The 54,242-nt window shown below is 65.0% G+C and carries 57 protein-coding genes (2 of these 57 only partly in view); 27 read left to right on the plus strand and 30 right to left on the minus strand.

Going from position 1 to position 54,242, the window contains the following annotated elements; genetic code table 11:
* From CAG11_RS02425 to CAG11_RS02455, 7 genes are all read left to right on the plus strand, one after another.
* Window positions 1–127: the final stretch of a heavy metal translocating P-type ATPase gene (locus tag CAG11_RS02425; RefSeq protein ID WP_085594402.1), read on the plus strand. The gene continues 2,207 nt to the left of window position 1, outside the view; the window shows 127 of its 2,334 coding nt (coding positions 2,208–2,334); its start codon lies beyond the left edge, outside the window; its stop codon occupies window positions 125–127.
* 107 nt (window positions 128–234) lie between these two features.
* On the plus strand, window positions 235–1,098 hold the full coding sequence (locus CAG11_RS02430) for a LysR family transcriptional regulator (protein WP_022641670.1): 864 nt from the start codon (window positions 235–237) through the stop codon (window positions 1,096–1,098).
* Between the two features lie 181 nt (window positions 1,099–1,279).
* The gene (locus tag CAG11_RS02435; protein WP_085594404.1) at window positions 1,280–2,356 is read left to right on the plus strand and encodes a putative 2-aminoethylphosphonate ABC transporter ATP-binding protein; all 1,077 of its coding nucleotides are present in this window, start codon (window positions 1,280–1,282) and stop codon (window positions 2,354–2,356) included.
* Window position 2,357: 1 nt separating this feature from the next.
* A complete protein-coding gene (locus CAG11_RS02440) occupies window positions 2,358–4,082 on the plus strand; it encodes a putative 2-aminoethylphosphonate ABC transporter permease subunit (protein ID WP_085594407.1) in 1,725 nt (574 codons plus the stop codon).
* A 45-nt stretch (window positions 4,083–4,127) separates the two neighbouring features.
* The gene (locus CAG11_RS02445) at window positions 4,128–5,153 is read left to right on the plus strand and encodes a putative 2-aminoethylphosphonate ABC transporter substrate-binding protein (RefSeq protein ID WP_022641667.1); all 1,026 of its coding nucleotides are present in this window, start codon (window positions 4,128–4,130) and stop codon (window positions 5,151–5,153) included.
* A 60-nt stretch (window positions 5,154–5,213) separates the two neighbouring features.
* Entirely contained in the window at window positions 5,214–6,347 is a 1,134-nt protein-coding gene (locus CAG11_RS02450) for a TIGR03364 family FAD-dependent oxidoreductase (protein ID WP_085594409.1), read from the plus strand.
* On the plus strand, window positions 6,347–6,904 hold the full coding sequence (locus CAG11_RS02455; RefSeq protein WP_085594411.1) for a phosphonate degradation HD-domain oxygenase: 558 nt from the start codon (window positions 6,347–6,349) through the stop codon (window positions 6,902–6,904). The genes CAG11_RS02450 and CAG11_RS02455 overlap by 1 nt, the downstream gene beginning before the upstream one ends.
* Window positions 6,905–7,005: 101 nt before the next feature.
* Here CAG11_RS02455 and CAG11_RS02460 read toward each other — a convergent pair whose 3' ends face one another.
* Window positions 7,006–8,382 (minus strand): GTPase/DUF3482 domain-containing protein, encoded by a 1,377-nt coding sequence (locus CAG11_RS02460; RefSeq protein ID WP_085594413.1) that lies wholly within the window; start codon window positions 8,380–8,382, stop codon window positions 7,006–7,008.
* Window positions 8,375–9,754 carry a DUF2868 domain-containing protein gene (locus CAG11_RS02465; protein WP_085594415.1) on the minus strand — a complete coding sequence of 460 codons (1,380 nt, stop codon included), beginning with the start codon at window positions 9,752–9,754 and terminating at the stop codon, window positions 8,375–8,377. Before CAG11_RS02465 ends, CAG11_RS02460 begins: the two co-directional genes overlap by 8 nt.
* A 120-nt stretch (window positions 9,755–9,874) precedes the next feature.
* Between CAG11_RS02465 and CAG11_RS02470 the strand changes: the two genes are divergently transcribed.
* Window positions 9,875–10,387 (plus strand): dihydrofolate reductase, encoded by a 513-nt coding sequence (locus CAG11_RS02470; protein ID WP_085594619.1) that lies wholly within the window; start codon window positions 9,875–9,877, stop codon window positions 10,385–10,387.
* A gap of 121 nt (window positions 10,388–10,508) precedes the next feature.
* On the opposite strand, the gene CAG11_RS02475 is transcribed toward CAG11_RS02470, so the two are convergent.
* Window positions 10,509–11,900: an L-cystine transporter gene (locus CAG11_RS02475; protein ID WP_022641662.1), complete on the minus strand. Its 1,392-nt coding sequence runs from the start codon at window positions 11,898–11,900 to the stop codon at window positions 10,509–10,511.
* Between the two features lie 240 nt (window positions 11,901–12,140).
* On the opposite strand from CAG11_RS02475, the gene CAG11_RS02480 reads away from it, so the two are divergent.
* The 4 genes from CAG11_RS02480 to CAG11_RS02495 all read left to right on the plus strand — a co-directional run bounded on the left by CAG11_RS02480 (window position 12,141) and on the right by CAG11_RS02495 (window position 17,152).
* Window positions 12,141–13,196, plus strand: a complete 1,056-nt coding sequence (locus CAG11_RS02480) for a hypothetical protein (RefSeq protein WP_022641661.1) — start codon at window positions 12,141–12,143, stop codon at window positions 13,194–13,196.
* Window positions 13,197–13,376: 180 nt separating this feature from the next.
* Window positions 13,377–14,807: an MBOAT family protein gene (locus CAG11_RS02485; RefSeq protein ID WP_256578735.1), complete on the plus strand. Its 1,431-nt coding sequence runs from the start codon at window positions 13,377–13,379 to the stop codon at window positions 14,805–14,807.
* Window positions 14,794–15,927 (plus strand): SGNH family hydrolase, encoded by a 1,134-nt coding sequence (locus CAG11_RS02490; RefSeq protein WP_085594419.1) that lies wholly within the window; start codon window positions 14,794–14,796, stop codon window positions 15,925–15,927. The genes CAG11_RS02485 and CAG11_RS02490 overlap by 14 nt, the downstream gene beginning before the upstream one ends.
* Window position 15,928: 1 nt before the next feature.
* Window positions 15,929–17,152 carry an SGNH/GDSL hydrolase family protein gene (locus CAG11_RS02495; RefSeq protein WP_085594421.1) on the plus strand — a complete coding sequence of 408 codons (1,224 nt, stop codon included), beginning with the start codon at window positions 15,929–15,931 and terminating at the stop codon, window positions 17,150–17,152.
* Window positions 17,153–17,219: 67 nt separating this feature from the next.
* Here the strand turns inward: CAG11_RS02495 and ilvD are convergent, their stop codons facing one another.
* Window positions 17,220–19,061, minus strand: a complete 1,842-nt coding sequence (ilvD, locus tag CAG11_RS02500; RefSeq protein ID WP_085594423.1) for a dihydroxy-acid dehydratase — start codon at window positions 19,059–19,061, stop codon at window positions 17,220–17,222.
* Between the two features lie 300 nt (window positions 19,062–19,361).
* Between ilvD and CAG11_RS02510 the strand changes: the two genes are divergently transcribed.
* Window positions 19,362–19,940, plus strand: a complete 579-nt coding sequence (locus CAG11_RS02510) for a hypothetical protein (RefSeq protein WP_085594427.1) — start codon at window positions 19,362–19,364, stop codon at window positions 19,938–19,940.
* Here CAG11_RS02510 and CAG11_RS02515 read toward each other — a convergent pair.
* On the minus strand, window positions 19,909–21,102 hold the full coding sequence (locus CAG11_RS02515; RefSeq protein WP_085594429.1) for an MFS transporter: 1,194 nt from the start codon (window positions 21,100–21,102) through the stop codon (window positions 19,909–19,911). The genes CAG11_RS02510 and CAG11_RS02515 overlap by 32 nt on opposite strands.
* A 114-nt stretch (window positions 21,103–21,216) precedes the next feature.
* Complete coding sequence (locus CAG11_RS02520; RefSeq protein WP_022641654.1) at window positions 21,217–22,413, minus strand: class I SAM-dependent rRNA methyltransferase; 1,197 nt, start codon at window positions 22,411–22,413, stop codon at window positions 21,217–21,219.
* Between the two features lie 214 nt (window positions 22,414–22,627).
* On the opposite strand from CAG11_RS02520, the gene CAG11_RS02525 reads away from it, so the two are divergent.
* Window positions 22,628–23,440: an HDOD domain-containing protein gene (locus CAG11_RS02525; protein WP_177409180.1), complete on the plus strand. Its 813-nt coding sequence runs from the start codon at window positions 22,628–22,630 to the stop codon at window positions 23,438–23,440.
* Window positions 23,440–24,252 (plus strand): bifunctional DNA-formamidopyrimidine glycosylase/DNA-(apurinic or apyrimidinic site) lyase, encoded by an 813-nt coding sequence (mutM, locus tag CAG11_RS02530; RefSeq protein ID WP_085594431.1) that lies wholly within the window; start codon window positions 23,440–23,442, stop codon window positions 24,250–24,252. The genes CAG11_RS02525 and mutM overlap by 1 nt, the downstream gene beginning before the upstream one ends.
* Window positions 24,253–24,336: 84 nt before the next feature.
* Here mutM and CAG11_RS02535 read toward each other — a convergent pair whose 3' ends face one another.
* From CAG11_RS02535 to CAG11_RS02555, 5 genes are all read right to left on the minus strand, one after another.
* Window positions 24,337–24,588 carry a YfhL family 4Fe-4S dicluster ferredoxin gene (locus CAG11_RS02535; protein WP_016963552.1) on the minus strand — a complete coding sequence of 84 codons (252 nt, stop codon included), beginning with the start codon at window positions 24,586–24,588 and terminating at the stop codon, window positions 24,337–24,339.
* A 136-nt stretch (window positions 24,589–24,724) separates the two neighbouring features.
* Window positions 24,725–25,204 (minus strand): pantetheine-phosphate adenylyltransferase, encoded by a 480-nt coding sequence (coaD, locus tag CAG11_RS02540; protein WP_022641651.1) that lies wholly within the window; start codon window positions 25,202–25,204, stop codon window positions 24,725–24,727.
* 115 nt (window positions 25,205–25,319) lie between these two features.
* The gene (locus tag CAG11_RS02545; protein ID WP_022641650.1) at window positions 25,320–26,915 is read right to left on the minus strand and encodes a GMC family oxidoreductase; all 1,596 of its coding nucleotides are present in this window, start codon (window positions 26,913–26,915) and stop codon (window positions 25,320–25,322) included.
* Window positions 26,916–27,005: 90 nt separating this feature from the next.
* Window positions 27,006–27,551 (minus strand): hypothetical protein, encoded by a 546-nt coding sequence (locus tag CAG11_RS02550; RefSeq protein ID WP_053133918.1) that lies wholly within the window; start codon window positions 27,549–27,551, stop codon window positions 27,006–27,008.
* An 80-nt stretch (window positions 27,552–27,631) separates the two neighbouring features.
* Window positions 27,632–29,062, minus strand: coding sequence for a coniferyl aldehyde dehydrogenase (locus tag CAG11_RS02555; protein ID WP_085594433.1), 1,431 nt, complete (start codon window positions 29,060–29,062; stop codon window positions 27,632–27,634).
* A gap of 145 nt (window positions 29,063–29,207) precedes the next feature.
* Here CAG11_RS02555 and CAG11_RS02560 point away from each other — a divergent pair, with 145 nt between their 5' ends.
* Both CAG11_RS02560 and CAG11_RS02565 read left to right on the plus strand, forming a co-directional pair.
* Window positions 29,208–29,879 (plus strand): TetR/AcrR family transcriptional regulator, encoded by a 672-nt coding sequence (locus CAG11_RS02560; RefSeq protein WP_022641646.1) that lies wholly within the window; start codon window positions 29,208–29,210, stop codon window positions 29,877–29,879.
* A 36-nt stretch (window positions 29,880–29,915) separates the two neighbouring features.
* On the plus strand, window positions 29,916–30,770 hold the full coding sequence (locus tag CAG11_RS02565; RefSeq protein ID WP_053133920.1) for a sulfurtransferase: 855 nt from the start codon (window positions 29,916–29,918) through the stop codon (window positions 30,768–30,770).
* Between the two features lie 63 nt (window positions 30,771–30,833).
* Here CAG11_RS02565 and CAG11_RS02570 read toward each other — a convergent pair whose 3' ends face one another.
* The 5 genes from CAG11_RS02570 to CAG11_RS02590 form a co-directional block, all read right to left on the minus strand.
* Entirely contained in the window at window positions 30,834–31,667 is an 834-nt protein-coding gene (locus CAG11_RS02570) for an AraC family transcriptional regulator (protein ID WP_085594435.1), read from the minus strand.
* Window positions 31,660–32,661, minus strand: a complete 1,002-nt coding sequence (locus CAG11_RS02575) for a hydrolase (protein WP_053133925.1) — start codon at window positions 32,659–32,661, stop codon at window positions 31,660–31,662. The genes CAG11_RS02570 and CAG11_RS02575 overlap by 8 nt, the downstream gene beginning before the upstream one ends.
* Before the next feature lie 63 nt (window positions 32,662–32,724).
* A complete protein-coding gene (rsmD, locus tag CAG11_RS02580; protein ID WP_085594437.1) occupies window positions 32,725–33,345 on the minus strand; it encodes a 16S rRNA (guanine(966)-N(2))-methyltransferase RsmD in 621 nt (206 codons plus the stop codon).
* On the minus strand, window positions 33,345–34,835 hold the full coding sequence (locus CAG11_RS02585) for a pitrilysin family protein (protein ID WP_085594439.1): 1,491 nt from the start codon (window positions 34,833–34,835) through the stop codon (window positions 33,345–33,347). The genes rsmD and CAG11_RS02585 overlap by 1 nt, the downstream gene beginning before the upstream one ends.
* Complete coding sequence (locus tag CAG11_RS02590; protein WP_085594441.1) at window positions 34,828–36,183, minus strand: pitrilysin family protein; 1,356 nt, start codon at window positions 36,181–36,183, stop codon at window positions 34,828–34,830. The genes CAG11_RS02585 and CAG11_RS02590 overlap by 8 nt, the downstream gene beginning before the upstream one ends.
* A 427-nt stretch (window positions 36,184–36,610) precedes the next feature.
* Here CAG11_RS02590 and ftsY point away from each other — a divergent pair, with 427 nt between their 5' ends.
* The 4 genes from ftsY to rpoH all read left to right on the plus strand — a co-directional run bounded on the left by ftsY (window position 36,611) and on the right by rpoH (window position 40,777).
* Window positions 36,611–38,122, plus strand: coding sequence for a signal recognition particle-docking protein FtsY (gene ftsY / locus CAG11_RS02595; RefSeq protein ID WP_085594444.1), 1,512 nt, complete (start codon window positions 36,611–36,613; stop codon window positions 38,120–38,122).
* Complete coding sequence (gene ftsE / locus CAG11_RS02600) at window positions 38,119–38,790, plus strand: cell division ATP-binding protein FtsE (protein WP_022641638.1); 672 nt, start codon at window positions 38,119–38,121, stop codon at window positions 38,788–38,790. The genes ftsY and ftsE overlap by 4 nt, the downstream gene beginning before the upstream one ends.
* Complete coding sequence (ftsX, locus tag CAG11_RS02605) at window positions 38,787–39,809, plus strand: permease-like cell division protein FtsX (RefSeq protein WP_085594446.1); 1,023 nt, start codon at window positions 38,787–38,789, stop codon at window positions 39,807–39,809. Before ftsE ends, ftsX begins: the two co-directional genes overlap by 4 nt.
* Window positions 39,810–39,922: 113 nt before the next feature.
* Complete coding sequence (gene rpoH, locus CAG11_RS02610) at window positions 39,923–40,777, plus strand: RNA polymerase sigma factor RpoH (protein ID WP_031320666.1); 855 nt, start codon at window positions 39,923–39,925, stop codon at window positions 40,775–40,777.
* 67 nt (window positions 40,778–40,844) lie between these two features.
* On the opposite strand, the gene mtgA is transcribed toward rpoH, so the two are convergent.
* On the minus strand, window positions 40,845–41,567 hold the full coding sequence (gene mtgA, locus CAG11_RS02615; RefSeq protein ID WP_085594448.1) for a monofunctional biosynthetic peptidoglycan transglycosylase: 723 nt from the start codon (window positions 41,565–41,567) through the stop codon (window positions 40,845–40,847).
* A 74-nt stretch (window positions 41,568–41,641) separates the two neighbouring features.
* Between mtgA and CAG11_RS02620 the strand changes: the two genes are divergently transcribed.
* The 4 genes from CAG11_RS02620 (at window position 41,642) to trmB (ending at window position 43,992) form a co-directional block, all read left to right on the plus strand.
* Complete coding sequence (locus tag CAG11_RS02620; RefSeq protein WP_022641634.1) at window positions 41,642–42,022, plus strand: DUF423 domain-containing protein; 381 nt, start codon at window positions 41,642–41,644, stop codon at window positions 42,020–42,022.
* A 72-nt stretch (window positions 42,023–42,094) separates the two neighbouring features.
* Window positions 42,095–42,295, plus strand: a complete 201-nt coding sequence (thiS, locus tag CAG11_RS02625) for a sulfur carrier protein ThiS (protein WP_083456935.1) — start codon at window positions 42,095–42,097, stop codon at window positions 42,293–42,295.
* 167 nt (window positions 42,296–42,462) lie between these two features.
* Window positions 42,463–43,257 (plus strand): thiazole synthase, encoded by a 795-nt coding sequence (locus CAG11_RS02630; protein WP_022641632.1) that lies wholly within the window; start codon window positions 42,463–42,465, stop codon window positions 43,255–43,257.
* Between the two features lie 9 nt (window positions 43,258–43,266).
* A complete protein-coding gene (gene trmB, locus CAG11_RS02635) occupies window positions 43,267–43,992 on the plus strand; it encodes a tRNA (guanosine(46)-N7)-methyltransferase TrmB (protein ID WP_022641631.1) in 726 nt (241 codons plus the stop codon).
* Between the two features lie 54 nt (window positions 43,993–44,046).
* Here the strand turns inward: trmB and CAG11_RS02640 are convergent, their stop codons facing one another.
* From CAG11_RS02640 to CAG11_RS02690, 11 genes are all read right to left on the minus strand, one after another.
* Window positions 44,047–44,595, minus strand: a complete 549-nt coding sequence (locus tag CAG11_RS02640; RefSeq protein WP_085594450.1) for an RNA 2'-phosphotransferase — start codon at window positions 44,593–44,595, stop codon at window positions 44,047–44,049.
* A 29-nt stretch (window positions 44,596–44,624) separates the two neighbouring features.
* Window positions 44,625–44,948, minus strand: a complete 324-nt coding sequence (locus tag CAG11_RS02645) for a DUF3392 domain-containing protein (protein WP_022641629.1) — start codon at window positions 44,946–44,948, stop codon at window positions 44,625–44,627.
* A gap of 9 nt (window positions 44,949–44,957) precedes the next feature.
* Window positions 44,958–46,160 carry a radical SAM family heme chaperone HemW gene (gene hemW / locus CAG11_RS02650; RefSeq protein ID WP_085594452.1) on the minus strand — a complete coding sequence of 401 codons (1,203 nt, stop codon included), beginning with the start codon at window positions 46,158–46,160 and terminating at the stop codon, window positions 44,958–44,960.
* On the minus strand, window positions 46,157–46,753 hold the full coding sequence (gene rdgB, locus CAG11_RS02655) for an RdgB/HAM1 family non-canonical purine NTP pyrophosphatase (RefSeq protein WP_085594454.1): 597 nt from the start codon (window positions 46,751–46,753) through the stop codon (window positions 46,157–46,159). Before rdgB ends, hemW begins: the two co-directional genes overlap by 4 nt.
* Window positions 46,750–47,184: a DUF4426 domain-containing protein gene (locus CAG11_RS02660; RefSeq protein WP_031320665.1), complete on the minus strand. Its 435-nt coding sequence runs from the start codon at window positions 47,182–47,184 to the stop codon at window positions 46,750–46,752. Before CAG11_RS02660 ends, rdgB begins: the two co-directional genes overlap by 4 nt.
* A 26-nt stretch (window positions 47,185–47,210) precedes the next feature.
* Window positions 47,211–47,831 (minus strand): methionine biosynthesis protein MetW, encoded by a 621-nt coding sequence (gene metW / locus CAG11_RS02665; protein WP_022641625.1) that lies wholly within the window; start codon window positions 47,829–47,831, stop codon window positions 47,211–47,213.
* 7 nt (window positions 47,832–47,838) lie between these two features.
* On the minus strand, window positions 47,839–48,978 hold the full coding sequence (locus CAG11_RS02670) for a homoserine O-acetyltransferase (RefSeq protein ID WP_085594456.1): 1,140 nt from the start codon (window positions 48,976–48,978) through the stop codon (window positions 47,839–47,841).
* A 105-nt stretch (window positions 48,979–49,083) separates the two neighbouring features.
* Window positions 49,084–49,377, minus strand: a complete 294-nt coding sequence (locus CAG11_RS02675) for a DUF167 domain-containing protein (RefSeq protein WP_022641624.1) — start codon at window positions 49,375–49,377, stop codon at window positions 49,084–49,086.
* Window positions 49,377–49,964 carry a YggT family protein gene (locus CAG11_RS02680; RefSeq protein ID WP_022641623.1) on the minus strand — a complete coding sequence of 196 codons (588 nt, stop codon included), beginning with the start codon at window positions 49,962–49,964 and terminating at the stop codon, window positions 49,377–49,379. The genes CAG11_RS02675 and CAG11_RS02680 overlap by 1 nt, the downstream gene beginning before the upstream one ends.
* 23 nt (window positions 49,965–49,987) lie before the next feature.
* Entirely contained in the window at window positions 49,988–50,806 is an 819-nt protein-coding gene (gene proC / locus CAG11_RS02685) for a pyrroline-5-carboxylate reductase (RefSeq protein ID WP_085594459.1), read from the minus strand.
* A gap of 33 nt (window positions 50,807–50,839) precedes the next feature.
* A complete protein-coding gene (locus tag CAG11_RS02690) occupies window positions 50,840–51,538 on the minus strand; it encodes a YggS family pyridoxal phosphate-dependent enzyme (RefSeq protein WP_053133950.1) in 699 nt (232 codons plus the stop codon).
* A gap of 203 nt (window positions 51,539–51,741) precedes the next feature.
* On the opposite strand from CAG11_RS02690, the gene CAG11_RS02695 reads away from it, so the two are divergent.
* Window positions 51,742–52,776 carry a type IV pilus twitching motility protein PilT gene (locus CAG11_RS02695; RefSeq protein ID WP_085594461.1) on the plus strand — a complete coding sequence of 345 codons (1,035 nt, stop codon included), beginning with the start codon at window positions 51,742–51,744 and terminating at the stop codon, window positions 52,774–52,776.
* Window positions 52,777–52,820: 44 nt separating this feature from the next.
* On the opposite strand, the gene CAG11_RS02700 is transcribed toward CAG11_RS02695, so the two are convergent.
* Complete coding sequence (locus CAG11_RS02700; protein WP_031320664.1) at window positions 52,821–53,444, minus strand: C40 family peptidase; 624 nt, start codon at window positions 53,442–53,444, stop codon at window positions 52,821–52,823.
* A gap of 250 nt (window positions 53,445–53,694) precedes the next feature.
* On the opposite strand from CAG11_RS02700, the gene CAG11_RS02705 reads away from it, so the two are divergent.
* Complete coding sequence (locus CAG11_RS02705) at window positions 53,695–54,114, plus strand: TM2 domain-containing protein (RefSeq protein WP_022641619.1); 420 nt, start codon at window positions 53,695–53,697, stop codon at window positions 54,112–54,114.
* Between the two features lie 109 nt (window positions 54,115–54,223).
* On the opposite strand, the gene CAG11_RS02710 is transcribed toward CAG11_RS02705, so the two are convergent.
* On the minus strand, window positions 54,224–54,242 hold the final stretch of the coding sequence (locus CAG11_RS02710; RefSeq protein WP_085594463.1) for a dihydroorotase. The gene runs 1,253 nt beyond the window's last position; 19 of the gene's 1,272 nt are visible here — the last part of the coding sequence; its start codon lies beyond the right edge, outside the window; it ends in the stop codon at window positions 54,224–54,226.

Genomic DNA, 54,242 nt, shown 5'->3' on the forward strand with positions numbered 1-54,242 from the left:
GGTCATCAAGGCGATCTTTCTTGGGGTAACCTTTGCCGGATTGGCCACCATGTGGATGGCCGTGTTCGCCGACATGGGAGTCAGCCTGTTGGTGGTGTTCAACGGCCTGCGCCTGCTGCGCAAATAGGACGCCGTAGCTGCAAGCAACTGAGGGGGAATCAGAGTGATGAACTCACGCGCACCGGCTTCAGCTTGCGGCTTGCCGCTGAAAGCTTGCAGCTGCGGTAAGCCGTCATGCTGAGTGCCGAGCTGAAGGCCTTCTACATGGTCGCCCGCCTGGGCAGCATCACCCAGGCGGCGAAGAAGCTGGGCCTCAGCCAGCCTACGGTGACCACTCAGATCCGCAACCTGGAAAGCCAGTACTCGGTGGAGCTGTTCTACCGTGGTGGCCGGCGCCTGAGCCTGAGCGACGAGGGCGCGCGCCTGTTGCCGATGGTCAAGGAGCTGTTGCAGAAGGAGGCCGATATCGAGTTCTTCCTGCGTAACAGCGGGCAGGTCCAGGGCACGTTGCGCATTGCCGCCACGGCGCCGTACTACATCCTCGACCTGGTGAAGACCTTCCGCCAGCACCTGCCCCAAGTGGAGGTGGCGGTGGAAATCGGCAACTCCCAGCAGGTGCTGGAGGCCCTGGAGGAATACCGCGTCGACGTGGCTGCATCCTCGCAATTGCTGGAGGACTCGCGGCTGGTGCGCCGGGTGCTGGGCAGCGATCCGCTGGTGCTGGCGGTGCATCGCAACCATCCGTTGGCGGCCCTGGAGCATGTGCCGCTCAGCGCCCTGGCCGGCCATACCCTGCTGATGCGCGAGCCGGGTTCCACCACCCGCAGCCTCACTGAAGAGCTGCTCAAGAGCGCCAACGTCGGGTTTGGCCCGCTGCTGGAGATCGGCAGCCGTGAATCGATCCGCGAGGCGGTGCTGCGCAATATCGGCATCAGCATCATCGCCCGCCAGGAAGTGCCCCACGACCCGCAGCTCAAGGTGCTGACCATCGAGCATGCGCCGCAGATCGCCGAATACCTGTACTGCCTCAAGGAGCGCAAGAATGCCCGCCTGCCGGCAGCCTTCCTCGGCCTGGCCCAGGAAATGGCCGGCTGTTGAAATCACCATCCTGGCGTGGGAGCCAGGTTCTTGCCCGATGTGGGATTGGCCCACTCTTGCTCCCTGCCCATGGAGCAACCCAAATCTGCCAATACCTCTATCGGCAACTTTTACCTGATTGCCATAAGACCTACGCATTCGTTCCCTAGGATGGCCTGCATCTGCCAGATGAGGTCCGTCCATGAACAACTCCCCCGCAACCGCCCTGAGCAACCCTGGCGCGCCGATGAAGGTGCGTGGCATCCAGAAGCGCTTCGGTGCCTTCACTGCCCTGGATAACGTGTCCCTGGACGTGGCTGCCGGCGAGCTGGTGTGCCTGCTGGGGCCGTCGGGCTGCGGCAAGACCACCTTGTTGCGTTGCATCGCCGGCCTGGAGCGCCAGGATGCGGGCGAGTTGTACCTGGGCCAGCGTGACGTCTCGAACCTGGCGCCGCAGGCCCGGGACTACGGCATCCTGTTCCAGTCCTATGCGCTGTTCCCCAACCTCACGGTGGAGGCCAACATCGCCTATGGCCTGGCCGGCAGTGGCCGTGACGAAGCCCGCAAGCGCGTGGCGCAGATGCTCGAACTGGTGGGCCTTGCCGGCAGCGAGAAGAAATACCCCGGCCAGTTGTCCGGCGGCCAGCAGCAGCGCGTGGCCCTGGCTCGGGCCCTGGCCCCTTCGCCGTCGCTGTTGTTGCTGGACGAGCCGATGTCGGCCCTCGACGCTCGCGTGCGCGAGCACCTGTGCACCGAACTGCGCCAGCTGCAGCGGCGCTTGGGCATCACCACCCTGATGGTGACCCACAACCAGGACGAGGCCATGTTGATGGCCGACCGCATCGCCGTGATGAACAACGGCAAGGTCGAGCAGTACGCCACGCCCCAGGAAATCTACGACCGTCCGGCCACGCCGTTCGTCGCCGAGTTCGTCGGCCAGGGCAACTGGCTGCCCTTCAACCGCAGCAGCGACAGCCATGCCCAGGTGGGCGGGATGAACCTGCGCCTGGCCGACGACTCGGCCAAGGCCGCCTCGGGGCGCCTGTTCTGCCGTCCAGAGGCCATCAGCGTGAACCCGCCGGTGCATGAGGAAAACCTGTTCCCGGCCAAGGTCCGCGAGATCACCTTCCTGGGCAACCGCTGCCGCATGAGTTTCGAACTCAACCAGTTGCCGGGGCATCCGCTGCTGGCGGAGCTGGCACCGGAGGCCATGCCGCGCCTGGGAGCCCAGGACATCTGGGTGGCCCTGCCACCGCGCAGCCTGCAGGTGTTTGCCTGAGATGGCCGTCGAAATGTCCCTGCCGTTACCCGCCAAACGGGCGCGCCAGGTTTCCCATGCCGAGATCGGCGATCGAGTGTTCGTCATCGGCGGCAAGGTTTTGCTGCTGGTGTTGCTGGGGGTAGCGGTGCTGCTGCCGCTGCTGGCGATCTTCTGGCGCGGTTTCAGTGCCGAGGCCGGGCAGGGCGGTGGCTGGCTGGCCGCCCGCGAACTGGTGACCAGCACCAACTTCCACTGGCTGCTGGGCAACAGCCTGAAAGTCTCCCTGAGCGTGGCCGCCATCGTCGTGCCCCTGGCCTACCTGTTCGCCTACGCCCTGCAACGTACCTTGATCCCCGGCAAGGGCATCTGGCGCGGCCTGTCGCTGCTGCCCTTGATGGCGCCGTCGATGCTGCCGGGCATCGCCCTGGTCTACCTGTTCGGCAACCAGGGCCTGCTGCGCGGGCTGTTCGCCGACAACATCTATGGCTTCTGGGGCATCGTCCTGGGCGAGGTGATCTACACCTTTCCCCATGCCCTGATGATCCTGCTGTCGGCGCTGTCCCTGGCCGATGCGCGGCTGTTCGATGCCGCCTCGAGCATGGGCGCGAGCCCGGCCAAGGCGTTTCGCAGCATCACCTGGCCGGCCACCCGGCAAGCGGTATTCGCCGCGTTCTGCCTGGTGTTCACCCTGACCATCACTGATTTCGGGGTGCCGGTAGTAGTGGGCGGCGACTACCAGGTGCTGGCCCTGGAGGCCTACAAGGCCGTGGTGGGGCAGCAACAGTTCGGCCGTGGTGCGCTGATCGGCATGGTGCTGCTGGTACCGGCCCTGTTGAGCTTCGGCGTCGATGCCTGGTTGCGCCGGCGCCATGGCGATTCCATGAGCGGCCGGGCCCAGGTGTTCAAGCCGGCGCCCTCGCGGCTGCGTGATGGCTGCTACCTGGCCATCGTGCTGCTGATCTGCGCGGCGCTGCTGCTGGTGTTCGGCATGGCGGTGTACTCATCGCTGGTGAAGTTCTGGCCCTACAACCTGTCCCTGTCGCTGAACCACTACCAGTTCGACGAAACCGCCGGCGGTGGCTGGCTGGCCTATCGCAACAGCCTGACCATGGCCCTGTGCACGGCGCTGATCGGCAGCGTGGTGATCTTCACCGGCGCCTACCTGATGGAGAAGACCAGCGGCCAGCGCGGCTTGAACCTGGCCCTGCGCATGCTCAGCTTCGTGCCCATGGCAGTGCCCGGGCTGGTGCTGGGCCTGGGCTATGTCTTCTTCTTCAATCTCAACGGCAACCCGCTGCATGTGTTCTACGGCAGCATGGCGCTGCTGGTGGTGTGCACCATCGCCCACTACCTGACCACCGCGCAGATGACCGCCACCACCGCCCTGCGCCAGCTGGACGCGGAGTTCGAAGCGGCGGCACTGTCGCTCAAGGCACCGCTGTACCGCCATTACCTGCGGGTCACGGTGCCGATCTGCCTGCCGGCGCTGCTGGACATCGTGCGCTACCTGTTCGTTTCGGCCATGACCACGGTTTCGGCGGCGATCTTCCTCTACAGCCCCGACACCATCCTGGCCGCCGTGGCCGTGCTGAACATGGACGACGCCGGCAACGTCGGCGGCGCCGCGGCGATGTCGACCCTGATCCTGTTCACCTCGATCGGCGTGTCGCTGCTCCTGGCCGCTGCTTCGCGCGGCCTGCTGCGTCGCTCCCAGGCCTGGCGCCAGACCGCGCCCGGCCACTGAATTCACCCAACCACCCACGATCCGTACTCACCAAGGAACCGCACCATGTTCAAGCCTCTGGCTCTTGCCGCTTCTGTCCTCTGCGCTGTCAGCCTGAACGCCTTTGCTGCGAAGACCGAGCTGACGGTCTACACCGCCCTCGAAGCCGAGCAACTGAAGTCCTACAAGCAGGCCTTCGAGCAGGCCAACCCGGATATCGAGATCAAGTGGGTACGTGATTCCACCGGGATCATCACCGCCAAGCTGCTGGCCGAGAAGGATCGCCCGCAGGCCGATGCGGTCTGGGGCCTGGCGGCTTCCAGCCTGGCGATCCTCGACCAGCAAGGCATGCTGCAGAACTATGCGCCCAAGGACCTGGGCAAGATCGGCGGCAACTACCGCGACGCCGCCAACCCGCCGGCCTGGGTCGGCATGGACGTGTGGGCCGCCACCATCTGCTTCAACACCGTGGAAGCCCAGAAGCAGGGGCTGAGCAAGCCGGTGAGCTGGCAAGACCTGACCAAGCCCGAGTACAAGGGCAAGATCGTCATGCCTAACCCGGCCTCCTCGGGCACCGGTTTCCTCGATGTCAGCGCCTGGCTGCAGACCTTCGGCGAGAAGCAGGGCTGGAAGTACATGGACGACTTGCACCAGAACATCGGCCAGTACGTCCATTCCGGCTCCAAGCCGTGCAAGCTGGCCGCCGCCGGCGAGTTCCCCATCGGCATTTCCTTCGAATACCCGGCCGTGCAGCTCAAGCGCAAGGGCGCGCCGCTGGACATCGTACTGCCCAAGGAAGGCCTGGGCTGGGAAATCGAGGCGACGGCGGTGATCAAGGGCACCGCCCACGAGGACGCGGCCAAGAAGCTCGCCGACTTCTCCGCCAGCCCGGCAGCCATGGAGCTGTACAAGGAAAACTTCGCCGTGCTGGCCCAGCCGGGGATCGCCAAGCCACAGACCGAACTGCCGGCGGACTACGAGCAACGCCTGATCAAGAACGACTTCGCCTGGGCTTCGAAGAACCGCGACGAGATCCTCGCCGAGTGGCGCAAGCGCTACGACGGCAAGTCGGAGAAGGTCGCCGCGCAATAACGCCAGGTACTTGCCATGGCGGGGGGCCTGCTCCCTCGCCATAACCAACGAGACATGAACATGACCAACCACAGCGATCTGCTGATCGTCGGCGCCGGCATCCTGGGCCTGTCCCACGCCTATGCGGCGGCCAAGCGCGGTTTGCGGGTGCGAGTATTCGAGCGCAGCGCGACGCCCCAGGGGGCGTCGGTGCGCAACTTCGGCCAGGCCCTGGTGACCGGCCAGCCGCCGGGCACCATGCTCGAGCTGGCCAGGGCCAGCCGGGAGATCTGGGCCGACTGGCAGCAACTGGCCGGGCTGCAGCTCAAGCGCAATGGTTCTTACCTGTTCGCCCGCACGGAGGCCGAGGAGCAACTGCTGGAGGCCTTCTGCGCCGGGCGTGCGCGGGAGCATGGCTATCGGGTCGAGCTGTTGCAGGGGGCGGCGCTCAACGATCTGTACGGCGGCCAGTTCCGTCATCACCGCGCGGCCCTGCATGGCCTGGACGACCAGCAGCTGTATTCGCGCGAAGCGCTGCCCCTGTTGATCGACTACTTGCGCCGGGACCTGGGCGTGCAGTTCCACTTTTCGACCCTGGTGCGCGATATCGAGCCAGGCCTGCTGCGCAGCACCGCCGGGACCTTCCAGGCACCGCGCATCCTGCTGTGCTCGGGGCACGACTACCAGACCCTGCTGGCCGAGCAGATCGCCGCCCTGCAGCCGCAGATCTGCCGCCTGCAAATGTTGCGCGCCCGGCCCCAGCTCAACCTGAACCTGCAGCATGCCCTGCTCACCGGCCTGAGTTGCGTGCACTACGGCGCCTTCGCCGACCTGCCCGAGGCGGAGGCGGTACAGGCGCAGATCCTGCGCGAGGCTGCGCATCTGCATGAGCACGGTATCCACCTGCTGATCAGCCCGACGCCTTATGGCGAGCTGATCATCGGCGATTCCCATGACTACGGCAGCGATCCGTCGCCTTTCAACAGCGAACAGGTGGACAGCTGGCTGCTGGAGCTGGCCGAGCAGACCCTGGGCTGCAAGGTCCAGGTGGTGGAGCGTTGGCAGGGTGTCTATGGCGCCCGTGGACCGGGGCCGTTTTCGTTCCTGCAAGCGATGCCCGGGGTGCATGCGGCGTTGATGCACACTGGCGTCGGCATGAGCGTCGGCCCGGCGCTGGCCGAGCGCAACATCGCCCAGTTGCTGGAGGAAGCCTGATGGACCGCGAGCGGGCGATCGCCGAGGTTTTCGGCCTGTACGAGCGTTTTGGCGACCATGATTACATCGGCGAGCCGATCTCGCAGATCGAGCATATGTCCCAGGCCGCGCAGCTGGCCCTGGCCGAAGGGCATGACGATGGAGTGGTTCTGGCGGCGTTCTTCCACGATATCGGGCATATCTGCCAGCAGGATGCCGAGAACATGGGTGGTTTTGGCGTGGTCAGCCATGAGCGGCTGGGGGCCGACTACCTGCGCCGGGCCGGTTTCAGCGAGCGTATGGCGAAGCTGGTGGAGTACCACGTGCAGGCCAAGCGCTACCTGACCTTCAAGGAGCCGGGGTATTTCCAGCGCCTGAGCGAGGCCAGTCGCCGCACCCTGGAGTACCAGGGCGGGGTGATGACGGCCGAGGAAGCCGCGGCATTCGAGCAGGACCCGCTGTGTGCGCTGAGCCTGCGCCTGCGCCAGTGGGACGAGCAGGCCAAGCAGGAGTGGGTGCCGGTGATGGACCTGCAGATCCTCAAGGACAAGGCCGCGGCCCTGCTGCAACCCCTGTAGCCGCTGTCGAGCCTGCGACAAGGCCGCAGGCCTGCAGCGATCCTGCGGCTACCGGGGCCCAGCGGGCCATGCGCAACCTGCGGCAGCGGTTACACGCAGGATTACAGGTCCTGGGCCAGGATTTCGATCTGCTCCTGGCGTTCGGCCTGCTCCTGGCGTTTGCCGGGGTTGAGGGACGACCACTGCGGGTGGGCCCGGGCTTTGTCCAGGGCTTGCGGCAGCTTGCCCTCGCGCCAGCTTTTATCCTCGGGGGTGGCCAGCTGGATGCTCTCCAGCGCTGCGTGCCCGCGCAGGTCCAGGGCCTGCACCAGCTGCTTCTGACGCAGGGCCAGCAGGCGCAGCACGCTATCGTCCACGGTCAGCTCACGCTGGCCCTTGAGCTTGCCCAACAGGCGGTTGCCATAGCTGCGGGCGGTCTGCAGGGCGCCACCGGCGATGGCCCCGGCGATGGCCGCCGCGCCCAGGGTCAGGCCACCCACCAGCAGGTCCACCCCGGCCCCGGCCGCCGCGCCAGCGGCGATCCCGCCCCCGACCCGGACACCCAGCTGCTTGAGGGTTTCAGGGTTGAACAGATCATCGCCCCAGCGCCCGTCCAGCAATGGCAGGTCGCTGGCGCAGGCATCCTGGGGCCGGAAGGCGTACAGCTTGAGCAAGGCCTCGACGCAGCGTTGCTCGCGCTGGCGTACGTCCTGGCGCAGGCTGGCGATGGCCTGGCGCTCCTGCTCGGCGTCGCTGGCCACGCCGCGCCGGCAAGCCGCGCAATCCACCAGCAACTCGGCGATCAGTCGGGCCGCGCTGTGGCGGCGTGCCAGGCGCTGGGCTTGCTGGTCGTCGGTCAAGCGCTGCAGCGCCGGGCGGGCCTGTTCGAGCAGCAGCCCGAGGCTTTCGTACAAGCGCCGTTCGCCGTCTTCCGGCGGGGCCACGCTGTCGAACCGCACCAGGGCGTGCAGCCCCAGGCGGGCCAGGGCTTCGCGCCAGTCAGCTTCGCGCTGGGTGGCGCTGCTGACGAAGTTCAGCACCGGCAACAGCGGTTTGCCGCAGCCGGCCAGCACTTCCAGTTCGTCGCGATACTTGGCCAGGACCGGTTCCCGGGCATCGATCACATAGAGCCCGGCATCCGAGGCCAGCAGCTGGCGCAGGACCTTGGCTTCCTGCTCGAAGCGCTGGCGCGCCTCGCTGCCATCGAGAAAGCGGGCCAGGCGCGCCGGGCCATCCAGGCGCTCGCCGGGACGCTCCAGGCGTTCCAGGTAGTCCAGCAGGGCGATGGCGTCTTCCAGGCCCGGGGTGTCATAGAGTTCCAGCAGCGGCTGGCCATCCACCGACAGCCGCGCGCCTTCCACGTGGCGGGTGGTGCTGGGGCGATGGGATACCTCGCCAAACTCCACATCCCGGGTCAGGGTGCGCAGCAGCGAGGTCTTGCCGACGTTGGTGTGGCCGACCACCGCCAGCGTCAGCGGCCGGGTGCGGGTATCAGTCATGGCCGGTCTCCAGCCAGTTGAAGGGCGCGCAGTCGGCGAACGGCAGTTGCAGTCGCTCCAGGGCAGCATGCCAGTCGCCCAGGCGCTCGGCGTCCAGGGCCTGGCCGGCGGGGGCCTGCAGCAACCAGATGCGGGTGGCGCCGGCATTGCGGGCCAGTTCGGCGATCAACCCCAGGCTACCGCGGTCGGGCGAGCGCCGAGGGTCGCAGGCGATCAGCAGGCGGGCCGGGGGGAAGCGGCTCATCTGCTCCAGCAGGCGGTGGCGCGATTCGCGGTTGTCGAGGATCCCGGCGTCCTTGATCGATTCGGGCAACTGCGGCGGCCAGGTGCGTTGGTCGTCCAATTCGATGGCCACCAGCAAGGCGCCGCTGCTGTCCAGGCTGCTGCTGCCGCCGGCGATCCGATGCAGGTGTTCTGGCGCCAGGTCGTTGACCCCCAGGCGTTCGCTGCTGGGCATCAGGCGCTCGCGCAGCTGGGCGTAGCCGGGCAGCTTGAAGTCCAGTTGCAGGCGGGCCCGGCCGTGGACCCAGCGCCAGCGGCAAAGCAGCATCAGCACCAGGCGCGGCAGCACGCCGTAGATCACCAGCGACGCCACCAGCCACACCGCCCAGGACTGGCGCACCAGCTCGGTGTTGTAGACGTCCCGGGTACTGGCCTGGATCATTTCCACGGTCGGTACGCCGAAGCCCAGGGCCCGCGGGCCGGCACTCAGGAAGTTGGTGATCGAGACGAAGGCGTCGGACCCCAGCAGGGTGCTCTCCCAGACGAAGTCGTAGCGATGGGTGATCAGTTGCGCCAGCAGCATGCTCATGGCGCTGAGCAGGGCCAGCAGCCACAGGCCGTGGACCAGGGTGCCCAGGGCCCAGCGGTTGAGCTTGTGGCGTTGCAGCAAGAGCAGCAGCGCCGGCGGCAACTGGGCGGCCTTGGCATCGCGCGAGCACTTTTCACTGAGCCACAGCCACAGGCGGCCCAGCCCGGAGTCATGGCCGCCGAACAGCAGCAGCCCGGCCAGCCAGCCCAGCAGCAGGAGCAGGTTGATCCCCAGCAGGCTGCCCAGGGCCCAGAACACATTCACCGGCTCGCGGGTGTCGCCCAGGGCGCTGAAAGCCAGGCCGGCCCCGCTGAGGACCGCCAGCACCGCCAGGACCAGGAAGGCCAGGCGTGCCCCTTGCCACCAGTGCAGCAGCGCGCTGTCCAAGCCGTCGCGCCGGGCCAGCCACAGGGCCCGGGCCTGGATCCGGCTGGCCAGGTCGCCACCCTGTTGCCGGGCCACGCGGTTGGCTTCCTGGTCATCCAGGGGGCCGGCGTGTTCCTCGCGCAGGCGCACGGTTTCGGTCAGCCACAGTCGTTGCAGGGGAGTCATTGCAGTCACGCGTCATTCCATCGCTCAAGAGTGCGCTGAGCATAACTGCTGCAGCGTTGGTCGGGTTAGATAGCCGGGATTCGCCGTGGGGCGGCAACAGATCCCCGGCCCTCTGGTATGCTCGCCGGCATGAAAAAATCACTCCCCCTGAGCCTGATCGCGGCACTCGCTGAAAACCGCGTGATCGGCATCGACAACAGCATGCCCTGGCACCTGCCGGGGGATTTCAAGTACTTCAAGGCCACGACCCTGGGCAAGCCGATCATCATGGGGCGCAAGACCTGGGACTCCCTTGGCCGGCCGTTGCCCGGGCGGTTGAACATCGTGGTCAGTCGTCAGACCGATCTGGCGCTCGAAGGTGCCGAGGTGTACCCGTCGCTGGAAGCCGCGGTGGCGCGCGCCGAGCAATGGGCCCTGGAACAGGGTGCGAGCGAGTTGATGCTGATTGGTGGCGCGCAGCTCTATACCCAGGGCCTGGAACAGGCGGATCGCCTGTACCTGACGCGGGTGGCCTTGAACCCGGAAGGGGATGCGTGGTTCCCAGAGTTCGATGAGCAGCGCTGGAAGCTGGTGTCCGATCAGCCCAACCCGGCGCAAGGCGACAAGCCGGCCTACAGCTTCGAAGTCTGGGAACGAGCCTGAGTTGTAGCCGCTGCCGAGCCTGCGAGGCTGCGTAAAGGTCCGCAGGACCTTCAGCGTTCCGATGCCCCGTGGCCCTGCGGGCCATGCGCAGCCTGCGGCAGCGGCTACCCTGAACCCTGGCTCAGGCGTGGGCCAGGTCTTCGTGCTCGTCGGCGTCCAGCAGGGCCTTGTCGGTCTGTCCCATCGCCTGGCTGGTGATGGCGCCGGCGGTCATCGAACCGCTGACGTTCAGCGCGGTGCGTCCCATGTCGATCAGTGGCTCCACCGAGATCAGCAGGGCCACCAGGGACACCGGCAGGCCCATGGCCGGCAGCACGATCAGCGCGGCGAAGGTAGCGCCGCCGCCGACTCCGGCCACACCGGCCGAACTCAAGGTCACGATGGCCACCAGGGTGGCGATCCACAGCGGGTCCAGCGGGTTGATGCCTACGGTCGGGGCGACCATCACCGCCAGCATGGCCGGGTACAGGCCGGCGCAGCCGTTCTGGCCGATGGTGGCGCCGAACGAGGCGGCGAAGCTGGCGATGGACTGCGGGATGCCCAGGCGCCGGGTCTGCGCCTCGATGCTCAGGGGAATGCTCGCGGCGCTGGAGCGGCTGGTGAAGGCGAAGGTCAGCACCGGCCAGACCTTGCGGAAGAAGCGCAGCGGGTTGATCCCGGCCAGGGCGACCAGCAGGCCGTGGACCACGAACATCAGGCCCAGGCCGATATACGACACCACCACGAAGCTGCCCAGCTTGATGATGTCCTGCAGGTTGGAGCCCGCCACCACCTTGGTCATCAAGGCCAGCACGCCGTAGGGCGTGAGCTTCATCACCAGGCGCACCAGGCGCATCACCCAGGCTTGCAGGGTGTCGATGGCATTGAGCACCTTCTGGCCTTTATCGGCGTCGTCCTTGAACAGTTGCAGCGCCGCCACGCCCAGGAACGCGGCGAAGATCACCACGCTGATGATCGAGGTCGGCTTGGCCCGGGCCAGGTCGGCGAAGGGGTTCTGCGGGATGAACGACAGCAGCAATTGCGGCACGTTGAGGTCGGCGACCTTGCCGGCGTAGTCGCTCTGGATCACTTGCAGGCGAGCCAGTTCCTGGGTGCCGGCCACCAGCCCTTCGGCGCTCAGGCCGAACAGGTTGGTCAGGCCGATGCCGATCAGGGCCGCGATGGCCGTGGTGAACAGCAAGGTGCCGATGGTCAGGAAGCTGATCTTGCCCAGGGACGAGGCATTGTGCAGGCGGGCCACGGCGCTGAGGATCGAGGCGAACACCAGCGGGATCACGATCATTTGCAGCAGTTGCACATAACCGTTGCCCACCAGGTCGAACCAGCCGATGGAGGCCTTGAGGACCGGGTTGCCGGCACCGTAGATGCTGTGCAGGGCGATACCGAACACCACGCCCAGCACCAGTGCCAGCAGGACCTTCTTGGCCAGGCTCCAGGTGGTGTGGCGGGTTTGTGCCAGGCCCAGCAGCAGGGCCAGGAACACCAGCAGGTTGAGGATCAGCGGCAGATTCATTGGGGCTCCGGTAAACGTGTGCCAATCGCGGCTCGGGGCGATTGCGAACCGGCAAGCCTAACAGCTTGAAATCTATTGAATTAATAACGATATCGCATGGCAACCGTCGTTTTTGGAATAAGCCGGTGGCGCTATAGCACATGGGGTTGGCGCTCATGGGACGCGAAAAGTCGTGTACAGACGAGAACTGTCACAAGGATTTGTTAGCGTCGATGACTTTCACCCAGGGAGAAATCGCCGATGAAATTCGCACCCAAACTGCTCGCCGCCGCCCTTTGCCTGGGCCTCGCCGGCCAGGTGTTCGCCACCGAGTTGAAGCACTGGCCGCAAGAACAGGCCAAGCAGCTGGAGGCGATGATCGCGGCCAACGCCAACAAGGGTAACTACGCGGTGTTCGACATGGACAACACCAGCTACCGCTACGACCTGGAAGAAGCCCTGCTGCCCTACCTGGAGAACAAGGGCCTGATTACCCGCGACAAGCTCGACCCATCGCTGAAGCTGATCCCGTTCAAGGACACCGCCGAGCACAAGGAGAGCCTGTTCAGCTACTACTACCGGCTCTGCGAGATCGACGACATGGTCTGCTACCCCTGGGTCGCCCAGGTGTTCGCAGGCTTCACCCTCAAGGAGCTCAAGGGCCATGTGGACGAGCTGATGGCTTCCGGCAAGCCGGTATCGAGCACCTACTACGACGGCGATGCGGTGAAGACCATCGAGGTCAACCCGCCCAAGGTCTTCACCGGCCAGGCCGAGCTGTACAACAAGCTGATGGAGAACGGCATCGAGGTCTACGTGATGACCGCCGCCTCCGAGGAGCTGGTGCGCATGGTCGCCGCGGACCCCAAGTACGGCTACAACGTCAAGCCGCAGAACGTCATTGGCGTCACCACCCTGCTCAAGGACCGCAAGACCGGGGCCCTGACCACCGCCCGCAAGCAGATCGCCGAAGGCAAGTATGACCAGCAGGCCAACCTCGGCCTGGAGCTGACGCCCTACCTGTGGACTCCGGCCACCTGGATGGCTGGCAAGCACGCGGCGATCCTGACCTATATCGATGAGTGGAAGAAGCCGGTGCTAGTGGGTGGCGACACTCCCACCAGCGATGGCTACATGCTGTTCCACGATGTGGACGTGGCCAAGGGCGGCATCCACCTGTGGATCAACCGCAAGGACAAGTACATGAACCAGCTCAACGGCATGATCGCCAAGCACGCCGCGGCCCAGGCCAAGGAAGGGCTGGCGGTGACCGCCGACAAGAACTGGGTGATCGTCAAGCCCGAAGACATCCAGTAAGCCAGCCTGCGCCCAGTGGCACGGGCCCGCCCGGGGTGCTTGTGCCACTGGGGACAAGGACGCCGGCCAGGGCCCCGAGGGCCTTGGCCGGGGGAATGTTTCAACTTGTGACAGTCAAAGCCCCTCTGCCATAATCGCGCCCGTTTCCACTCCTCCCGCCTGCTCTCCCTGTGCCGGGCCATGCCCCGTCTGCACGTAATGGACTACGTTGTGAGCTATCTCTCGATCGAATTCGGCTTCTGCTTCATCCTGTTCTTCGTCCTGTATTGGGGCCTGGGCTTCAGCCTGCGCTTGCAGAACGTCCTGCTGCTGGCCGCCAGCTACGCCATCCTGGCCAGCTTCAGCCTGAACTTCCTCTATATCCTGCTGGGCTATACCACCCTGGTGTACTTGCTGGGCCTGCTCAGCCAGCGGTATCCCGGACGTGGCTGGGTCAACGGGCTGATGCTGTTGCTGGTGCTGGGGGCGTTCTACCTGTTCAAGTACCAGGACTTCTTCACCAGCAGCGTACAGAACGCCTTTGCCCAGTTCGGCGTGGAAGTGTCGCTGCCGCTGCTGGAAGTGCTGCTGCCGGTGGGGCTGTCGTTCTATGCGTTCCATTCGGTCAGCTACCTGGTGTCGATCCACCGGCGCGAGCTGACGGCCGGCTCGCCGTTCGACCTGGCGCTGTACCTGGCGTTCTTCCCCAGCCTGATCGCCGGACCGGTGAACCGGGCGGTGCCGATGCTCGGGCAGATCAACCCGCCGCAACTGCGCCAGGTGCTGGAGCCGCAACGGGCGCTGGGGCTGATCGCGGTGGCGGTGGTCAAGCTGTTCTTCCTCAGCTCGTGGCTGGCCAACGAGTGGGTCGACCCGGTCTTCGACAGCCCGGTGGCCTACTCCGCCGAGCAGATCCTGCGGGCGGTCTACGGTTATTCGTTCCTGATCTATTTCAACTTCAGCGGCTACACCGACCTGGTGACCGGCATTGCCCTGCTGCTGGGTTTCCGCCTGCCGGAGAACTTCAACTACCCCTATGCGGCGCGCAACCTCAAGGAGTTCTGGGGCCGTTGGCACATCAGCCTGTCGACCTTCATCCGCGACTACGTGTACATCCCCCTGGGAGGCAACCGGGGGCCGGTCTGGCGCGGCAACCTGAACATGCTGCTGGCGATGCTGATCTCCGGCCTGTGGCACGGCGCCAGTGCCAACTTCATCATCTGGGGCGCGCTGCACGGCGTCGGCCTGGCGCTGTACAAGCTGTGCAGCCCGCTGCTGGCCCGCGGACCGCGCTGGATCGGCTCCGACCTGGCGGCGCGCTTGCTGACCTTCCACTACGTGGCGCTGGCCTGGATCTTCTTCCGCTGCGCGACCCTGTCCGATGCCCTGGACATGCTCGGCGGCCTGGGCGGGCTGTCCCTGGCCGGGTTGGCCGGCAGTGCCCTGTCGCTGCTGGGCTGCCTGTTGTTCGTGGCGTTCTACCCACGGATCGTGGCGTTGCTGCGCCGCTTGTTCGAGGCTGCCACCGGCTTGCCGTGGCTGCTGTATCCAGTGCCGCTGGGCCTGTTCATCTGCGTGGTCATCTTTGCCTCTCCATCGGGCGTGCCGGGGTTCATCTATGCCAGTTTCTAAGCCTTCACCCTTGTCGATCAGCCTGGGCAGCGCGGCCAAGGTGTTCTATGCGTTGCTGGTGACCAGCCTGTTGCTGGTGTGGTTCAACCAGCAGTCGATCCGCCTGTATTGCCAGCAGAAGTACCACGAGAGCTGCGAGATCCCCGGCCTGGCGCAGAACCCGCAGTGGCGTTTCGGCGCACAGCTCAACCAGGCCTTGGAAAACGCCCGGGTGGCCTTCGTCGACAGCTTCGTCGGCCAGGCCGAGCTGAACCTGGTGGCCGAGGTCCAGGCGGCGCCCGAGCCGGAACCTGCCGCACCAGCGCCGCAGGCCAAGCAGCCGGCAGCGGCGCACCAGGCTCCGGCAGCCAACGCCCATCCGGTCGCGCATCAGGCGCCGGTCGCTGCGCCGCCAGCGGTGGCCGTGGCGCCTGTGGCCAGCCAGCCGCCCAAGGTCGCGCAGGCAAGCATCGCGCCGCTGATGGTCAGCCTGGGCACTGGCGACGAGGTGTTCTTCGTTGGTGACTCGTTGATGCAGGGCGTGGCGCCACACATGGCCAACACCTTGCGCAAGCGCTACAACGTCAAGAGCCTGAACCTGAGCAAGCAGAGTACCGGTCTTGCCTACCCGAGCTTCTTCAACTGGCCCAAGACCGTCGAAAGCACCCTGGCCAGCAACCCCAACATCCGCCTGATGGTGATCTTCCTCGGCCCCAACGACCCTTGGGACATGCCCGAGGTCAAGGGCAAGCCGTTCCTGCGCTTCAAGACCCCGGACTGGGAGGAGGCGTATCGCCGGCGTATCGATTCGATCCTCGACACCGCCCAGGCGCACAATGTGCAAGTGATCTGGGTCGGGCCGCCGAACATGGAGAAGGCCAAGCTGTCTACGGCCATGGCCTACCTGAGTGAGCTGTACAAGGGCCAGATCGAGCAGTATCACCAGCACTTCGTGTCGGCCAACGAGATTCTCGGCTACCGCCACGACGAGTTTTCCTACTACCGCATCAATGGCGACGGGCAGAAGATCAAGACCCGGGTCGATGACGGTATCCACTTCACCACTACTGGGCAGAAGCTCATCGCCGAGCGCGTGATCTCGATGATCAACTTCCCCAGCCAACAATTGACGGAGCATTGAGATGGGGCGTTTGCAAGGTATTGCGCTGTTGCTGGGCATCACCTTGCTGAGCAGTTGCAGCCCGACCACCGAGGTCCAGGCCACTCCTGCCTCGGCACTGGCCAGGCCTGGTGCGGGCCAGAAGAAGTTGGTCACCCCCGGCAGCGATCCGAACCTGGCGCTGCTGGCACGCAAGTTCAGTACTTCCAACCGTACGCCGATCAACATCGTGCAACTGGGCGACTCGCATACCGCGGCCGACCTGTTCAGCGGCGAACTGCGCCGCCTGCTGCAGGCGCAGTACGGTGATGGCGGCATCGGCTTCGTGGCGGCGACCCCGGTGCCCGGCACGCGCTACGAGCGAGTGATCCTCAGCGCCGCCAAGCGCCAGTGGTCGCTGGTGTCGGCGCGCAACCAGCAGAGCACGCAGTTTCCCCTGGGTGGCTACCTGTCGCTGCCGCAGACCCCGGGAGCCCGGGTGCACATCGCCGAGCGCCAGCCGAGCAACCAGCAATACCGCATCTCGGCCTTGTACCAGGCGTCCAGCAACAGCACCCTGACCGCGCGGGACAACCTCAACAAGGGCAGCCGCATGCTGGCCGCCACTGGCGGGCAATGGCGCCTGAGCCCGCCGTTCAACAACCTGACCCTGCCTTTGGACCTGAGCGTGGCCAACAGCCAGGGCCTGGCCCTGGGCGGTTGGAACATCCTCGGGCAGAAGAGCGCCGGGGTGATCTATTCCGCCCTGGGCATCAACGGTGCGCGCCTGGATGTGCTGGACAAGTGGCAGCCCGGCTGGCTGGAGGCCCTCAAGGCCTTGCGTCCGGACATGGTGGTGCTGGCCTACGGCACCAACGAGGCTTTCGACGACGATATCGATCTGCAGTTGTATCGCAGCCAGTTGCAGGAGAAGGTCGCGCTGCTGCGCAAGAACCTGCCCAAGACGGTGATCCTGCTGGTGGGCCCGCCGGATTCGATCAAGCGGCGCAATGCCGGCAGTTGCGCTGCCTCGCAGCCGCAGCCGCTGCGCCAGATCATCCAGATCCAGAAGGACGTGGCCAAGACCAGCCGCACGCTGTTCTGGGACTGGCAGGCGTTCATGGGCGGCGATTGCTCCATCAGCCAGTGGCAGGCCAGCGACCTGGCGCGCAACGACCTGATCCACCTGACCGCCGATGGCTATCGCAAGAGTGCCGACGGCTTGTACCGCTTCCTGCGTGGGCAGTTGGGCGAACGCATGCCCTGAGCCTGCACTGGCGCAAGGCAAAAAAATGCCCCGCACATGGCGGGGCATTTTCATTTGCCGGTGGCGATCACAGGCTGTCGAGCAGGGCCTTGTTGCGGACCGCGCCCTTGTCGGCGCTGGTGGCCAGCAGGGCATAGGCCTTCAGGGCGGTGGTCACCTTGCGTGGACGCACCTCCGCCGGCTTCCAGCCCTTCTTGTCCTGCTCGATTCGGCGGGCCGCCAGTTCCTCGTCGCTGACCAGCAGGTTGATCGAGCGGTTGGGGATGTCGATCAGCACCTTGTCGCCGTCCTTGACCAGGCCGATGGCACCGCCGGCGGCGGCTTCCGGCGAAGCATGACCGATGGACAGGCCCGAGGTGCCGCCGGAGAAGCGACCGTCGGTGAGCAGGGCGCAGGCCTTGCCCAGGCCCTTGGACTTCAGGTACGAGGTCGGGTACAGCATTTCCTGCATGCCCGGGCCGCCCTTGGGGCCTTCATAGCGGATGATCACGATGTCGCCTTCCTTCACCTCGTCGGCGAGGATGCCGCGTACCGCGCTGTCCTGGCTTTCGAAGATCTTGGCGTTGCCTTCGAACACATGGATCGACTCATCCACGCCGGCGGTCTTCACCACGCAGCCGTCCAGGGCGATGTTGCCGTACAGCACGGCCAGGCCGCCTTCTTGGGAGTAGGCGTGCTCGACGCTGCGGATGCAGCCGTTCTCGCGGTCGTCGTCCAGGGTTTCCCAGCGGGTCGACTGGCTGAAGGCGGTCTGGGTCGGGATCCCGGCCGGGCCAGCCTTGAAGAAGGTGTGCACGGCCTCGTCATCGGTCTGGGTGATGTCCCACTTGGCGATGGCTTGCTCCATGCTGGCGCTGTGCACGGTCGGCAGGTCGGTGTGCAGCAGGCCGCCACGGGCCAGCGAACCGAGGATGCTGAAGATGCCGCCGGCGCGGTGCACGTCTTCCATGTGGTACTTCTGGATGTTCGGCGCCACCTTGCACAGCTGCGGCACCTTGCGCGACAGGCGATCGATGTCGCGCAGGTCGAACTCGACTTCGCCCTCCTGGGCGGCGGCCAGCAGGTGCAGGATGGTGTTGGTCGAGCCGCCCATGGCGATGTCCAGCATCATCGCGTTCTCGAACGCCTTGAAGTTGGCGATGCTGCGCGGCAGCACGGACTCGTCGTTCTCGCCGTAGTAGCGCTGGCACAGCTCGACGATGGTGCGGCCGGCCTGCAGGAACAGCTGTTCGCGGTCGGCGTGGGTGGCCAGGGTCGAACCGTTGCCCGGCAGGGCGAGGCCCAGGGCTTCGGTCAGGCAGTTCATGGAGTTGGCGGTGAACATGCCGGAGCACGAACCGCAGGTCGGGCAGGCGCTGCGCTCGTACTCCGCGACCTTCTCGTCAGAAGCGCTGGAGTCGGCGGCGATGACCATGGCGTCCACCAGGTCCAGGCCGTGGGAGGCGAGCTTGGTCTTGCCGGCTTCCATCGGCCCGCCGGAGACGAAGATCACCGGGATGTTCAGGCGCAGGGCGGCCATCAGCATGCCGGGGGTGATCTTGTCGCAGTTGGAGATGCAGACGATGGCGTCGGCGCAGTGGGCGTTGACCATGTATTCCACGGAGTCGGCGATGATCTCGCGGCTGGGCAGCGAATACAGCATGCCGTCATGGCCCATGGCGATGCCGTCGTCCACGGCGATGGTGTTGAATTCCTTGGCCACGCCACCGGCGCGTTCGATTTCGCGGGCGACCAGCTGGCCCAGGTCCTTCAGGTGCACATGGCCCGGGACGAACTGGGTGAAGGAGTTGGCAACGGCGATGATCGGCTTCTTGAAGTCGGCATCTTTCATCCCCGTGGCGCGCCACAGGGCGCGGGCACCGGCCATGTTGCGACCGTGGGTGGACGTTTTCGAACGGTAATCAGGCATGAAGCACTCCAGGCGGCTAATCAGGTGACAAATGGGGAGTGAGCTTCTACTGACCTCGGGAACACTCAGAAATGGCCGTGTGTCCGAAGCTGCCGATGACCTCGCGGGATCGCCGCGAGACTCAGCCTGAGCTCATAAACCCGCCGGGGATGACTGGCGATGAATACGCCCGATTCTACACCGCTGGCGTCAGGAAGGAATGCCGTGGCCGCTCTGCGGTTTCGATCGTCCTGCACGCGACCGCAGCCCGGTCCTTGCTTTAGACTCGCGGCCTTTGGATCACATGCCAACGGAACTGGAATGCTCGCTTCTTTTCGCTCCTTGAGGTTGTACCTGGTGGTTGGCGCGGTGCAGGGCATCGTGCTGATGTGGTTGCTGCTCCATAGCGGCTGGGACTCCAGCGCCATGGCAGTGCTGGCTGCTGCCGTGCTGGCGGGCGGCACCACCTTGCAATTGCAGGGCGAGCAGTGGCGGCGGTTGCGCAGTTGGGTCGCCGTGCTGCTGGTTGGGCTGTTCTCGGCAGCGCTGGCGCTGGCATGCCAGGTGCTGCCCGGGACCCTGCTGGTGGTGTGTGGCATCGCTGCTGCGCTGTTGGTGATCGCGTTAGTGGGCGCCACCTTGGCCCAGGATGGCCCCCGGTTGGGGCGACGCCTGCTGGAAAACGGCCTGTGGCTGCTGCTGGCGTTGCCGTGGCCCTGGCTGGCGCAGAAGCTGTTCAAGCTCTGGCTTGCCTATCGGCACCTGGACCCCTTCAAGAGCGAGGTGCTGGCGCTGGCCTTCTTTGCCGGCCCGCCCCTGGCGTTCTCGGTTGCACTGTTTCTCGGCCAGTCATGGCGCGCCAGGGGGCTCAGGCGCAAGCCCGTTGATTGTGCCGGTTGACCAGGCTGTTCAGGCCCAGGGCGCTGGTGCTGAGCACCAGGAAGCACAGGCCCAGGGCCATGGCCAGGTTATCGCTGGCCAGGTTGATGAAGCCGCTTATCAGGCCGCCACAGGTGAAGATGATCATGTTGCCGGCCGAGGCCGAGGTCCCTGCGTTCTGCGCAAACAGGCCCATGGCCCGGGACGTGGCGACCGGCCGGGTGATAGTCGTGCCTGCGGTGCAGACGATCATCGGTAGCAGTACGCTGCTGGCGCTCGGTTCGAAGCGCTGGAGAAACAGCATCAGCAGCCCGGACAGGGCGATCAGCAACAAGCCGGCGATGATCTGGGTGTTGGCCCGCAGATGCCGGTTCATCGCTCCGGCGGCGAGCCCGCCCAGGATATAGGCCGCGCCGTATAGCAGGAGCACCAGGGAATACTGGTAGGGCGAGAGCTGCAACTGCTCCATGAAGATGATCGGCGAGGTGACGATGAACGAGAAATGGCAGGCAAAGGCCAGCGCCGAGATCAGCCAGTAGCCCACGAAGCGCGGCTCCGCGCAGACCAGCCGGTACGCGGCGAAGATATTGCGCTGGCGGCCCTTGGCCGTGCCCGGGGTGTTTTCCAGCAGCAGCCAGGCCATGAGGATCACCAGCAGGCCGATGGCCGCGAACACCTCGAAGCTGCCTTGCCAGCCGAGTCGTTCCTGCAGCCAGGTGCCGAACAGCGGGGACAGGGAAATGAAGATCCCGCTGGCGGTGACCATGGCGATGCGCAGGCGTTCCTGTTCCTTGCCTTCGAACAGGTCCTGGACCAGGGCCTGGGATAGAACGAAGCAACCGCAACCCATGGCCTGGACCACGCGGAAGAACAGGAACCACGAGTATTGGCTGGCGACGACGCAGCCGGCCGCGCCGACCAGGGCCACGCTCATGCCCCCCAGCAACAGCTTCTTGCGGCCCAGGGAGTCCGATAGCGGGCCAACCAGCATCAGGGAAAAGGACAGGCCGATGGCGAACAGGCTGACGGACAGCGCGATGTCGGCGCTCGAGGTCTGGAAGCGTTCGGCCAGGGCAGGGAAGGAGGGCAGGATGACATCCAGCGGAAAGACTCCCAGCAGGGTCATGGTCATCAACAGGATGATGGCCGGGGTCTTCTGCGTGGCGTTGGATGCGGGGTCCATGATGCGGGGTGCTCGGTCCTTGAGGTGGTCCCGAGGATCGAGTCGTGGCCCGGCAAAGTCAATGGATGGCGCTGGCCACTCCCGTCGTCGACGGCAATGGCCAGCCGGCCGGCCTCAGCTGTTGGGCAGCAGGCGGCAGGTGATGCTCTTGATGTAGCGGGTTTCCGGGATGGCCGGGTGCACCGGGTGATCCGGGCCCTGGCCGCCGCGCTCGAGCAGTTGGATGTTGCGATCCAGGTGGCGGGCGCTGGTCAGCAGGATGTTCTGCAGGTCGTCCTCGGGCAGGTGCATCGAGCACGAGGCGCTGACCAGGATGCCGTCCTTGGTCAGCAGGCGCATGGCCTGCTCGTTGAGGCGGCGGTAGGCGCCTTCGCCGTTCTTCAGGTCCTTCTTGCGCTTGATGAAGGCGGGCGGGTCGGCAACGATCACGTCGAAGCGCTCTTCGGCGGCCTTGAGTTCCTTGAGGGCCTCGAATACATCGCCTTCGATGCAGGTGAGCTTGTCGGCGATGCCGTTCAGCGCGGCGTTGCGCTCCACGCCATCGAGGGCGAAGCCCGAAGCGTCGACGCAGAACACTTCGCTGGCGCCGAACGCACCGGCCTGCACGCCCCAACCACCGATATAGCTGAACAGGTCCAGCACGCGCTTGCCCTTGACGTAGGGCGCCAGGCGCGCGCGGTTCATGCGGTGGTCGTAGAACCAGCCGGTCTTCTGGCCTTCCATCACCGGGGCTTCGAACTTCACGCCGTTCTCTTCCAGGGCGACCCACTCCGGCACCACGCCGAACACCGTGTCGACGTAGCGCTCCAGGCCTTCGGCGTCACGGGCGGCGGAGTCGTTCTTGAACAGGATGCCGCTGGGCTTGAGCACCTGGACCAGGGCGGCGATCACGTCGTCCTTGTGGCGTTCCATGGTGGCCGAGGCCAACTGCACCACCAGGATGTCGCCGAAACGATCCACCACCAGGCCTGGCAGCAGGTCGGAGTCGCCGTACACCAGGCGGTAGAAGGGCTTGTCGAACAGCCGCTCGCGCAGGGACAGGGCCACGTTCAGGCGGTGCACCAGCAGCGACTTGTCCAGGGCCAGCTTGGCATCGCGCGACAACAGGCGAGCGCAGATCAGGTTGTTGGGGCTCATGGCGACGATGCCCAGGGGCTTGCCACCGGCAGCTTCCAGCAGCGCCTGGTCGCCTGCCTTGAAGCCGTGCAGGGGAGTGGCGGCTACATCGATCTCGTTGCTGTAGACCCACAGGTGGCCGGCGCGCAGGCGGCGGTCGGCGTTGGCTTTGAGGCGCAGGCTTGGCAGGGACATGACGTCGCTCCGGAAAAAAGGGCGCGATTATACCCCTTCGTAGGCGTTCGGTGATGGCCATTGGACCTGCGGCTAAATGCGCAAGGTAAAGTTCCTGTCGGTTTGCCCAACATTGCCGAGATAGGGGGTAGAATCGCCGCCTGACCCAGAGTGTGTACTTATGTCCCAAGAGCTATCCGCCGAACAGATTCAACAGGCCCTGCAAGGCATCAGTGTGCCGCCCCAGCCGCAGATCATGGTGGATCTGCAGATGGAGCAGTACATGCCCGATCCCGACCTCGAGGTGATCGCCAAGCTGATCTCCCAGGACCCTGGCCTGTCTGGCGCGCTGCTGAAGATCGTCAACTCGCCCTATTACGGGCTGAGCAACAAGATCGCTTCGATCCAGCGTGCGGTGAACCTCCTGGGCAGCCGCTCGATCATCAACCTGATCAACGCACAGTCGATCAAGGGCGAGATGAGCGACGAGACCATCGTCACTCTCAACCGCTTCTGGGACACCGCCCAGGACGTGGCCATGACCTGCCTGACCCTGGCCAAGCGCACCGGCGCCCAGGCCGTGGACGAGGCCTATGCGCTGGGCCTGTTCCATGACTGCGGCGTGCCGCTGATGCTCAAGCGCTTCCCCGACTACATGACCGTGCTGGAAGAAGCCTATGGCAGTGCCGGGCCCGAACAGCGGGTAGTGGATACCGAGAACCGGGTCTTCAACACCAACCATGCGGTGGTCGGCTACTACACGGCCAAGTCCTGGCGCCTGCCGGAGCACGTGACCATCGCCATCGCCAACCATCACAACGCCCTGGCGATCTTCAGCGACGAGTCCTCGCGCAACAGCCAGCTGAAGAACCTGCTGGCGATCCTGAAGATGGCCGAGCACATCTGCTCCTCGTACCGGGTACTGGGCAACCAGGTCGTAGACCATGAATGGAACAGCATCGGCCACCTGGTCCTCGATTATGTCGGCCTGTCGGACTACGACTTCGAGAACCTCAAGGAAACCGTGCGCGAACTGGGCGCCCACTGATGCCTGAACTCCCCGAGGTCGAAACCACCCGGCGCGGGATAGCGCCGCACCTGGAAGGCCAGAAGGTCAGCCGGGTGATCGTCCGTGACCGGCGCCTGCGCTGGCCGATCCCCGAGGACCTGGACATACGCCTGTCCGGGCAGCGGATCGTCCAGGTCGACCGCCGGGCCAAGTACCTGCTGATCAATGCCGAAGTCGGCACCCTGATCAGCCACTTGGGCATGTCGGGCAACCTGCGGTTGGTGGAAGTCGGCCTGCCGGCGGCCAAGCATGAGCATGTGGATATCGAACTGGAGTCGGGGCTGGCCCTGCGCTACACCGATCCACGGCGCTTTGGCGCCATGCTCTGGAGCCTTGACCCGTTGAACCACGAGTTGCTTTCGCGGCTGGGTCCGGAGCCACTGACCGACCTGTTCGACGGCGAGCGCCTGTTCCAGATGTCCCGCGGGCGTTCCATGGCGGTCAAGCCGTTCATCATGGACAACGCGGTGGTGGTGGGGGTGGGCAACATCTACGCCACAGAAGCCTTGTTCGCCGCGGGCATCGACCCACGTCGCGAGGCCAAGGGCATTTCCCGGGCGCGCTATTTGAAGCTGGCGATCGAGATCAAGCGGATCCTGGCGGCGGCTATCTTGCAGGGTGGCACCACCTTGCGCGACTTCATCGGCGGCGATGGCCAGCCCGGCTACTTCCAGCAGGAACTGTTCGTCTACGGGCGAGGCGGGGAGCACTGCAAGGTCTGCGGCACGGGATTGCGCGAAATCAAGCTGGGCCAGCGTGCCAGCGTCTACTGCCCACGCTGCCAGAGCTGATCCCGGCATTACTGGCGGCGCGCCTGCCAGCATCCATCCGGCCGCGCCCTGGCAAGCGCCGGGGCCGCCAGGGCTTCTGGCGGATCAGGCCTTGCCGGTGATCTTGCGATACTTGGCCATCAGCTCTTCTTCGGTTTCCGGACGGTTCTCGTCCAGGGGAATGCAATCCACCGGGCACACCTGCTGGCACTGCGGCTCGTCGTAGTGGCCGACGCACTGGGTGCACAGGTTCGGGTCGATGACGTAGATCTCTTCGCCTTGGGAAATGGCCGCGTTGGGGCACTCGGGTTCGCAGACGTCGCAGTTGATGCAATCGTCGGTGATGATCAGGGACATGGGGTACTCCGGCCTGGGCGGCGGGCCCGGGCATGTAGAAACGAATGCGCGCAATTGTGCCGTATTGACGCCCGCAGTGCACGCGGGCGCGATGGCTGACACCGGGCGCAGGCCCCCTTGGCGGGGGCCAGATGGCTTATTTCTTGAAGCGCAGGGTCAAGGCTTCGGCGACCGCCGGATGGACGAACTTGGTGATATCGCCCCCCAGGGCCGCGATTTCCCGGACCAGCGTCGAGGAAATGAACGAATAGCGCTCGGACGGGGTGAGGAACAGGCTTTCCACGTCCGGAGCCAGTTGGCGGTTCATGTTGGCCAGTTGGAATTCGTATTCGAAATCCGAAACGGCCCGCAGGCCGCGCAGGAAGACATTGGCGTTCTGCTCCTTGGCGAAATGCGCCAATAGCGTCGAAAAGCCCACGACTTCAACGTTGGGCAGGTGCTTGGTCACCTCTCGCGCCAGCTCCACGCGCTGTTCCAGGGGGAAGAGCGGGTTTTTCTTGGGGCTGGCGGCGACGGCGATGATCACGTGGTCGAACAGCCGCGAGGCGCGTTCGACCAGATCGCCGTGGCCCTTGGTAATAGGGTCGAAGGTTCCTGGGTACAGCACTCGGTTCATCGCGTCGTCCTGGCGGGAATCCGTTGGGGAATCGGATGGTATCGCAGCCTTTCCGGTCGGCCAAGTCGCCTTTTGGAGTACAAGTGCCCGCGGACATCATCGATACCGAGCCTCATCACGCGGTTTTCAAGCGCTCGGCCAGGGCCGTGGCCAGCTGTGCGGTCAAGCCGTACACCGACAGCTGCGGGTTGGCGCCGATGCTGGTGGGGAACAGCGAGCCGTCATGGATCGACAGGTTACGCAACTGGTGGTGGCGGCCAAGGCTGTCGGCTACGGCGACCTTCGGATCCTGGCCCATGGCGCAGCCGCCCATCACGTGGGCGCTGCCCAGGCGGGTGCGGTACAGGGCCAGCTCCAGGCCGTCGATCTGGCTGCGGACCTCGGCCAGGGTCTTGGCGAACCGTGCATCGCTGTGCAGCGGCTTGACCGCCTTGGCGCCGCCGGCGAACTGGATCTCGGCCATGCTGTGGAAGGCCCGGCGCAGGCCATCCCAGGCATAGGGCGAGACCTGGTAGTCGAGCACCGGGCTGCCGTCGCCGCGCAGTTCGACGTTGCCGCCGGTGCTATCGGGATGAAAGCCGTCCCGCAGCAGGGCCAGCATGGCGTGGGTATGGGGCAGTTGCTCCATGGTCAGGCCGCTCTGGGGGCCGAAACCGCCCAGCAGGGTGCTGGCCAGGGCGGGTTGCAGCGGCGGTACCTCGAGTTTGTAGGCCATCTTGCCGGTGGTGCCGTCCTGCCATTGGAAATGGTCGGAATAGATCGACTGCGGCGCGCCGTAGAAAGGGTTGATCACCTCGTCGAACTGTCCGGCGGAGAAGTTCACCAGGTGCAGGAACGTACGCTTGCCCAGGCGCGAATGCGGGTCCGGGGCATCGGAGCGCAGCAGCAGGGCCGGGCTGTTGATGCCGCCGCCGGACAGTACGTAGTGCTTGGCCTTGACCATGATCTTGCGGCCGGTGGGTGCCACGCAGCGAGCGTCCATGGCCAGGCATTGCAGGCCGGTGACCCGGTCGCCATCGAGTTGCAGGCGGTCGGCCCGGGCCAGGTACAGCAGTTCGCCGCCTTTCTCCAGGGTCGCCGGGATAGTGGTCACCAGCATCGACTGCTTGGCGTTGGTCGGGCAGCCCAGGCCGCAGTAGCCCAGGTTCCAGCAGCCGCGTACGTTGCGCGGGATCACGTGCCAGCTGTAGCCCAGGGCTTCGCAGCCCTTGCGGATCACGTCGTTGTTGGCGTTGGGCGGCATGACCCAGGGCGCGACTCCCAGGCGCTGCTCCATCTTCTCGAACCAGGGGGCCATTTCGGCCGAGCTGTGGCCCACCACGCCATGCTCCCGGGCCCAGTGCTCGAGGGTCGGGTCGGGGGTGCGGAAGCTCGAGGTCCAGTTGATCAGGGTGGTGCCGCCCACGGCGCGCCCCTGGAGGATGGTGATGGCGCCGTCCTTGCTCATGCGCCCGATACCTTCCTGGTACAGGCTGGTGTAGGCCTGGTCCTCGAGCATCTTGAAGTCGTCGCTGGTCTTGAGCGGGCCTTCCTCGATCAGCAGCACCTTGTAGCCGGCGGCGCTGAGGATCTCGGCCGTGGTACCGCCCCCGGCACCACTGCCGACGATGGCGACATCGGCCTCCAGGGTCAGGTCCTGCTCCAGTTGCGAGCCGTTGTAGGTTTTCCAGCCACGAGTCAGGCCTTCGCGAAACAGATCAGGTACAGGCATATCGGGTGCTCTCTTATTATCGATGTCGTGGCGCAACGGCACGGTAGCCGCGTCTCTCCCGGGCGCGGCCAGTGCCAACGGCTGGCTGGGTCAGACCTTGGGTGGCCCGGGGTAGCCGCAGTGAGCCCAGGACTCGGGGCGGGTATACCAGGCCATCATCACCAGTTGCAGCAGCGAGGCGTGGCCCATGCGCAGCAGCGACAGGTAGCTGTTTTCCCAGCGACTGAGGAAGTTGCGGATGTCCTCGGCGCTGGCGTTCTCCCAACTGCCCCAGATTCCCGTCAGTGGCCCACGGGTCACGGCCATGCCCAGCACGTCGAACAGTTGCTGGGTCAGCTTGAGCATCTCCGGAGATAAATGGTTGAGGGCGTTGTCCAGGTTTACCAGGGCGCCGTCGACGGCAGCGGACATCCTGTCCACTGCCACGGCACCTTCGAGCATCACTGGGATCAACGCTCGCAGAAACGGCAATTCATTGCTGCGCAAGATGGCATAGCCGTTGGCTGGTGTGCTGGCGGAGCAACCGCTGAGGCTGGCGCCAAGGCCGGCGGTGGCCAGGAAGGCACTGGCGCAGAGGCCGATTTTCAGCAGGCCGCGCCGCGACAGCGCGGGTGTTTCAGACAGGCTAGGGGTCATTGTTGTTATTACCCTGCAATCGACTGGTTGAAAAATCTCGAGCAGCGACTGCGCTGGCAATCGCTGCGGTTTCAAGGCTCCTAGCGGATGAACAGCTTCTGGATCAGTTTCTGGATCGACTTGCCGTAGGGTGGGTAGATCAGGCGGGCGGCGTTGAAGCGCTGCTTGATGAACACCCCCTTGGCCTTGCTGAAGGTCAGGAAGCCCTCGTGACCGTGATAGTGACCCATGCCGGAAGGGCCGATGCCACCAAAAGGCAGGTCATCCTGGGTCACGTGCAGCAACGTGTCGTTCATGCAGGCGCCGCCGGAGTGGGTCTCGGTGAGGACCCGCTGCTGCTCGGCCTTGTCGTAGCCGAAGTAGTACAGCGCCAGGGGCCGTGGCCGCTCGGTGACATAGGCCAGGGCCTGGTCCAGCGTCTTGTAGGGCACGATGGGCAGGATCGGGCCGAAGATCTCGTCCTGCATCACCGTCATGTCGTCGCTGACATTGAGCAGCAGGCTGTGGGGCAGGCGGCGTTCCTGCCCCTGGTCGAACAGCGGCACCAACTGCGCGCCTTTGCTGGTGGCGTCGCTCAGGTAGCCGTTGAGCCGCGAGAGCTGGCGCTGGTTGATGATCGCGGTGTAGTCGGGGTTGTCCACCAGGGTCGGGAAGAACCCACGCACCACCTGGCGATAAGTGTCGACGAAGGCCTCCACACGGTCCTCCGGTACCAGCACGTAGTCCGGGGCGACGCAGGTCTGGCCGGCATTCATGGTCTTGCCGAAGGCGATGCGCTCGGCGGCGTCCTTGAGTGGCACGGTATGGGAGACGATGGCCGGGGATTTGCCGCCCAGCTCCAGGGTCACCGGGGTCAGGTTCTCCGCCGCGGCGCGCATCACATGCTTGCCGATGCTGGTGGCGCCGGTGAACAGCAGGTGATCGAAGCGCAGCTTGGAGAAGGCCATGCCCACTTCCGCCTCGCCCAGGACCACGCAGACCAGGTCTTCGGGGAAGATCCGCGCCAGCAGTTGCTTGAGCAGCAGGCCGGTGGCGGGGGTCGACTCGCTGAGCTTGAGCATGACCCGGTTGCCGGCGGCCAGGGCGCCGGTGAGCGGTCCCATGCACAGGAACAACGGGTAGTTCCAGGGCACGATGATGCCCACAACGCCCAGGGGCTGGTAGATCACCTTGGCCGAGGCTGGCTGGAAGGCCATGCCGACAGCGCGGCGGGAGGGTTTCATCCAGCGCTTGAGGTGCTTGCGGGCATAGTGGATGCCATGCAGGCTGGGCATGATTTCCGCCAGCAGGGTTTCATCGGCGCTGCGGTTGCTGAAGTCCTGGCTGATGGCGTCGATCAGCGCCTGGCGTTCGGTATTGAGCAAGTCCTGCAGGGCCTTGAGCCATTGGTCGCGCTGGGCGGCTGGCGGCATCGGATGGGCGGCATAGGCCCGGCGCTGAGCTTCGAACAGCTCGAGCAGCCCGTCCTGTTGCTGGAGGGAATCCTGAAGATAGGCGATCTCGGCAGACATGATCGGGCTCCGAATTTTGTGAGGTGGCTAGTTTTTTAGAGCTTATACTCTAGATTGTCAATTGCTCCTCCCGTGCCGGTGTCGATTTATCCCCAGGGGGATAGGTCGTAAAATGTCCCCAGTCTTCCGAATAAAGCCCGTATCCATGGCCCCACGTATAAAAACCCGCGAGCGCATCGTCCAGTTCAGCCTCGAGCTCTTCAACCAGCAGGGCGAACGCAACGTCAGCACCAACCATATTGCGGCGCATATGGAGATATCCCCGGGGAACCTGTACTACCACTTCCCCAACAAGCAGGCGATCATCGCCGTGCTCTTCGCCGAGTACGAGAGCCTGGTGGACAGCTTCCTGCGTCCGCCGCCCGGGCGTGCCGCCACCGTGGAGGACAAGCGCTACTACCTGCAGGCCCTGCTGGCGGCCATGTGGCGCTACCGCTTCCTGCACCGCGACCTGGAGCACCTGCTGGACAGCGATCCCGACCTGGCGGCGCGTTACCGGCGCTTCTCCCAGCGCTGCCTGATCCAGGGCATGGCCATCTACGGGCGTTTCGTCGACGCCGGGATCATCGCCATGGACAGGGTGCAGATCGAATCCCTGACCCTCAATGCCTGGATCATCCTCACCTCCTGGGTGCGGTTCCTGTGCACCACCCGCGAGAACTCCACCCACCTGAGTGAGGAAGCGATCAAGCGTGGTGTCTACCAGGTGCTGGTCCTGGAGGCCGGTTTCGTCACCGAGCAGGCGCGGGGCGAGGTCAACAAACTGTTCGAAGAGTTTTATGTGCCCCTGGCCCAAGCCTTGGAAGAAGTGCAGTAGGATCAAGCCTTCGACACTTATTCACAGGAGCCCGCTATGCCCCTCGCGCAATTGATCAGCCCGCTAGCCCTGGACCAGAAGAGACAGCAGCCCGGCCTGGTGATCCTGGATTGTCGCTTTGCCCTGGAAGACCCGGACTACGGGCAACGCAGCTATGCCGAGGGGCACCTGGCCGGGGCGCATTTCGCCGACTTGAACCGGGACCTGAGCGGACCTGTGGTCAAGGGCGCGACCGGCCGGCACCCGCTGCCGGACCCGGCCCGCCTGGTGGAGCGCCTGCAAGCCTGGGGGATCGATAACGACAGCGAGATCGTGCTGTATGACGATGGACCCGGCGCTTATGCCGCCCGCGCCTGGTGGCTGCTGGCCTGGCTGGGCAAGCGTGATGGGGTGTTCATCCTCGATGGTGGCCTCAAGGCCTGGCACGCCGCGGGCCTGCCCCTGAGCCTGGATCCGCCGCCTGCCGTCCAAGGTCACTTCAGCGGCCAGCCGGACTCGCACCTGCTGCTGGACGCGGCGCACTTGCAACAGCGCCTGGGCCAATCGGACCTGACCCTGCTGGACGCCCGGGCCCTGCCGCGTTTTCGTGGCGACGTGGAGCCTATCGATCCGGTGGCCGGGCACATTCCCGGCGCGCAGTGCGCGGCGTTCACCGACAACCTGGGCAGTGATGGGCGTTTCCTGCCGGTGGAGCAGCTCAAGCAGCGCTTTGCCGAAAAACTCGCCGGGCGTTCGCCGGAGCAACTGGTGGCCTATTGCGGTTCGGGGGTGACGGCCTGCCACAACCTCTTCGCCCTGTGCCTGGCCGGGTACCCGCTGGCCCGCTTGTATGCCGGCTCCTGGAGCGAGTGGATCACCGACTCCCGGCGGCCTGTGGCCAAGGGCGACTGAGCCCGTCGTTGCGGGCCTGGCAGCCCCGGGCCGCGCGTCACTTCAACCGGGCCCAAGCCGGGTTCAGGGTGCCTGCAAGGCGCTGCGGTAGGCCGCCGGGGCGACTCCATAGACCTGCTTGAACTGCCGATTCAGATGGCTCTGGTCGGCAAACCCCAGTTGGGTCGCCACCTCCAGCGGCAGGCAGCCGTCGCGCAAGAGGGCCCGGGCCTTGGCGATGCGCTGCTGCATCAGCCAGGTGTGGGGCGGAATCCCGGTGGCGCGGCGGAATACCCGGGCAAAGTGAAATGGCGACAGGTTCACCGCCGCCGCCAGTTCCTCCAACGATGGCGGTTCAGCCAGCTGGGTGCGCAGCAGTTCCTTGGCTTGCACTATGGCCCGATGTTCCTGCCCCGGTTCGCGGGGCGCCTTGACCCTGGCATGGCGTTGCAGCAGCCGGAGCAGCATTTCCCGCCACAGGGTCTGTTGCTGCAGGGCGGTGGCCGGGCTTTCCAGCAAGTGATGCAGGTGCACGAAGCCCTTGACCAGGTCCGGGTCGCGGTACAGCGTCGCGCCGAAGGCCGGCAAGGTGCCACTGGGTAGCTCCAGTTCATCCAGCAGCCCCAGCACCTGCCGGTTGTCCGGGTAGAAGGCCCGGTACAACCAGCCGTCCTCGGTGCCCTTGGCACCGGTGTGCAGTTCATCGGGGTTGATCAGCACCAGGGTGCCGCTGCCTGCCAGGTGTTCGGCGCCCCGATAGCGGTAGCGCTGGGCGCCGGCCATGATCATGCCGATCACGAAGCCGTCATGCACATGGGGTACGAAACGGTGCTCGATGTAGCGCGCGGACAGCAACTCGACCCCGGTCAGGGGCGCGGTCTGCCAGAAGCGGATCGATTCCCGGGACGACTTATCCATGGCGACCCAGGCCTGCCAGCCATTGGGGAATCCGGCGCTCCAGATAGTAGCCGGGCTGCTTGAGGGTACCGTCGACGAAACCCACGTGGCCGCCCTTGGCCTGCAGCTCGAAGCGGGTGCTGGCCGACAGTTCGCTGGCTTCGGGCAGGCTGTGGGGGAACACGAATGGGTCGTCGGCGGCCTGGATGATCAGGGTCGGCGTGCGGATTTCCCCAAGGAAATAGCGGCTGGAGGCGCGCCGGTAATAGTCCTGGGCATCGGCAAAGCCATGCAGCGGCGCGGTGACCCGGCCATCGAAGTCCCAGAAGGTGCGCATCCGCGTCAGCGGGCCCAACTGCGCCAGGGTCGCCAGGCCTTCATGGCGGCCGTCGTGCTGGAACTGGCGCTGCTTGTCCTTGATGTAGGCCAGCATCTCGCGCATGAAGTGCGCCTGGTAGATCCGCGAAAACCCCTGGCCGATGCGATCGGCACACTGGTCCAGGCGAAATGGCACCGACACCGCGGTGGCGCCTTGCAGGAAACTGGCGCTACCGGTTTCCCCCAGGTACTTGAGCAGCACGTTGCCACCCAGGGAGTAACCCACCGCATACAGCGGCGCCTGGGGGCGCTTGGCCCGCAGGTGGGCGATGGCTGCGGCCAGGTCTTCGCTGGCGCCGGAGTGATAGCTGCGTGGCAGCAGGTTGGGCTCGCCGGAGCAGCCACGCCAGTTCAGCGCCGCACTGGCCCAGCCCTGGGCCGCCAGGGCTTGCTGCAGGCCGGCCACATAGTGCGAGCTGGAGGAGCCGGTCAGGCCATGCAACACCAGCACCAGCGGTGCCTCGGCGCTATGGGGGCCGTGCCAGTCCAGGTCGAGGAAGTCGCCATCGTCCAGCCACAGGCGTTCGCGCTGGTGCTGTAGCGCGGTGGCCGGACGCCACAGCGGGCCCCACAGGGTCTGCAGGTGCGGATTGCCTAGGCCGAAGGCAGGGATGAAGCGATCTGGCGAGTCGGGCACGGGGAGTATCTCGATGCAGCGGTGCGCGGCCCGGCCGGGCCGCGCACCTTGTTCCGGCCGGCGTTAGCCGGCGTTGTCTGCCATACGTTGCCACAAGGAGTAATACACCTGCCCGGATTTTTGTTCACGGTGCAGGCGCCAGCGCATCGGCAGGCCCAGGGAGGAAGGGGCGGCCTCGCTTTCGGTGTAGATCCAGGCGTCGTCCGCCAGCCAGCCGCGCTCTTCCAGCAGGGCGCAGGCGGCGGGCAGCAGGTCCTGGTGGAAGGGCGGGTCGAGGAACGCCAGGTCGAAGGCGCTCGCCGGCTGGGTCTCCAGGTAGCGCAGGGCGTCGGCGGTCTGCACTTGAGCGACGGTGCAGCGCAGGGTGCCCAGGTGCTCGCGCAGGCTGGATACCGCGACGCTGCTGTTGTCCAGGGCCAGGCCACTGGCGGCGCCACGGGACAGGGCCTCGAGGAATACCGCGCCGCTGCCGGCGAACAGGTCGATCACCTTGGCTCCGGGCACGTAGGGCGCGAGCCAGTTGAACAGGGTCTCGCGCACCCGGTCCGGGGTCGGGCGCAATCCCGGCAGGTCGGGGAAGCTCAGCTTGCGGCTGCGCCACTCGCCGCCAATGATGCGCAGCTGGCCCACGCCGTTGTGTGGGTTGTGGGCGGGTTTCTTGGTGGGACGGGCTGGACGGGCCATCAGTGCTCCGGAACCCCGAGCGGCTGCTCGGCGGGTTTGTCAGTAGGGGGCGGCAACGGCTTCTGGGCGACGGTCGGGCCGGCGCTGACGATCACCATCTTGTCGACGCTCAAGTGTTTGTTCATGGCGGCCTTGACCTGCTCCACGGTCAGCGCCTGGGATTGGCGCATGAAATCTTCCAGGTAGCTCAACGGCAGATTGTAGAAGCCCATGGCGCCCAGCTGGCCGACGATATCGGCGTTGCTGGCGGTGGATAGCGGGAAGCTGCCGGCCAGTTCACGCTTGGCGTCGTCCAGTTCCTTCTGGGTCGGGCCGTTCTTCAGGTAGTCGGCGAATACGTCTTGCACCAGCTTGAGGGTGCCTTCGCTCATCTCGGCGCGGGTCTGCAGGTTGATCATGAACGGGCCACGAACCTGCATCGGGGTGAAGCCGGAGTAGACGCCGTAGGTCAGGCCGCGCTTCTCGCGGACTTCGCTCATCAGCCGGGTACCGAAACCACCGCCGCCAAGGATCTGGTTGCCCAGGGAGACCGCAGCGTAGTCCGGGTCGTCACGGTCGATCCCCAGTTGCGCCAGCAGCAGGTTGGTCTGGGTCGAAGGGAACTCGATATGGCCGATGCTGGCCTTGGGTTCGCTGGGTTGGGCGATCTTGGCCAGGGCCGGGCCCTTGGGCAGGGCGGCGGAGACCTGGGCGGCAATCGCCTCGGCATCGCTGCGCGAGAGGTCGCCGACCAGGGCGATCACCCCATTGCCAGCGGTATAGGCCTTGGCGTGGAACGCTTGCAGTTGCGCCAGGCTAATGTCTGGAACGCTCTTGGCATTGCCTTCGCTGGCATGGGCATAGGGATGGTTGCCGTACAGGCGCTGCATCAGCTCCAGGCTGGCCAGCTTGCCGGGGTTTTGCTTCTGGTACTCGAAGCCGGCGAGCAACTGGTTCTTGATCCGTGCCAGGGAGTCGGCAGGGAAGGTCGGCTTGCCCACCACTTCGGCAAACAGATTCAGCGCCGGCTGGCGTTTATCCACCGCGCTGAGGCTGCGCAGCGAGACCACGGCCATGTCCTTGTAGGCGCCGTTGCCGATATCTGCTCCCAGGCTTTCAAAGCCCCGGGCGATGGCGCCAACGTCCTTGCCGGGCACACCCTCGTTGAGCATGGCGTTGGTCAGCAGGGCCAGGCCGGAGGTATTGCCATCCTGGCTGCTGCCGGCGGCGAAGATCAGTCGCATGTCGAACATCGGCAGCTCGCGGGCCTCGACGAACAATACCTTGGCGCCTTCGGCGGTGTTCCAGGTCTGCACATTGAGATTGCGATGGCTGGGAGCCTTGCCGTCCAGTTCGGCCAGGGACTGCAGCTTCTGGCTGCTCTTGGCGTTGTCCAGGGCCTGGCTGGCGTTGCTTTCGCCGGAGCGCGACAGGTACAGGCCACCAGCGGTGATCAGCGCCACAAGCGCGGCGCCCAGGAGGATCGGCGAAGCATTCTTGCGCTTAGTCATGAGCGGATTCCTCAGGCAGTACGTGGGCCACGCTCATACGTTGCCGGGTGAAATAGGTGCGTGCAGCCTTCTGGATATCTTCCGGGGTCACGCTTTGCAGTTCGGCAAGCTCGGTGTCCATCAGCTTCCACGAGAGGCCGACGGTTTCCAGCTGGCCGATGGCGGTGGCCTGGCTGGTGATGGAGTCGCGTTCATAGACCAGACCGGCGATCACCTGGGCCCGCACGCGTTCCAGCTCTTCTGCGGACGGCGGGGTGGTCTTCAACTGGTCCAGCATGCGCCACAGACCGGCTTCGGCCTGGGCGATGGTTTTCTTCTTCTGGCTGTTGGGGGTGGCCGAGAGCATGAACAGGCTGTCGCCCCGGGTGTAGGCGTCGTAGCTGGTCGAGCCGTTGGACAGCAGCTCTTCGCCACGCTCCAGCTGGGTCGGGATGCGCGCGCTGTAGCCGCCATCCAGCAAGGCCGAGGCCAGGCGCAGGGCGTTGACCGCGCGCTTGTCTTCGGCAGTGGCGATGCTTGGCACGTTGAAGGCCAGCATCAGGCTTGGCAGCTGGGTCTTCACGTGCAGGGTGATCAGGCGCTCGCCGGGCTCGGCCAGTTCCATGGGGATCTTCGCTGGCGGTACGTCACGCTTGGGAATCGCGCCGAAGTAGCGCTGGGCCAGGGCCTTGACCTCGTCCGGGGTGACGTCGCCGACCACTACCAGGGTGGCGTTGTTGGGCACATACCAGGACTGGTACCAATGACGCAGTTCCTCGACCTTCATCCGGTTCAGATCGGCCATCCAGCCGATGGTCGGCGTGTGGTAGCCGCTGGCGGGATAGGCCATGGCCTTGAAGCGCTCGTAGGCCTTGGACAGGGGCTTGTCGTCGGTGCGCAGGCGGCGCTCTTCCTTGATCACCTCGATCTCGCGGCTGAACTCGTCGGCCGGCAGGCGCAGGCTGGCCATGCGATCGGCCTCCAGCTCCAGGGCCACGCCCAGGCGGTCACGGGCCAGAACCTGGTAGTAGGCGGTGAAGTCGTCGCTGGTGAAGGCGTTCTCCTCGGCGCCCAGGTCCCGCAGGATCAACGAGGCTTCGCCGGGGCCGACCTTCTCGCTGCCCTTGAACATCATGTGTTCCAGGGCGTGGGACAGGCCGGTCTGGCCCGGGGTTTCGTAGCTGGAGCCGACCTTGTACCAGACCTGGGAGACCACCACCGGGGCGCGATGGTCTTCGCGGACCACGACCTTCAGGCCGTTGTCGAGGGTGAATTCGTGGGTGGGTTGCGGATCGGCAGCCAGGGCTGCAAGAGGCAGACAAACTGTGCTGAGCAGCAGGCCTGCGGCGCGGCGGGCTAGAGCATTCATTCGTTTTTAAACCTGTTGGGCTGCCCGCTGGGTATGGGCCTGCGGGCGAGAGGTTGGGGCGTATCGCCATTCATTGCCAGGCCGGGCCTGCGGGTGGCCACGCGGTACTGGTAATGAGGGGTGACAGGCCCTAGGATACTGATCCGTTTTACTGGCGGCCACGCCTATCAGGTTCTCGCGCGTCAGCAATAACTTGATCGGGTTGTATGAGTTACCGGCAATAATCCTTGATTTATCAGCTAAAATTCGACTTTTCGCCGATTTTGCCGCTCCAGTCCTTTAGTAAAATCGATCCTTGAGATGCTTTCGGGCATTTCGACAACATGTTGCGCGTGAACAAGCTGGATGAAACATAGTCTGTTCTGCATCGAATATTTATTGACCGAGGCGCCTGCTGGCGCATCGCTACCTTGAGATAGCCGTCTCCATGTTTGGTTCCAACGACGACAAAAAGACTCCAGCCGCGGCTGGCGAGAAGAAAGGCCTGTTCGGGTGGCTGCGCAAGAAGCCGCAGGAACCCGTCGTCCAGCAGCCTCCAGTGCCGGCCGAGCCGGTAGCGGCTCCAGTCATCGAGCCGGCGCCGAGTGTCGCCCCGGTCGAACCGGTGGCCGCGTCGCTCGCCGAACCGCTGGCGCAACCCCAGGCCCAGCCCCATTCGTCCGCGCCGGTCGCCCCCGACCTGCCCCTGACGCCGAACCCAGAGCACAAACCCTGGCTGACCTTGCCGGTGGCCGAGGAGCCCGTGGCGCTGGTGGAGGACGTCCAGGTCGAGCATGTGACGCCGCTGATTCCGGCCGTGGCTCCGGCACCTGAGATCGTGGCCGAGGCCCCGGTGGTCGCTACTGTGGCTGAAGAGGCGCCTGTTGCCCCGGTGTTCGTCGCCCCCGAGCCTGTTGCTCCTGCTCCTGCTCCTGCTCCTGCTCCTGCTCCTGCTCCTGTCGCGGAGCCGGTAGCGGCCGTCGAGCCGGAGCCGGCGGTCGAGCCGGTTCGTCCCGGCGAGGAGAGCAAGGTCGGTTTCTTCGCCCGCCTCAAGCAAGGCCTGTCCAAGACCAGCGCCAGCATCGGCGAGGGCATGGCCAGCCTGTTCCTGGGCAAGAAAGCCATCGACGACGAACTGCTCGAGGACCTGGAGACCCGCCTGCTGACCGCCGACGTCGGGGTCGAGGCCACTTCGGTGATCATCCAGAACCTGACCCAGAAGGTGGCGCGCAAGCAGCTCACCGACTCCGACGCGCTGTACGCCTCGCTGCAAGCCGAGCTGGCCGGCATGCTCAAGCCGGTGGAGCAGCCGCTGAAAATCGTGGCGCAGAACAAGCCATTCGTGATCCTGGTGGTCGGCGTCAACGGTGCCGGCAAGACCACCACCATCGGCAAGCTGGCCAAGAAACTCCAACTGGAAGGCAAGAAGGTCATGCTGGCCGCTGGCGACACCTTCCGCGCCGCGGCGGTGGAGCAACTGCAGGTCTGGGGCGAGCGCAACAAGATCCCGGTGATCGCCCAGCACACCGGGGCCGACTCGGCCTCGGTGATCTTCGACGCCGTGCAGGCCGCCAAGGCCCGCGGCATCGACGTGCTGATCGCCGATACGGCGGGGCGCCTGCACACCAAGGACAACCTGATGGAAGAACTGAAGAAGGTTCGTCGGGTCATCGGCAAGCTGGATGCCGACGCGCCCCATGAGGTGCTGCTGGTGCTGGACGCCGGTACCGGCCAGAACGCCATCAACCAGGCCAAGCAGTTCAACCAGACCGTGGAGCTGACCGGCCTGGCCCTGACCAAGCTCGATGGCACCGCCAAGGGCGGCGTGATCTTCGCCCTGGCCAAGCAGTTCGGCCTGCCGATCCGCTACATCGGCGTCGGCGAAGGCATCGACGACTTGCGCACCTTTGAAGCAGAACCCTTTGTCCAGGCACTGTTTGCCGAGCGGGAGCGTTCATGATTCGTTTCGAACAGGTCGGTAAGCGCTATCCCAATGGTCACGTTGGCCTGCATGAGCTGAGCTTTCGTGTCCGGCGCGGCGAATTCCTGTTCGTCACCGGCCATTCTGGCGCCGGTAAAAGCACCCTGCTGCGCCTGTTGCTGGCCATGGAGCGCCCGACCTCGGGCAAGCTGCTGCTGGCCGGCCAGGACCTGGGACAGATCAGCAATGCGCAGATCCCGTTCCTGCGCCGGCAGATCGGCGTAGTGTTCCAGAACCACCAGCTGCTGTTCGATCGTACGGTCTTCAACAATGTGGCCCTGCCGCTGCAGATCCTCGGCCTGTCCAAGGCCGAGATCGCCAAGCGCGTAGACTCGGCCCTGGAGCGCGTGGCCCTGTCGGACAAGGCCGAGCTCTACCCGGGCGACCTGTCCACCGGCCAGCAGCAGCGGGTCGGCATCGCTCGCGCCATCGTCCACCGTCCGGCCTTGCTGCTGGCGGATGAACCCACCGGTAACCTCGACCCGCGTCTTGCGGCGGAAATCATGGGCGTATTCGAAGATATCAACCGTCTGGGCACCAGCGTGCTGATCGCCAGCCACGACCTGGCCCTGATTGCCCGTATGCGCCATCGCATGCTGACCCTGCAACGTGGCCGCCTGATCGGCGATGGGGAGGCCGGCGTATGAGTGCCACCCGTACCCCTAAAGTGGCGGAGCGCGTGGCGCCCAAGGCCTCCGAGGCACCGCCGCCGAAGAAAAAACGTGACGAAGACGATGGTCCCGACTTCGGTACCTTGCTGCACGCCTGGATCGAAAGCCATCGCGCCAGCCTGCTGGACAGCCTGCGGCGCCTGGGCAAGCAGCCGATCGGCAGCTTCTTCACCTGCCTGGTGATGGCCGTGGCCTTGAGCCTGCCCATGGGGCTGTCGCTGCTGCTCAACAACATCGAGCGCCTGGGCGGCTCCTGGCAGCGGGCAGCGCAGATCTCGCTGTACCTGGATCTGGGGGCATCGGCCAGCGAGGGCGAGAGCCTCAGCGAGCAGATCAAGGGCCTGCCGGGCGTGGCGGATGCCGAATTCATCAGCAAGGAAAAGGCCCTGGAAGAGTTCCAGCAGCAGTCCGGGCTGGGCGAAGCCTTGCGCGAGCTGCCGCATAATCCGCTGCCGGGCGTGGTCCTGGTCACGCCGCAGGAAGTGGACAAGGCCACCCTGGAGGCCCTGCGCCAGCGCCTGGCGGAAATGCCCAAGGTGCAATTGGCCCAGCTGGACCTGGTCTGGGTCGAGCGATTGGCGGCGATCCTCAAGCTTGGCGATCGTTTTGTCTTCGGCCTGACGGTGCTGCTGGTTTCCGCATTACTTTTGGTGATAGGCAATACCATTCGTCTTCATATTGAAAACCGCCGCACGGAGATCGAAGTGATTAAACTCGTCGGCGGCACAGACAGCTATGTGCGACGTCCTTTCCTATACATGGGCGCGCTGTATGGCTTCGGTGCGGGGATCTTCTCCTGGGGTGTCCTGGCCTTCGGCCTGGACTGGTTGAACGATGCGGTAGTAGGCCTGGCAGGCCTCTACGGCAGCGATTTCGCCCTGGCGGGGGTACCTGTCGCCGACGGTCTGTCGCTCTTGCTAGGGGCGGTGCTGTTGGGTTATATCGGTGCGTGGATTGCGGTGGCCCGCCACCTGAGGGAGCTGGCACCGAAGTAGTGTCTTTTTGCTTGTATTGACCTTTCAGCGTTCATGGGAACTTGTTTAGCGGTTTCCGGTCAATTTTCGCAGTGCTGAACTGCACGAGTCATGTGAGTCGGAGGTTTTTTCGTATGACCACTTCTTTGCAACCTGCTTACGCATTGGTTCCAGGCGCAAACCTGGAGGCCTATGTGCACACGGTGAACAGCATTCCATTGCTGACGCCGGAGCAGGAGCGTGAACTGGCCGAGAGTCTCTACTATGAGCAGGATCTTGAGGCAGCTCGGCAGATGGTGCTTGCCCACCTGCGTTTTGTCGTACATATCGCCCGCAGCTATTCCGGCTACGGGCTGGCCCAGGCCGACCTGATCCAGGAAGGCAACGTTGGCCTGATGAAAGCCGTGAAGCGCTTCAATCCCGAGATGGGCGTGCGCCTGGTGTCCTTTGCCGTGCACTGGATCAAGGCGGAAATCCACGAGTTCATCCTGCGCAACTGGCGGATCGTCAAGGTCGCGACCACCAAGGCCCAGCGCAAGCTGTTCTTCAACCTGCGCAGCCAGAAGAAACGCCTGGCCTGGCTGAACAACGAGGAAGTCCATCGCGTGGCGGAAAGCCTTGGCGTGGAGCCGCGTGAAGTGCGGGAGATGGAAAGCCGCCTGACCGGCCAGGACATGGCCTTCGACCCGGCTGCCGAAGCCGATGACGACAGCGCTTTCCAGTCGCCGGCCAACTATCTGGAAGATCACCGCTACGATCCGGCGTTGCAGCTGGAAGACGCTGACTGGAGCGACAACTCCACCAGCAACCTGCATGAAGCGTTGCAAGTGCTGGACGAGCGTAGCCGCGACATCCTCTATCAGCGCTGGCTGGCTGAAGAGAAGGCAACGCTGCATGATCTGGCGCAGAAGTACAACGTTTCCGCCGAGCGGATCCGCCAGCTGGAAAAGAGCGCAATGAACAAGCTGAAGCTGTCCATTGCCGCCTAAGCGCCAGCCAGGCCACAAGCCAAACGCCCCGAGATGATCGGGGCGTTTTTGTTTGTGCCTTGATGTTTTACTCGGCCCACGGCGCCCGGCGTGATTCGTCCAGGCGATTGAGATAGTCGGCCCCGCCCAGTTGGCTCATCTGCCGCCGGATCCAACCGGCACGCTGGAGCACGTAGGTACTGGGACGAGCTGCGCTCCAGACCCGGGGGTTGGGCAGGACCGCCGCCAGCAGGCTGGCTTGCTGGCGACTGAGATTGGCGGCGCTGACGCCGAAGTGATGGCGTGCGGCGGCTTCGGCGCCGAACACGCCTTCATCCCACTCTGCACTGTTGAGATAGACCTCGAGAATCCGCTGCTTCGGCCAGAGCACCTCGATCAGGGCGGTGAACCAGGCTTCCAGGCCCTTGCGCAAGTAACTGCGGCCGGACCACAAGAACAGGTTCTTCGACACTTGCTGGCTCAAGGTGCTGGCGCCGCGGATCTTACCGCCGCGTTCGTTGTAGGCCAGGGCTGCCTGGATGGCATCGAAGTCGAAACCCCAGTGCTCGGGGAATTTCTGGTCTTCGCTGGCGATCACCGCGACCTTGAGGTTATCGGAGATCTCGTCCCAGGGTTTCCAGCTGCGCTGCAGGTCGATGGGGTCGCCGTCGACCCAGGATTCGATCTTGCGCTCCACCATCAAGGCCGTGCCTGGTGGCGGTATGAAACGCAACAGCAGCACCAGCGCGATACTGCCGACGACGAACCACTTCAAGGCTTTTACCAGACGACGAAACAGATAACGCAGCATAGAGATGGCTTGGCCGAACCGTTTGAGCGCGCCATTATACAGACCCTTTGCGCGGAATCTGACTGGAGTTCCCCATGTTGCGTGGCTTCCTGATGCTGGCTGCTTTCTTCGGTTTCACCGGGGTGGGCCTGGGTGCTTTCGCCGCCCACGGCCTGAAGAATCGCCTCAGCGCCGAGTACCTGGCCATCTTTCATACGGGAGTCACTTACCAGCTGGTGCACTGCCTGGCCTTGTTCGGCGTGGCGCTGCTGGCCACCCAGGTGCCGGGGCGCCTGGTGACGTGGGCGGGAGCGGCCTTCACCCTGGGCATCCTGTTGTTTTCCGGCAGCCTGTACCTGCTGACCCTGACCGGTATCGGCAAGCTGGGCATCATCACTCCGCTTGGCGGCGTAGCCTTCCTTGCCGGCTGGTTGCTGCTGGGGCTTGCCGCCTGGCGCCTGCAGGCGGCGGCCTGACGCTTGTAGCTGACCTTTAGGTCATGATCGGGCTAGAATGCTGGCCCCTAAAAAGTGATGGCGGCCTCGAGCATGCGCATTCAGTTGAACGGTGAATCCTTTGAATTGCCCGATGGCTCGACCGTCGCGGCCCTGCTGACGCGCCTGGACCTGACCGGGCGGCGGATCGCGGTAGAGCTCAACATGGATATCGTTCCGCGCAGCCAGCACGCTGAAACGTCCCTCAACGAGGGTGACCAGGTGGAAGTGGTCCACGCCATCGGCGGCGGCTAGCCAGCAACTGCCGCCCCGGCGGCGCCGCGCTGAAGCCGCCCACAATGCCCAGCCAGTCGGCTGGCCTTGCATTGGCGCCTGTTCTGCCTTTCCTTCGCGCTACCTGCCCGTAGCGTTCGGTCTACCAAAGAATTCTGCAAGAACCTCACCCCAACAGAGGATTTCCGATGAGCAACGTTCGTAGTGACAAGCCTTTCGTCCTGGCCGGTCGGACGTACCAGTCGCGTTTGCTGGTAGGTACCGGCAAGTACCGCGACCTGGAAGAAACCCGCCTGGCCATCGAGGCCTCCGGAGCCGAGATCGTGACCGTCGCCGTGCGCCGGACCAACATCGGCCAGAATCCGGGCGAACCGAACCTGCTGGATGTCCTGCCGCCGGACCGCTACACCATCTTGCCCAACACCGCCGGTTGCTATGACGCGGTGGAGGCCGTGCGTACCTGCCGCCTGGCCCGCGAACTGCTCGATGGCCACAACCTGGTGAAGCTGGAAGTCCTGGCCGACCAGAAGACCCTGTTCCCCAACGTGCTGGAAACCCTCAAGGCCGCCGAAGTGCTGGTCAAGGAAGGTTTCGACGTGATGGTCTACACCAGCGACGACCCGATCATCGCCCGCCAGTTGGCGGAAATGGGCTGCATCGCGGTCATGCCCCTGGCTGGCCTGATCGGTACCGGGCTGGGAATCTGCAACCCCTACAACCTGCAGATCATCCTCGAAGAAGCCAAGGTCCCGGTACTGGTGGATGCTGGTGTCGGCACCGCTTCCGATGCCACCATCGCCATGGAGCTGGGTTGCGAGGCGGTGCTGATGAACTCGGCCATCGCCCATGCACAGCAGCCGGTACTGATGGCCGAAGCCATGAAACACGCGATTGTCGCGGGCCGCCTGGCGTACCTCGCCGGTCGCATGCCGAAGAAACTCTATGCCAGCGCATCCTCGCCGCTGGATGGTCTGATCAAGTAAGAGCCATTGATGACTGAATCAAACGACACGCCAATCCAGCCGGAAGCTGGCGACGAACGCCAGCACCGCCGTATCAAGAGCTTCGTGATGCGCGCCGGACGCATGACCGAAGGCCAGCAACGCGGCCTGGATCAGGGCGCCCCGCTGTATGTGCTGCCCCTGGCCGATGCCCCGGTGGATTACGACCAGGTGTTCGGCCGTTCGGCGCCGCGCTCCCTGGAAATCGGCTTCGGCATGGGCCACTCGCTGCTGGAGATGGCCGCGGCAGCCCCGGAGCAGGATTTCATCGGCGTGGAGGTCCACCGTCCGGGCGTCGGCGCGCTGCTCAATGGCGTGCTGACCCAGGGGCTGACCAACCTGCGGGTCTACGACTGCGACGCCATCGAAGTGCTCAACCGCTGCGTGGCCGATAACAGCCTCGATCGCCTGATGCTGTTCTTCCCCGATCCCTGGCACAAGAGCCGGCACCACAAGCGTCGTATCGTCCAGGCGTCCTTCGCTGAGCTGGTGCGCAGCAAGCTCAAGGTCGGCGGTATCCTGCACATGGCCACCGACTGGGAGCCCTATGCCGAGTACATGCTGGAAGTGATGAACGTCGCTCCGGGCTACCGCAACCTGGCCGAGGACGGCAAGTGCGTGCCGCGTCCGGCCGAGCGTCCGATCACCAAGTTCGAGCGCCGCGGCGAACGCCTGGGCCATGGCGTCTGGGACCTGAAGTTCGAGAAGCTCGACTGACCTGCCGCCCCTCTTCCCGAGGGGCTCTTGCCGGGCCCTGCAATGGCCCGGTCGCTAAACCTCGGTGATGCAGCTGGCCGGGACCTGGTCGGTCAGCCACACGCCATTCTCCGCCTGGTAGAACTTGCAGCCCCGGGCCTGCATGGCCTGGGTATCGATCTGCAGCAGCACCACCTGGCCGTAGCGCTGGCCCACCGAGCGGGCAGTATCGGGGTCATGGGACAGGTGCACGTGATGGCGCGAGCCCGGAACCAGGCCCTGCTGGTGGATCGAATCCATGAAGCGCGTGGCGGTGCCGTGATAGAGCACGGCTGGCGGCTGGCGCTCTTGCAGTTGCAGCTGCACGGCCTTGTTGGAGTGGCCCTGGGCGGCGCGAATGCGCTGGCCGTCGGCCGACAGGGTGAAGCGTTTCTTGTCGCTATCGCGGACCACCTGCTCGATCAGCTCCCGAGTCAGTGGCCGGCCCTCGCTGGCCGCGCCGGCGATCAGCGCGTCGATCTCGCCCCAGCCTTCACTGTCCAGCTCCAGGCCAATGGCCTGGGGCTCATGGCGCAGCACATAGCTGAGGAACTTGCTGGTGGTCTCCATGAGGCCCTTGCTCATATGCATCCTTGTTCAGTCGGGGATCCGCATCAGCGGCGATCGGCGACCACGCCGATCAGTACCAGCACCACCAGCAGCACGGGCGCCAGGCTGTAGTTGTTGAACTGGCTCAGGCCGCGGACGATCCACGGCGTGGCATAGATCAGCGCCAGGCCGCTGCCGATCATGCACAGCAGGGCCATCAACGGTACCCGCAGGGCGCCGGCGAGGCCGCCCAGGCGCGCCTCGACCCAACCCTTGATGTCGGCGCCGAACAGCACCAGCAGGCAGCCCACCAGCGCCAGGGAGATTTCCGAGAGATTGCTGCGGCTCCAGCGGGACACGGTGGCAAGCAGGTCGAGTACCAGATCCATGTGATTTCCTTAGATCAGAAAGTATTGCAGCAGGTCGTTGAGGAACAGTTGCCCACGGGGCGTGGCCGCCAGGCGTGACGGTTCGACCTGCAACAGGCCGCTTTGTTCGGCCTGGCGCCGGCCCTCGGCGAGGCTGGCCAGGTCCAGGCCGGTACGCTGGGCGAACAGCGCCGCATCCACGCCATCGGTCAGGCGCAGGGCGTTCATCAGGAACTCGAACGGCAGCTCATCGTTGTCCAGGGCCTTTTCGCCGGCCTTGAACGGCTTGGCCGGGTTCAGGTAGTCCTTGGGCAGGCGGGTTTTCCAGGTACGCAGAATGCGCCCGTCCGGGTGACTGAGCTTGCCGTGGGCCCCGGCGCCGATGCCGATGAAGTCGCCGAAGCTCCAGTAGTTCAGGTTGTGTCGCGCCGCACGGCCGGGCTGGGCATAGGCCGAGACCTCGTACTGGGCGTAGCCATGCTCGGCCAGCAGTGCCTGGCCGGCTTCCTGGATGTCCCACAGGATGTCGTCTTCCGGCAGGGTCGGCGGCTGGCTCCAGAACACCGTGTTGGGCTCCAGGGTCAGCTGGTACCAGGACAGGTGGGTCGGCTTCATGGCGATGGCTTGGCGCAGGTCGCCCAGGGCATCTTCCAGGGACTGGTCCGGCAGGCCGTGCATCAGGTCCAGGTTGAAGTTGTCGAACCCGGCCTGGCGCGCCATGTCGGCGGCACGCACGGCTTCGGCACCGCTGTGGATACGACCCAGGGCTTCGAGCTTCTGCTCCTGGAAGCTCTGGATGCCGATGGACAGGCGGTTGATCCCCAGGGCGCGGTAGGCGGTGAACTTCTCCTGCTCGAAGGTCCCGGGGTTGGCTTCCAGGGTGATCTCGATATCACTGGCGAACGGGATGCGTTGCTGTACCCCAGCCAGCAGCCGGCCCAGGGCCTGGGCGCTGAACAGGCTCGGGGTGCCGCCGCCGAAGAAGATCGAGCTCAGTTCCCGGCCATGGGCGGCAGGCAGGTCCTGGTCGAGGTCGGCCAGCAGGGCGTCCACGTACTCCTCTTCCGGCAGCGTCGGGCTGGCGGCGTGGGAGTTGAAGTCGCAATAGGGGCATTTGCGTACACACCACGGGATGTGGATGTACAGCGCCAGGGGCGGTAATTGGGGCAGGGCCGGCCGGGGCGCTTGCGCGCCGCCAAGGATCAGCGGCGACGCGGCGGGATCACGGTTCATTGCAGGCCCAGGCGTTGCCGCAGGATGGCCATGGCGCGGGCGCGGTGGCTGAGCTGGTTTTTTTCCACCGGGTCCAGTTCGGCGCTGGAGCAATTGCGCTCCGGCACCCAGAACAGCGGGTCGTAGCCGAAGCCGTGCGCGCCGCTGGCGGCGGTGAGGATGCGCCCGTGCCACAGGCCTTCGCAGAGGATCGGCAGCGGGTCGTCGGCGTGGCGTACCAGGGCCAGGACGCAGACGAACTGCGCACCGCGCTGTTGCTCGGGAACCTCCTTGAGGGCCTCCAGCAGCTTGGCGTTGTTGGCCGCGTCGCCCTGGCCATCGGCGTAGCGTGCCGAATAGATGCCCGGGGCACCGCCGAGGAAGTCCACCGCCAGGCCGGAATCGTCCGCCAGGGCCGGCAGACCGGAGATGCGCGCGGCGTTGCGGGCCTTGAGGATGGCGTTCTCGACGAACGAGAGTCCGGTTTCCTCGGGCTCGATGCTGCTGAATTCGCCGATCGAGCGCAGTTGCACCGAGGCGCCGAGCATGGCCTGGAGTTCTTTGAGTTTGCCGGCGTTGTGGCTGGCCAGTACGAGTTGCGTGAGGTTCATCATTCGCCCGGGAATAGCTCTTGGTTGAAGCTGAAGCTGTTGGTATCGCCACCAGCTTGCACGCTGATGGTGAAGGTGCGGTTTTCCTGTTGTTCCACCGGGAACTGGGCGATGTAGTAGATCGCGCCCTGTTCGGTGATCTGGCGGAACTTCAGGGGAATGCTCTTGCTGGTCAGGTCCTTGACCGTGCCGCTGACCTGGCCGACCAATGGCTTGCCATCCTTGATCAGCGAAACGTTGATCACCCCCTGGTTCTTGCTGCGAACCAGCTCTGCGGCCCTGGCGATGTCAGGTTGCAAGTAGGTGGAGTTGAAGGTGTTGTAGTGCACGGTGATGTCGCCGAACACTTCCTGGCGCTCGCCCTTGATCGGGTCCGCGGCCAGGGCCGAGAGGCTCAGGCAGGCAGACAATAGAAAAGTGACCAGACGTCCCATGATCTTTCTCCTCGATGCGATGTGGGTCAAACCGCGACCTTGTGATCCTGCAGGCCGGGACTGCTGAGGCGGTAGATGCCGATCTCTCCCAACAGATTAGGCCATAGCTTACTGGCCCACCCATGGCGGTGTTGTTGATCGACCGCAAGGCGATTGATCACCCGGGCCTGGCGCTCGCGGCACAGTTCCTCGAAGTCCTCGAAGGTGCAGAAGTGGATGTTCGGCGTGTTGTACCAGGTGTACGGCATGAATTCCGACACAGGCATCCGGCCCTTGCTGGCCAGGTACCAGCGGCAGCGCCAGTGGCCGAAGTTGGGGAAGGTGATGATGCACTGGCGGCCGACCCGCAGCATCTCGTCCAGCAACTGGTCGGGGTAGTGCACGGCTTGCAGGGCCTGGGTCATGACCACGACGTCGAAGCTGTTGCTGGCGAAATTGCCCAGGCCCTTGTCCAGGTCCTGCTCGATGACATTGATGCCCTTGGCCACGCACTGGGCGATGTTGTCGGCATCGTTCTCCAGGCCGTAGCCGGTGACTTGCTTGTGTTGCTGCAACCAGCTCAGCAGTTCGCCATTACCACAGCCCAGGTCGAGGACGCGGCTGCCGGCGGGGATCCATTCCTGGATGATTTCCAGATCGGCTCTCATCGTGTCCTCACAGCGTGATGCGGTTCATGTAGTGACCGAATGCCTGCAGGTAGCGCGGGATCGGGATCAGGAAGGCGTCGTGGCCCTGGGGTGCGTCGATCTCCAGGTAGCAGACGTCCTTGCGCGCGGCCATCAGCGCGTCCACCAGTTCCCGCGAGCGGGCCGGGGAGAAACGCCAGTCGGTGGTGAAGGACATCACGCAGAACTTGGCAGTGGCGTTGGCGAAGGTCCTGGCCAGGTCGTCGTCGCAGTTGGCTGCCGGGTCGAAGTAGTCCAGGGCCTTGGTCATCAGCAGGTAGGTGTTGGCGTCGAAACGCCCGGAAAACTCCTCGCCCTGGTAGCGCAGGTAGCTTTCCACCTGGAATTCCACGCTGTGGAAGTCGTAGTTGAGCTTCTCGCTCTTGAGCCCGCGGCCGAATTTCTCGCCCATGGAGTCGTCGGACAGGTAGGTGATGTGCCCCACCATCCGCGCCAGCATCAGCCCACGCTTGGGGACCACCTGGTGTTCCTGGAAGGAGCCGCCATGGAACTCCGGATCGGTGAGGATCGCCTGGCGCGCCACTTCGTTGAAGGCGATGTTCTGCGCCGACAGCTTGGGCGCCGAGGCGATGGCCAGGCAATGCCGGACCCGGTCCGGGTAAGTGATGGTCCATTGCAGCGCCTGCATGCCCCCGAGGCTGCCGCCGATCACCGCGGCCCACTGGGCGATGCCCAGGCGGTCGGCCAGGCGGGCCTGGCTGTGCACCCAGTCTTCCACGGTCAGTACCGGGAAATCGGCGCCGAACGGTCGGCCGGTCTCCGGGTTGAGGCTGCTGGGGCCGGTGGAGCCGTTGCAACCACCGAGGTTGTTGAGGCTGACCACGAAGAACTTGTTGGTGTCGATCGGCTTGCCCGGGCCGATGCAGCTGTCCCACCAGCCGGGCTTGCGGTCTTCTGGGCTGTGGTAGCCGGCCGCATGGTGGTGGCCCGACAGGGCATGGCAGATCAGCACCGCGTTGCTGGCGCTGGCGTTGAGCTGGCCGTAGGTTTCGTAGATCAGGTCGTAGGCCGGTAGCGAGCGGCCGCAGGCCAGGGCCAGGGGCTCGTTGAAGTGCGCAACCTGAGGTGTGACCAGACCAACGGAATCGGCGGGAAAGGCAGTTGGCATCGACCCTGCTCTCATTCAAATGAGGCGTAAGTCTAAAGACCGCTGTGTCCAGCGGCAAGCAAAGCCCGGGCCTGGATTTGGCTGCTGGAAAGGACGGCCTGCGAATCAGGCCGGACGTGCCAGGCCCGGTAGCTCGGGGAGTTTCTTCGGCGCGAGCAGGCGCACCCGCTTCTGCCGGTTCAACTCACCGCTGACCAGGCTGACATGGCTCTTGGGGATGCCGAAGGCCTTGGCCAGGAACGCCATCAGGTGCGCGTTGGCCTTGCCTTCGACGGGCGGGGCGGTGAGGCGGATCTTCAGCCGATCGCCATGCAGGCCAGCGAACTCATCGCTGCTGGCCTTGGGCTGCAGGTGGCAATCGAGCAACAGGTCGTCGCCGTCCCAGCGGAAGTAGCTCATCAGATCAGCCCGAACAGCTCGCGGGGCATGAAGGCGTAGTACGCCAGGCGCGGGATCAGCCCCTGTTGCAGCAGCTGGATCACCAGGAACGCCAGGATCGGCGAGATGTCCAGGCCACCCAGGTTCGGCACGATGCGGCGGAACGGCGCCAGCAGCGGCTCGCTCAATTGGTAGGCCAGCTCGGCGCCGGGGCTCTGGCTGCCAGGCGCGACCCAGGACAGGATCACGCTGATGATCATGGCGAAGAACCAGATCTTGAGGAACAGCGCGAAGATGCCGATCGGCGCCCAGATCAGCAGCCCCAGCACGTTGAAGGGAATGCCGTAGAGGGTCAGGACGATGGCGAACAGCACCATCTGCACCACCAGGGCCAGCACCAGCGAGGACATGTCCAGGCCGAACATGCTGGGGATCACCCGGCGTAGCGGCTTGAGCAGCGGCTGGGTGGCCCGCACGATGAACTGGCTGATGGGGTTGTAGAAGTTGGCCCGCACCGCTTGCAGCATGAAGCGCAGCAGGACGACCAGCAGGTACAGGCTGCCCAGGGTCTGGATCACCAGGATGGCAGCGTCGTTGAGTCCGAACATATCGATTCCTTTGTAGGGGCGAATTAGCGGCCGAGTTGTTCGGCCATTTCCGCCGAACGGTGCGCGGCGGCACCCAATGCTTTTTCCACCAGGGCCTCGAACCCGTCGGCCTGGAACGACTGGATCGCCGCTTCCGTGGTACCGGCCGGCGAGGTCACGCGACGGCGCAGCTCGGCGGCGTCGACATCGCTGGAAACCGCCATGTGGGCAGCGCCCAGGGCGGTCTGCAAGGTCAGTTGGGCGGCGGTTTCCCGTGGCAGGCCGAGTTTCTCGCCGGCGGCGGTCATGGCCTCGATCAGCAGGAAGAAGTACGCCGGGCCGCTACCGGAGACCGCGGTTACCGCATCCAGTTGCTGCTCCTGTTCCAGCCACAGGGCGGTACCCACGGCGGACAGCAGTTCTTCGGCCTGGCGGCGCTGCTCGGCGCTCACCCGGTCGGTGGCATACAGGCCGCTGACGCCCTGGCGCAGCAGGGCCGGGGTATTGGGCATGCAGCGCACGATCGGCTGCTCGCCCAGCCAGGCGCCCATGCTGGAGCAGGTGATGCCGGCGGCGATGGAGACCACCAGTTGCCCGGGTTGCAGGCTCGGACGCAGGGTCTCGCACACCGCCTTCATCGCCTGGGGCTTGACCGCCAGGACGATCACATCGACCCCGGCAATGGCTTCGGCGTTGTCGGCAAAAACCTGGATGCCGTGTTCGGCGGCCACCTTGGCCCGGGTTTCGGCGCCAGGGTCACTGGCGCGGATCTGCGAGGCGTCCAGGCCCTTGGCCCGCAGGCCGCCGATGAGACTGGCCGCCATGTTGCCGGCACCGATAAAAGCGATACGAGTCGTATTCATGACAGGTCCTTATCAGGGGTCAGGGCCAGTCCCTCAGGACTGGCTGTAGTCGCGGGCGCCAAACAGCGCGGTACCGATCCGCACCCAGGTGGCGCCTTGGGCAATGGCCGCTTCGAGATCGTGGCTCATGCCCATGGATAGAGTGTCCACGGGCAGTTCGAGACTGTCCCGCAGGTGGTTGTTCAGGTTCTGTACCGCAGCAAACGCAGCGTGTTGGGCCGCAGGATCCTCGGTGGGTTCGGGAATCGCCATCAGCCCGCGCAGGCGCAGGCGTGGCAAGGCAGCGATGGCGCGGGCCAGCTCCGGCAACTCGGCGGGCGTGCAGCCGGACTTGCTGGCTTCGCCACTGACATTGACCTGGAGGCAGATGTTCAGTGGCGGCAGTTCGGCCGGGCGTTGCTCGGAGAGGCGTTGAGCGATTTTCAGGCGGTCCACGGAATGCACCCAGTCAAAGTGTTCGGCGATGGCGCGAGTCTTGTTCGACTGAATGGGGCCGATGAAGTGCCAACTCAAGGGCAGGTCGGCCAGTTCCTGTTGCTTACCCAGGGCTTCTTGCAGGTAGTTCTCGCCGAAATCGCGCAAGCCGGCGGCATGGGCCTCGCGCAACGCGGCGGCGGGCTTGGTCTTGCTCACGGCCAGCAACTGGACGCTGTCCGGGGCCCGCTGTGCGGCCTGGCAGGCGCTGCGGATGCGCTCGGCTACCTGGGCGATGTTGTCTGCTATCGTGGACATTCGATTCCGTCTCAAAAGTATCTGCGGCCGGGCGCCTGCGAACCGGGCCGCCACCTGCCGCGTGAATCCACCAGTCCCTGCCTGCCGATCGGCCCGAGCCACGCTCCTGGGCCGCGCCGGGCATTGTCCGGCACCAGGCAGCCGGGCTGCTGGCTGCGCACGGGTCTGAAGCTCGCGGCATTCTACTGGAATTGGGGGGCACTATGGTCATCACCGAATTGCTGCTGTCGAGCGTCTCGCGCGGGGCTTCCGACCTGCATCTGTCTGCTGGGCTGGCGCCGTTGCTACGCATCGATGGCGATATCTGCCCTCTGGATGGGCCGGTACTGGATGCGTCCCAGGTGCTGGCGTTGATCCATGAGCTGATGAGCGAGTCGCAGCGCAAGGCCTTCGCCAGCCAGCAGGACCTGGATTTCGCCCATGAACTGCCCGGGGTGGCCAGGTTTCGCGTCAATGCGTTCCAGCATGCCCGTGGTGCGGGAGCGGTGCTGCGGTTGATTCCTTCGCGGGTGCAGAGCCTGGAAGAGCTCGGGCTGGGGCCGGTATTCCGGCAGGTCAGCGAGTTGCCCCGGGGGCTGGTGCTGGTGACCGGTCCCACCGGCAGCGGCAAGTCCACCACCCTGGCGGCGATGGTCGACCACCTGAACCGGACCCGCCACCAGCACATCCTGACCATCGAGGACCCCATCGAATTCATCCACCCGCCGCAAGGCTGCCTGGTGCACCAGCGTGAAGTGGCACGCGACACCCAGAGCTTCGCCACGGCCTTGCGCGGGGCCCTGCGCGAGGACCCGGATGTGATCCTGCTGGGCGAGCTGCGGGACCTGGAGACCATCCGCCTGGCGCTCACCGCTGCGGAAACCGGGCACCTGGTGCTCGCCACCCTGCACACCTCGTCGGCGGCCAAGACCATCGATCGCTTGGTGGATGTGTTTCCGGGAGAGGAGAAGGCCCTGGTGCGCTCGATGCTGGCCGAGTCATTGCAGGCGGTGATCGCCCAGGTACTGCTCAAGCGCATCGGGGGTGGAAGGGTGGCGGCCCACGAGATCATGCTGGGCACCGCGGCGATCCGTAACCTGATCCGCGAGGACAAGGTGGCGCAGATGTATTCGGCGATCCAGACTGGCGGGGCCCAGGGCATGCAGACCCTGGACATGAGCCTGAAGGCATTGCTGGCAAAGGGCTTGATCAGTCGCGAACAGGCGCGGGAAAAGGCACGAATGCCCCAGAGCCTGTGAAGGGCGGGCAAGCGCCGCCAGGCTGGCCTGGCGGCGAAGCGGAATCAGCGCTGGACGACCCGCAGGGTCTTCTGTTCCTTGGGCAGGACCCGCTTGGCAACCACGTAGTGATTGTCCCAGTAGGGTTTCTTCAAGGTGTCGATGGTGACCGACTTGCCGCGCCGCGGAGCGTGGATGAAGCGATCGTTGCCCAGGTAGATGGCTACATGGTTGACCTTGCGGCTCTTGATGTTGAAGAACAGCAGGTCGCCCGGCTTGAGATCCTTGCGCTCGACCTTCTGCCCATGGCCGCTGGCCATGGCGTTGGAGGTGCGTGGCAGATCCACGGCGGCGACGTCATTGAAGGCGTATTTCACCAGGCCGCTGCAGTCGAAACCCTTGCTCGGGCTGCTGCCGCCCCAGCGATAAGGCGTGCCCAGGGCGTTGACGGCGCGGCTGAGGACGTTGCTGCTTTGCTTGGCGCCCATCTGGGGTACCAGCTTGCTGTCGACCTTGGCCAGTTGGGTGGAGTGCCGGCTCGTGGTCTTATGCTTGGCCGAGACCGTCGAAACATGGGATTTCGGGGTGTAGCCGTTGATGTTGGGAAGTCGTTGCTCACGGTTGGTGGCGTGGGCGGCCAGTGGCATTAATAGGCAAATGGTCAGCCATGTCTTGATAAATGGACGCATTAGGCAAGGCTCTTATTGATTAGCGCGCAACTTTATAACAGCTTTCAGGTCACTTCCGAGGCCGTTTGTCGACTAGACCTTGGGGTCAACTTCGGCAAAGAGGCGGCAACTTGACGCAGAAAACCGTTAGAAGTCATGCAACACAAGGCTTTGGCGGAAGAGAAGGTAGCATCGACCACACGTCGAGCGCCTGTAAAAAAGTCACAAAGTTTTTGAGAAAATTTATCTATCACCCGCCAAGAGGCATTTGATGAACAGCTATCGCCAGGATTCCGCGACCCACGACACCCACAGCAAGGTGATCGGCTACCTGCTCTGGATATTCGGCTTTACCGGTGCCCACCGCTTCTATTACGGCAAGCCGGTGACCGGGACCCTCTGGTTCTTCACCTTCGGCCTGCTGGGCATCGGCTGGCTGATCGACTTGTTCCTGATTCCTTCCATGGATCGGGAGGCGGACCTGCGGTTTACCGCCGGTCCATTGGAATACAGCGTGGCCTGGATACTCCTGACCTTCCTCGGGGTGTTCGGCGTGCACCGCATGTACCAAGGCAAATGGCTGAGCGGGGTGCTCTACCTGTTCACCGGTGGCTTGTTCTTCATCGGGGTGCTGTATGACTTCTGGACCCTGAACGACCAGGTCTCCCTGGAGAACGCCAAGCGCCGTTGATCCCGTCATCGGCGCCGGCGCCGGCGGTGATGGCTGATGTAGCGCCTGGCGCAGTGCGGGCGGCCCTTCCGGAGCCGTTCGCAGCCTGCGCCAGCGGCTACAGGATCAATCAGCCCTGGTGGCTGATA

It is taken from the genome of Pseudomonas sp. B6(2017) (assembly GCF_002112765.1).
GTDB lineage: Bacteria > Pseudomonadota > Gammaproteobacteria > Pseudomonadales > Pseudomonadaceae > Aquipseudomonas > Aquipseudomonas piscis.

Excerpts from the sequence above, each read along its gene's own strand:
- CAG11_RS02445 (WP_022641667.1), top strand. The coding sequence starts at position 4,128 with ATGTTCAAGCCTCTGGCTCTTGCCGCTTCTGTCCTCTGCGCTGTCAGC.
- proC (WP_085594459.1), bottom strand. The coding sequence starts at position 50,806 with ATGAATACGACTCGTATCGCTTTTATCGGTGCCGGCAACATGGCGGCC.
- CAG11_RS02550 (WP_053133918.1), bottom strand. The coding sequence starts at position 27,551 with ATGACCCCTAGCCTGTCTGAAACACCCGCGCTGTCGCGGCGCGGCCTG.
- ftsE (WP_022641638.1), top strand. The coding sequence starts at position 38,119 with ATGATTCGTTTCGAACAGGTCGGTAAGCGCTATCCCAATGGTCACGTT.
- CAG11_RS02630 (WP_022641632.1), top strand. The coding sequence starts at position 42,463 with ATGAGCAACGTTCGTAGTGACAAGCCTTTCGTCCTGGCCGGTCGGACG.
- CAG11_RS02430 (WP_022641670.1), top strand. The coding sequence starts at position 235 with ATGCTGAGTGCCGAGCTGAAGGCCTTCTACATGGTCGCCCGCCTGGGC.
- CAG11_RS02700 (WP_031320664.1), bottom strand. The coding sequence starts at position 53,444 with ATGCGTCCATTTATCAAGACATGGCTGACCATTTGCCTATTAATGCCA.
- thiS (WP_083456935.1), top strand. The coding sequence starts at position 42,095 with ATGCGCATTCAGTTGAACGGTGAATCCTTTGAATTGCCCGATGGCTCG.
- CAG11_RS02515 (WP_085594429.1), bottom strand. The coding sequence starts at position 21,102 with ATGGACCCCGCATCCAACGCCACGCAGAAGACCCCGGCCATCATCCTG.
- trmB (WP_022641631.1), top strand. The coding sequence starts at position 43,267 with ATGACTGAATCAAACGACACGCCAATCCAGCCGGAAGCTGGCGACGAA.
- CAG11_RS02695 (WP_085594461.1), top strand. The coding sequence starts at position 51,742 with ATGGTCATCACCGAATTGCTGCTGTCGAGCGTCTCGCGCGGGGCTTCC.
- CAG11_RS02495 (WP_085594421.1), top strand. The coding sequence starts at position 15,929 with ATGGGGCGTTTGCAAGGTATTGCGCTGTTGCTGGGCATCACCTTGCTG.
- ftsY (WP_085594444.1), top strand. The coding sequence starts at position 36,611 with ATGTTTGGTTCCAACGACGACAAAAAGACTCCAGCCGCGGCTGGCGAG.
- CAG11_RS02520 (WP_022641654.1), bottom strand. The coding sequence starts at position 22,413 with ATGTCCCTGCCAAGCCTGCGCCTCAAAGCCAACGCCGACCGCCGCCTG.
- hemW (WP_085594452.1), bottom strand. The coding sequence starts at position 46,160 with ATGAACCGTGATCCCGCCGCGTCGCCGCTGATCCTTGGCGGCGCGCAA.
- rsmD (WP_085594437.1), bottom strand. The coding sequence starts at position 33,345 with ATGGCCCGTCCAGCCCGTCCCACCAAGAAACCCGCCCACAACCCACAC.
- CAG11_RS02645 (WP_022641629.1), bottom strand. The coding sequence starts at position 44,948 with ATGGATCTGGTACTCGACCTGCTTGCCACCGTGTCCCGCTGGAGCCGC.
- CAG11_RS02435 (WP_085594404.1), top strand. The coding sequence starts at position 1,280 with ATGAACAACTCCCCCGCAACCGCCCTGAGCAACCCTGGCGCGCCGATG.
- CAG11_RS02455 (WP_085594411.1), top strand. The coding sequence starts at position 6,347 with ATGGACCGCGAGCGGGCGATCGCCGAGGTTTTCGGCCTGTACGAGCGT.
- CAG11_RS02640 (WP_085594450.1), bottom strand. The coding sequence starts at position 44,595 with ATGAGCAAGGGCCTCATGGAGACCACCAGCAAGTTCCTCAGCTATGTG.
- coaD (WP_022641651.1), bottom strand. The coding sequence starts at position 25,204 with ATGAACCGAGTGCTGTACCCAGGAACCTTCGACCCTATTACCAAGGGC.
- CAG11_RS02470 (WP_085594619.1), top strand. The coding sequence starts at position 9,875 with ATGAAAAAATCACTCCCCCTGAGCCTGATCGCGGCACTCGCTGAAAAC.
- CAG11_RS02690 (WP_053133950.1), bottom strand. The coding sequence starts at position 51,538 with ATGTCCACGATAGCAGACAACATCGCCCAGGTAGCCGAGCGCATCCGC.
- CAG11_RS02585 (WP_085594439.1), bottom strand. The coding sequence starts at position 34,835 with ATGACTAAGCGCAAGAATGCTTCGCCGATCCTCCTGGGCGCCGCGCTT.
- CAG11_RS02485 (WP_256578735.1), top strand. The coding sequence starts at position 13,377 with ATGCCCCGTCTGCACGTAATGGACTACGTTGTGAGCTATCTCTCGATC.
- ftsX (WP_085594446.1), top strand. The coding sequence starts at position 38,787 with ATGAGTGCCACCCGTACCCCTAAAGTGGCGGAGCGCGTGGCGCCCAAG.
- CAG11_RS02675 (WP_022641624.1), bottom strand. The coding sequence starts at position 49,377 with ATGAGCTACTTCCGCTGGGACGGCGACGACCTGTTGCTCGATTGCCAC.
- CAG11_RS02475 (WP_022641662.1), bottom strand. The coding sequence starts at position 11,900 with ATGAATCTGCCGCTGATCCTCAACCTGCTGGTGTTCCTGGCCCTGCTG.
- CAG11_RS02460 (WP_085594413.1), bottom strand. The coding sequence starts at position 8,382 with ATGACTGATACCCGCACCCGGCCGCTGACGCTGGCGGTGGTCGGCCAC.
- CAG11_RS02535 (WP_016963552.1), bottom strand. The coding sequence starts at position 24,588 with ATGTCCCTGATCATCACCGACGATTGCATCAACTGCGACGTCTGCGAA.
- CAG11_RS02620 (WP_022641634.1), top strand. The coding sequence starts at position 41,642 with ATGTTGCGTGGCTTCCTGATGCTGGCTGCTTTCTTCGGTTTCACCGGG.
- rpoH (WP_031320666.1), top strand. The coding sequence starts at position 39,923 with ATGACCACTTCTTTGCAACCTGCTTACGCATTGGTTCCAGGCGCAAAC.
- metW (WP_022641625.1), bottom strand. The coding sequence starts at position 47,831 with ATGAGAGCCGATCTGGAAATCATCCAGGAATGGATCCCCGCCGGCAGC.
- mtgA (WP_085594448.1), bottom strand. The coding sequence starts at position 41,567 with ATGCTGCGTTATCTGTTTCGTCGTCTGGTAAAAGCCTTGAAGTGGTTC.
- CAG11_RS02450 (WP_085594409.1), top strand. The coding sequence starts at position 5,214 with ATGACCAACCACAGCGATCTGCTGATCGTCGGCGCCGGCATCCTGGGC.
- CAG11_RS02570 (WP_085594435.1), bottom strand. The coding sequence starts at position 31,667 with ATGGATAAGTCGTCCCGGGAATCGATCCGCTTCTGGCAGACCGCGCCC.
- CAG11_RS02545 (WP_022641650.1), bottom strand. The coding sequence starts at position 26,915 with ATGCCTGTACCTGATCTGTTTCGCGAAGGCCTGACTCGTGGCTGGAAA.
- CAG11_RS02670 (WP_085594456.1), bottom strand. The coding sequence starts at position 48,978 with ATGCCAACTGCCTTTCCCGCCGATTCCGTTGGTCTGGTCACACCTCAG.
- CAG11_RS02680 (WP_022641623.1), bottom strand. The coding sequence starts at position 49,964 with ATGTTCGGACTCAACGACGCTGCCATCCTGGTGATCCAGACCCTGGGC.
- CAG11_RS02560 (WP_022641646.1), top strand. The coding sequence starts at position 29,208 with ATGGCCCCACGTATAAAAACCCGCGAGCGCATCGTCCAGTTCAGCCTC.
- CAG11_RS02590 (WP_085594441.1), bottom strand. The coding sequence starts at position 36,183 with ATGAATGCTCTAGCCCGCCGCGCCGCAGGCCTGCTGCTCAGCACAGTT.
- CAG11_RS02555 (WP_085594433.1), bottom strand. The coding sequence starts at position 29,062 with ATGTCTGCCGAGATCGCCTATCTTCAGGATTCCCTCCAGCAACAGGAC.
- CAG11_RS02660 (WP_031320665.1), bottom strand. The coding sequence starts at position 47,184 with ATGGGACGTCTGGTCACTTTTCTATTGTCTGCCTGCCTGAGCCTCTCG.
- CAG11_RS02705 (WP_022641619.1), top strand. The coding sequence starts at position 53,695 with ATGAACAGCTATCGCCAGGATTCCGCGACCCACGACACCCACAGCAAG.
- ilvD (WP_085594423.1), bottom strand. The coding sequence starts at position 19,061 with ATGCCTGATTACCGTTCGAAAACGTCCACCCACGGTCGCAACATGGCC.
- mutM (WP_085594431.1), top strand. The coding sequence starts at position 23,440 with ATGCCTGAACTCCCCGAGGTCGAAACCACCCGGCGCGGGATAGCGCCG.
- CAG11_RS02440 (WP_085594407.1), top strand. The coding sequence starts at position 2,358 with ATGGCCGTCGAAATGTCCCTGCCGTTACCCGCCAAACGGGCGCGCCAG.
- CAG11_RS02490 (WP_085594419.1), top strand. The coding sequence starts at position 14,794 with ATGCCAGTTTCTAAGCCTTCACCCTTGTCGATCAGCCTGGGCAGCGCG.
- rdgB (WP_085594454.1), bottom strand. The coding sequence starts at position 46,753 with ATGATGAACCTCACGCAACTCGTACTGGCCAGCCACAACGCCGGCAAA.
- CAG11_RS02480 (WP_022641661.1), top strand. The coding sequence starts at position 12,141 with ATGAAATTCGCACCCAAACTGCTCGCCGCCGCCCTTTGCCTGGGCCTC.
- CAG11_RS02510 (WP_085594427.1), top strand. The coding sequence starts at position 19,362 with ATGCTCGCTTCTTTTCGCTCCTTGAGGTTGTACCTGGTGGTTGGCGCG.
- CAG11_RS02565 (WP_053133920.1), top strand. The coding sequence starts at position 29,916 with ATGCCCCTCGCGCAATTGATCAGCCCGCTAGCCCTGGACCAGAAGAGA.